This window comes from Anoxybacillus sp. FSL W8-0104 (genome assembly GCF_038004465.1).
Taxonomy (GTDB): domain Bacteria; phylum Bacillota; class Bacilli; order Bacillales; family Anoxybacillaceae; genus Anoxybacillus; species Anoxybacillus flavithermus_G.
The window spans coordinates 1,575,518-1,632,910 of record NZ_JBBOQU010000001.1 but is presented as its reverse complement, the minus strand read 5'-3'; the positions used below and the strand labels follow the sequence as shown (position 1 = coordinate 1,632,910).

The window sequence follows — 57,393 nt, the reverse complement described above, 5'->3', positions numbered from 1 at the left end:
TTGCTTAGCGGAACGCCACCGTAATGAGTAAATGTATTTCCTTTTCGCAAATTGTTATGAACAAATGATTTGTAATATTTTGAAGCTCGCACTAATTTTTTCTTTGTCGTTTCTCCGGCTAAACCATCTACGGGCAATTTAAATTTGTATTGAAAGTTTCGTAACGCCCAATACGTTCGCCAACTAAACACTCCATCAATTTTCCCTCGATAAAAGCCGAGATATTGCAATCTTGCTTGTAGTTCGATGACATCGTCACCGACAGCTCCGCGCTGGATAACTTGTTTAGAAAACGCGTGCACTTGCGATGTATAACTGAACGAAAAGATTAAAAACAAACAAATGAACCATTTGCGCATTGTGACTCCTCCCTTGTGTAAACAATACCTTTTGACGATATTTTTTGTCACAATGACGTTTTTATACATAACAAAACATAATAAAAAGCCAAGCGTTACGCCTGGCTTGATGATTGAGGGATCTCTATCGACATTCCTCTTGCAAGTTTTACTTTTCGTAAAGCGAGCCACCATAAAAAAATCATAAATGGAAGCATGTAATAAATCCAGCGTTCTTGTGTCAATAAAATGTAGTCGTATATGCCGTGAAATAAAAATGGGAGAAGGAAAGACAACCATATATAATTTTTTTCTTTCTTCGGCAAACTAAATTTTGCTCTTCCTAAATAAAAACCCATAATGACGCCGAATAGCGCATGGCTCGATACAGGTAAAAGCGCGCGGGTTACTGCAAATTCAACGCCGTTGGCAAATAAATATAAAATGTTTTCAAGCGTAGCAAACCCGAGCGATACACTTACTCCATACACAATGCCATCATACGGTTCATTAAATTCCCGATGATCATAAATGGCATAGTAAAACACAAACCATTTAAAAAATTCTTCCAATAAACCCGTTGATAAAAACGCTTCAACAAAACGGTTGGGCAACATATGCTCAACTTTTAAAACGTGTTGAATAAACATAAGTGGAAAAACTAAAAATGCACCGTATAAAAACATGCGTAAAACAAGTGATAACGGTTCGGTTTCGTATTCGTCCTTCAAATAAAAATAACTGAGCAACGCTAATCCGGGGGCAATCCCCGCAGAAATAATAGCCCACATAATTTCTTCCTCGTTCCCAATTCTTTTCTTTTCATTTTGATGGTATCATGTTATTGTCAAATTGAAAATGCTATGAGGTGTATTTTTCGTATAACGGAAATGTTTTAGTGAGGGGGATTTACACATTGGTTAAAATTGGGGTGCCGTTAACGCTTGAACTAAAATATAGCGAACATATGGAAAAATATAAGTGTAAAGTGGCTGAAATAGAAGACGGGAAAATTTACATTGATTATCCAATTGATATGAGCACAAACCGTACAGCATTTTTGTTAGACGGAACGCAGCTAAAGGTCAGTTTTGTCGGAGAAGATGAAGCAGTGTATGCGTTTGAAGCGGAAGTGCTAGGTCGCACAAAACGAAACATTCCGTTGCTCATTTTATCATATCCTGGAGACAATCAACTTCTTCGTATTCAACGTCGTCAGTTCGTGCGTGTCGATGCGATTGTTGATGTAGCGATTCATCCGTTACAAAATGAGTTTGTCCCATTTACGACCGTCACAAGCGACATAAGTGCAGGTGGGGCAGCAATTGTATTACCTCATCACGAAACAGGGATAAAACACGGGATGACCATTGAAATTTGGCTTGTGCTACATATGCGTTCAGGAGATTATCATTATTTACATTTTCCTGCCCGTGTTGTACGTATATTTGAGGAAAACGTCGTAAAAGCATCCTTGGAGTTTTTGGAAGTGAACGATGTTGATCGTCTCACATTAATTCGTTACAGTTTTGAAAAACAACTTGAACTAAGAAAAAAGGAGCAACTTGACGCATAAACGTGCACTCCTTCTCCCATAATAAGAATAAAATGGTGCGGAGGGAAAGAAGTGAAGAACGTTGAACGTATGTTATGGAAATTAGCAATCATTCAGTTTATTTTTTTACTCCTTGCTCAATTTATTGTTTCTCATTCATCGTTGGCTCCTTATATTGTAAAAGTCGTTCATTACGAAGGTGTCATGAAAAATTCCGAAACAAAAACGATTGAAACATTCGACCAACGATAAGCGGTATGGTACAATATAAGAAGCAGGAGCATTCCTGCTTTTTTGTTGAAAACAAAATGATTTACGGGAGGCATTATGGAAAAGAAAATTTCGATCGCGATTGACGGACCGGCAGCTGCTGGAAAAAGCACGGTCGCGAAACGATTAGCAGAAGCTTTATCTTATGTCTATATTGATACAGGGGCGATGTATCGCGCCTTAACATATTGCGCGCTTCAGCGCGGTGTAGACGTTCATAACGAAAAACAATTAATGAATGTACTTCATGATACATATATTGAATTAAAGCCGTCGCCGAGTGGACAACTTGTATTTGCAAATGGTGAGAATGTTACCGAAGCTATTCGAACAAATGATGTTACAAACAACGTATCGTATGTAGCAAAACATCCAGCTGTGCGCGAAGAAATGGTAAAACGCCAGCGGGAGCTAGGGCAGCATGGCGGTGTCGTCATGGACGGCCGCGATATCGGTACGCACGTGTTGCCACATGCTGAAGTGAAAATTTTTTTACTTGCCTCTGTTGAAGAACGCGCGAAACGTCGTCATGAAGAAAACGTTTTAAGAGGCATTCCATCTGACTTCGAGCAGCTAAAAGAAGAAATTGCTCGGCGTGATCAAATCGATTCTGAGCGCGCAGTTGCTCCCTTAAGAAAAGCAGAAGACGCGATTGAAATCGATACAACATCGTTATCGATCGATGAAGTGGTCGATCGCATTATGTGCATCGTTCAAGAAAGGGTGGAGGGGTAGTGAGTTTTTACACGTTTGCCCGCACAGTTGTAAAACAAGTGCTGACTCCGCTTTACCGAATTGAAGTAAGCGGAGTGGAACATATTCCAAAAGAAGGTGCTGTCATTATTTGCGCCAACCACATTAGCAACCTAGATCCACCGATCGTTGGTATCACATGTCCGCGCCCTGTTCATTTTATGGCAAAAGAAGAACTGTTTCGCACACCGGTTGTAAAACAACTCGTTTCACGCTTACATGCGTTTCCTGTTCGTCGTGGAATGGGGGATCGTGAAGCACTAAGAACGGGTTTAGCTTTACTGAAAGAGGGAAAAGTACTTGGATTATTTCCTGAAGGAACGCGAAGTAAAGATGGAAAATTAAAAAAAGGATTGGCAGGGGCAGGTTTTTTTGCGTTGCGTAGCGAAGCGGTTGTTGTACCGTGTGCCATTATCGGTCCTTATCGTATTGGAAAAAAGTTGAAAGTCATATACGGTGCGCCCGTTGATTTCACGCCGTGGCGGGAAAGAAGAGCGAGCGCCGATGAAGTAACGGCAGTTATTATGGAACATATTCAACAACTTTTAAACGAACATCAATAGTTATGACTTGACAAAATGAGCGTTTTAATACAGATTAGTGAAAAAGGAATTTTTTTCTTTGTGTCGAATGGACGAACACATTGGTGTTCGCCCATTGAACATATATTTCTGTCGTTGAGCAGGTGTGGAGTGTAAGGAGGTATTCACTATGGAAGAGATGAATCAAGTCGATGTGCGTGTCTACGAAGTAGGCGACACAGTAAAAGGACAAGTGACGAAAGTAGAAGACAAGCAAGTGCTTGTCGATGTCGAAGGAAGCAAGCTTGTCGGCATTATCCCGATTAGTGAGCTATCAAGCCTTCATATCGAGAAAGCAAGCGATGTCCTATCCGTCGGAGATGCGGTTATCGCAAAAGTGAAAAAAGTAGAAGACGAAGCGCTTATTTTATCGAAAAAAGCTGCAGATGCCGAAAAAGCATGGGAAGAGTTAGAGAGAAAACTCGCAAATGGCGACACGTTTAACGTAGTGGTGAAAGATATTGTAAAAGGTGGACTCGTTGCGGATGTTGGTGTCCGTGCATTTATTCCAGCTTCGCTTGTTGAAAAAGATTTTGTTGAAGACTTCACAGACTACAAAGGACGTACATTGGCTGTAAAAGTCATTGAGCTTGATCGTGAAAAAAATCGCGTCGTTTTATCACATCGAGCTGTTATTGAAGAAGAAGAGTCATCGAAAAAGAAAGCCGCATTACAGTCGCTTCAAGTTGGTCAAGTGCTTGAAGGAACGGTTGCGCGTATCACAAACTTTGGCGTATTCGTCAATATCGGTGATGTCGATGGTCTTGTACATATTTCTCAGCTTGCCCATACACGTGTAGATCATCCGTCAGATGTCGTAAAAGAAGGCGATGTCGTGAAAGTCAAAGTGCTTGCCATTGATGAGGAGAGCGGTCGCGTTTCTTTATCAATGAAAGCTGCACTTCCAGCTCCGTGGGATGACATTGAACAAAAAATAAAAGAAGGCGACGTGTTAGAAGGCACTGTGAAACGTTTGGCGCCATTTGGAGCATTTGTCGAAGTATTGCCAGGCGTAGAAGGGCTTGTTCATATTTCTCACATTGCAACGAAACATATTGGTGCGCCGCATGAAGTGTTAAAAGAAGGCGACGTCGTAAAAGTAAAAGTGCTTGCCGTAAACGAACAAGAAAAACGATTATCGTTAAGCATTCGTGAGTTGCTTGAAGATGACGTACAAGAAGACTATCGTGAATATACAACTTCAACAGAAACGACAGGATTCCAAATTGGTGAAGTCATTGGAGAGCAGTTAAAAAAATTAAAATAAATGGTGATTGCAGTGGAACGTGCAAAACGAAAACGACAACATATTGAATATGCGCTTGCAACAGGACAACGTCGCTTGCACGGATTTGAAGATGTGACATTTGTGCACAATAGCTTGCCGAATATATCCACTGCCCGTATCGATTTACAAACAAAAATCGGCGAACTTTCTTTACGTTCGCCGATTTTTATTAATGCGATGACGGGTGGTGGAGGTGCGGAGACGACAAAAATTAATGAACAGCTTGCTTACGTCGCAAATGAATATGGCTTAGCCATGGCCGTTGGTTCGCAGATGGTCGCTTTAAAAGATGAGAGAGAGCAACAGTCGTTTACCATTATTCGTCAAGTCAATAAGCATGGTATTGTATTCGCCAATTTAGGTAGCGAGGCAACGGTTGACGAGGCGAAACGTGCAATCGATATGATCGAGGCGAATGCGCTTCAAATTCATTTAAATGTCGTTCAAGAGTTAGTGATGCCTGAAGGAGATCGCAATTTTTGCGGGGCGCTTTCACGCATTGAACAAATTGTCTCTGCTGTTGATGTGCCTGTGATCGTAAAAGAAGTCGGATTTGGAATGAGCAAAGAAACAGCACGAAAGTTAGAAGATATTGGTGTGTGTGCCGTTGATGTCGGTGGATTTGGGGGGACAAATTTTGCGCAAATTGAAAATAAGCGGCGTGAAAACCAACTTGATTACTTTAACGAATGGGGAATAACAACGACAGCATCGATTGCGGAAGTGGCGTCCGAAGTCCAGCGTATAAGCATTATCGGAAGCGGAGGAGTACAACATGCACTCGATGTGGCCAAATGTATTGCTCTTGGTGCTTCTGCGGTAGGCATGGCGGGCTATATGTTGCGTCTCTTGATTGAAAAAGGAGTGGACGCACTTATGGCAGACATCAATCAGTTGCACGAAGATTTAACGGTCATCATGACCGCACTAGGTACTCGAACGATTTTTGACTTACAAAAAGCTCCCCTCGTCATTACCGGAAAAACGCATCATTGGTTGCGCGAGCGAGGTATTGAAACAACGCGTTATAGCCAACGATAACGAAAAAGGTGTCCCAAAAAATGGGGCACCTTTTTGATGTTTGTAGAAGCTTATTTTTCTGTTTTTGTGCTTCCTTTAAAATTTTTCGCAGGATCGCGATCAGACTCCACGCGTCGCGATTGCTTTAACTTTCTCTCTTGGCGATCTTTCCCCATCTTTATCCCTCCTTAGTTTTTATTTTGCCCATTCTCTTTTTTCACATGTGAAGATTAAATTTTTTAAAAAAAGACATACTGGAAAGTGGAGGTGTTATGGTGGAAGGAAGTTATTTTTATTGGCTTTCTTGGTTTTTATGGATTGTTTACACGTTTTTTGCTCCGAAAAACCGCATTCGTCTATTGATCTGTCTATATGTTTTATTGTTAATTACGCTATCTATTCATGAGATAACGGTGTATTCATTCTCTGTTTCACTTGCTTACATTCTCATGCTCATCGTTAGTTATTTTTTTGTAATGAGGCAAAGGGGAAAAGCGTTCGTTTATTTTGCGTTTGCTAGTGCCAGTTTGACTATGTTGTATGCCGCATTTCATTTTTTATTGTTATTTGATCCGGTTTGGGTGTTTGCTGAAGCGACATGGTTGCTTGCGCTCGTCCTTTTGTTTACATCGTTTGTACTATATCGCTCATTTTATGATCGTTTACTTGTGTTAACGGTCGGTTGTTGTCAAGGTGATTTCTTATACGCATTTGTGTTAAAGCAATTTTCCTTTCCCCATTTGATCGGTTCTCTTTCTTTTTTGGATGGATGGGTGTTAGCGAGCGCCTGTTTATTTGGATGGCAATGGCTTGAACAGTTACCGATGTACATCGATACACGATTTCAAAAACGAGCAAGGGAGGTTAAGACGTGAACGAATATACGTACCCGATTTTATTTGGCGTAACGGTCGGTGTGTTAACGCGTCTATATTTATTAAAGACGGACTACCGTCAATATCCAACGTATTTGCATGGGAAAATTATTCATATTGCACTTGGTTTTATTGCAGCTGGACTTGGAACGATTGCGGTGCCCGCCATTATGGAGAAAGAGTTTGCAGCTATCACATTTTTAGCATTAGCTGCTTCGCAGTTTCGTGACGTGCGCAACATGGAACGGAATACGTTAAATGAGCTTGACCAATACGAGCTTGTTCCGCGCGGCAAGACGTACATTGAAGGGATTGCGATTGTTTTTGAAGGGAGAAACTATTTGGTTATTTTTGCGTCATTTTTAAGCACGTTTGCTTATTTAGTTTGGAATATATGGCTTGGAATTGTTGCGACTGCCATTTCGTTTATCCTTGCTCGCAAATTCATGTCCGGCAGTCGGCTTGGTGATATTGTCGAAGTGGAATATGTAAAACCACATTTTAAAGGGGCGGGGTTGTATGTTGATAATATTTACATCATGAATATCGGGTTAGAAGCACGTCGCGAAGAAATTTTACGGTATGGCATGGGCTTTATTTTAAAGCCGAAAAACTTTAACGCTCGCTCTACGATCGCAAATCTTGGTCAACGCCAAGCAATTTTACATGATATTTCAACAGCATTAGGCGTATATCGCGACTCGGGCACGCCAGCGCTTGTGCCGCTTGCGAAGCGTGATTTAGATGATGGTCGAGTTGGCATTTTTATTTTACCGCAAGAAAAAGATATCGAAAAAGCAAAAGCGATCATTCGTAATGTACCGACGTTAGAAAATGCAATTCGCATGCCGACGAAGTCTGAAACGAATCAAGCAGGGAAGGTGTTAAAATGACCGTAGAAAAAATGATTTTAGCTGTCATTACGACGTCACCACATAAAGTGGCGGGCGGGGTGACGTTCGTTTGTGAAACCGATGAAGAAATGCAGCGCATCGCAGCCAATTTAGAGGCGATTTTAGATGGCATTGCTCATGCATTAAGCGATGATTTGCTCATTATTGTGAAACATTGATTTTTTTGATAAAATGGGAAAGCTAGCCCCTTCAGTGGAAGGGCTTCTTTTTTGTTCGGGTTTCGAATTTTAGTGAAGGAGTGTGAGAATATGTCGAAACCGGTTGTAGCGATCGTTGGTCGCCCAAATGTCGGGAAGTCAACGATTTTTAATCGCATTGTCGGAGAACGTATTTCTATTGTAGAAGATGTACCAGGAGTAACGCGCGATCGAATTTATAGTAGTGCGGAGTGGTTAAATACAACATTTAACATTATTGATACAGGTGGGATTGATATTGGCGATGAGCCGTTATTAACACAAATTCGTCAACAGGCAGAAATTGCGATCGACGAAGCGGACGTCATCATTTTTATGACAAACGGTCGAGATGGCGTCACAGCAGCAGACGAAGAAGTAGCGAAAATTTTATATCGTTCTAACAAACCGGTCGTTCTAGCCGTAAACAAAATTGACAATCCAGACATGCGTGAAAACATTTATGACTTTTATACGCTCGGATTCGGAGAGCCGATTCCGATTTCTGGCACGCACGGACTAGGCATCGGAGATTTGCTCGATGCGGTCGTTGCTCATTTTCCTAAGCGTGAAACGAAAGAATACGATGCGGATGTTATAAAGTTTTGTTTAATTGGTCGTCCGAACGTTGGAAAATCATCACTTGTTAACGCTATTTTAGGGGAAGAACGGGTCATTGTGAGCGATATCGCAGGAACGACGCGCGATGCGATCGATACAACGTTCAAGAGAGATGGACAAGAATATGTCATTATTGATACAGCAGGGATGCGCAAAAGAGGAAAAGTGTATGAAAGCACCGAAAAATATAGTGTATTGCGAGCGCTAAAAGCGATCGAGCGCTCCGATGTGGTGCTTGTCGTCATTAACGCTGAAGAAGGGATTATTGAGCAAGATAAAAAAATTGCTGGGTATGCGCATGAAGCGGGTCGAGGTGTCGTCATCGTTGTAAACAAATGGGATGCAATTGAAAAAGATGAGAAGACGATGAACGAGTTCGAGAAAAAAATTCGCGATCACTTTCAATTTCTCGACTATGCACCGATCGTATTCGTATCCGCAAAAACGAAACAACGGTTGCATAAGTTGCTTCCTGTTATTCAAATGGTAAGCGAAAATCATGCGATGCGTGTCCAAACAAATGTATTGAATGAAGTGCTTATGGATGCGATTGCGATGAATCCGACACCGACACATAATGGCCAACGATTAAAAATTTACTATATGACGCAAGTTGCAGTGAAACCACCGACGTTCGTTGTGTTTGTCAACGATCCTGAACTCATGCATTTTTCGTATGAACGCTTTTTAGAAAACCGTATTCGCGATACGTTCGGATTTGAAGGAACACCGATTAAAATCATTGCACGTCCGCGAAATTAAAGGGGTGATCAGATGGTTGCAGTATTAGGTGCTGGTAGTTGGGGCACAGCTTTGGCGATCGTCCTTGCAGATAATGGACATGACGTTCGTCTTTGGGGACAGCGTCAAGAACAAATCGATGAAATTAATGAAAAACATATGAATGAAAAATATTTGCCGAATATTCATCTTCCTGAAGCGATTGTTGGCTATGTAGATCTTGCCAAAGCGCTTGAAGGGGTTGAAACGGTCGTATTAGCTGTTCCAACGAAAGCGATTCGCGATGTATTACAGCGCGTTCGCACATGCGTGAAACAGCCGATTACGATCGTTTCGGTTAGCAAAGGAATCGAACCGGATACACATAAACGTATTTCAGAAATTATTGAAGAAGAAATGCCAGCCCATTTGTTACAAGACGTCGTCGTTTTATCAGGACCGAGCCATGCGGAAGAAGTGAGCTTACGCCATCCGACAACGGTAACAGTATCATCGAAAAATATGGAAGCAGCCGAGCGCATTCAAGATTTATTTATGAATCATCAATATTTTCGCGTATATACAAACCCAGATTTAATCGGAGTGGAAATTGGTGGGGCGTTAAAAAACATTATTGCGCTAGCTGCTGGCATTACGGATGGGCTTGGTTATGGGGATAATGCCAAAGCGGCGCTTATGACGCGAGGGCTTGCGGAAATGGCTCGTCTTGGTAGCCGTCTCGGTGCCAATCCGCTAACATTTGCAGGATTGACAGGGATCGGTGATTTAATTGTGACGTGTACAAGCGTTCATTCGCGCAACTGGCGTGCGGGCAATTTGCTTGGCAAAGGATATGCGCTTGATGACGTGCTAGCAAATATGGGAATGGTTGTCGAAGGTGTGCGAACGACTAAAGCTGCCTATCAGTTAGCGAAAAAAATGAACGTCGATATGCCAATTACAAATGCGCTTTACGATGTGTTGTTTAACGGAAAAGATGTAAAAAGTGCAGTAGATTCGTTGATGGCGCGTGGAAAAACATCGGAACTTGAAGATTTGGCAAACATTTCGCTATAATTTTCTTTGAAATAGGCATGTGAAGAGCGCTTTGTTATAGATATTGCATACAATGCTATAAAAACATTCTCAGACTCGAATGGATGGTGCATGTTTAGTCATCGTCTGAAGTAAAGACGCCCCGCTTTACTTCAGCTTTTTTATGTGACGACGGGATAAAAGAAAGCGAGGGAGAGCGATGTCACCAGGTCTTTTAAAAATGTGGATTTCATTAACAGGAATCGGTTTAATGTTTGTTGCCGTATTTTCGATTTATTTTAGTCGATATAAGGTAAAAAACAAGATTATCAAAATCATTTTAGCGACGATTGCATACATAAGTATGATCATCGCTGGCCTCATTATCGTATTTGTCGTATTTAGCGGGCCGGTTCAAGAATAAAAGGATGGATGAAAGATGAAAAAGTGGCTATATTCTATAATGATTGCTATTTTATCAGTCTTATTATCTGGATGTTTATATCCGCAAGAGCGATTAGCACAAAACAAAATTCCGTATAAAGAACAAGTCGATCGTGTGCAACAAGCTGTAAATGAGTATCGACAAGCGACAGGTGGGTTACTACCAATTAAAACACGTGATATGTCTACACCAATTTATCAAAAATATCCGATTGATTTCAATTTGCTTGTGCCGCGATATATGGCTGAGCCGCCAGGAAACGCATTTGAAAGCGGTGGGGTGTATCAATATGTTCTCGTTGATGTAGAAACAAATCCGACAGTGAAATTGCTAGATTTGCGAGCGGCAGAAGCGATTCGCGATTTAAAATTGCGCATTCGTATGTATCAAGATGCGCATGGTTACCCGCCATTTAAAGAAATGTTGGCGAAAGGGGTATTTACGCTCGATTATAAGAAACTTCGTTTAGACGCACCTCCTCATGTTGTCAGCCCATATTCAGGCAAAAATCTTCCGCTCATTATTGACGGCAAAGGAGAAATTTATATCGACTATCGCATGGATTTGTACGAAAAACTGCAAACAGAGCCTCATAACTATCGATACGGGGACGATATTCGCGATCTGCTTGTCAAACATTCGCTTTTCGTACCTGCATATTCCCTTCCTTATACGATTGATGAAAAGAAAAAAGAGCCAATTTTTCTTGTGAAATAAGTCATGATCCCTTCCCTAAATAAATACATTTTAGAGAAGGGATTTTTTAGTCATAAACAAATAGGACAACAACATATGCATATAATGTCCTCATATGTTTTAAATATAAGGGAGGGAAGGCAGTTGGAAAAGGTCGATCTTTTTAAAGATATTGCTGAACGAACAGGCGGAGATATTTATTTAGGAGTGGTCGGAGCCGTTCGAACGGGCAAATCGACATTTATTAAAAAGTTTATGGAACTTGTTGTAATTCCGAATATTCAAAACGAAGCAGATAAAGCTCGTGCGCAAGACGAACTGCCACAAAGTGCAGCAGGAAAAACGATTATGACGACAGAACCGAAATTTGTCCCAAACCAAGCGGTAAAAGTAAAAGTAGACGATGGACTTGAAGTGAACATTCGTCTTGTCGATTGTGTCGGTTATACTGTACAAGGTGCAAAAGGGTTTGAAGATGAAAACGGGCCGCGCATGATTCATACACCATGGTATGAAGAACCAATTCCGTTTCAAGAAGCGGCAGAAATCGGTACACGAAAAGTTATTCAAGAACATTCGACGATTGGTGTCGTCATTACAACCGATGGCTCAATTGGAGAAATTCCGCGCGAAAATTATGTCGAAGCGGAAGAACGTGTCGTCAACGAATTAAAAGAAGTTGGCAAGCCGTTTATTATGATTATTAATACAGTACGTCCACAACATCCAGAAACAGAAACGTTGAAGCGGCAATTAAGCGAAAAATACGACATCCCGGTGCTAGCCTTGAGTGTGGAAGGGATGCGGGAAGCCGATGTGTATCAAGTGCTTCGTGAAGCATTATATGAATTTCCAGTATTAGAGGTGAACGTCAATTTACCGAACTGGGTTATGGTATTGCGCGAAAACCATTGGTTGCGCGAGAGCTATCAAGATGCGGTGCGTGATACTGTGAAAGATATTAAGCGATTGCGCGATGTCGACCGCGTTGTGCAGCAATTTAGCGAATATGACTTCATTGACGAAGCACGTTTAGCTGGCATTGAAATGGGGCAAGGTATTGCAGAAATTGATTTATATGCTCCAGATGAGTTGTACGATCAAATTTTAAAAGAAGTTGTCGGCGTTGAAATTCGTGGGAAAGATCATTTGTTGCAATTAATGCAAGATTTTGCTTATGCGAAAGCGGAATACGATCAAATTGCCGATGCGCTTCGCATGGTGAAACAAACAGGTTATGGCATTGCTGCTCCGTCGCTTTCTGATATGAGCTTAGATGAACCGGAAATTATTCGTCAAGGATCTCGCTTTGGCGTGCGACTAAAAGCTGTGGCACCGTCCATTCATATGATTAAAGTGGATGTGGAATCGGAATTTGCACCGATTATCGGAACAGAAAAACAAAGCGAAGAGCTCGTCCGTTACTTAATGCAAGATTTTGAGGACGATCCGCTTTCCATTTGGAACTCTGATATTTTTGGTCGTTCGCTCAGCTCCATTGTTCGCGAGGGCATTCAAGCGAAACTAGCACTTATGCCTGAAAATGCCCGCTATAAATTAAAAGAAACGTTAGAGCGCATCATTAACGAAGGCTCCGGTGGACTAATCGCGATCATTTTATAAAAAGACTCCGTTTGGGGTCTTTTTTGCTTTGAAACAAAAATTTTCTCTTGCAGTAAAAAAGCGCGATATGATAATCTTTATTCAGAAAATGTTAGGTTCGTTGGAGAATAGTAGGCAAATTGCATGATTTTACTCGAAAAATGTTGAATTATGAGCAAGAATCAGTTAATATAAGGCATGTTAATGTATAGAAACAATAGAAAGTGTAAACAACTGAAAGTAATGTATGATACATATGCTTTGGGAGGAGGTGAGTGGCATGAACAAAACGGAATTAATCAACGCGGTAGCTGAAGCAAGCGGCCTTTCTAAAAAAGATGCATCTAAAGCGGTTGATGCTGTTTTTGACGCAATTACAGAAGCGCTTAAAAACGGTGATAAAGTGCAATTAATCGGTTTTGGTAACTTCGAAGTACGTGAGCGTGCGGCGCGCAAAGGACGCAACCCGCAAACAGGAGAAGAAATCGAGATTGCTGCAAGCAAAGTTCCTGCTTTCAAACCTGGGAAAGCGTTAAAAGATGCTGTAAAGTAAGAAATTACATACAGCCAAAAGAGGTAGCCGGTTGCGAGCTGCCTCTTCTTTTTTGCCTTTTTTCATCTTTATGTGCTAGAATCGGATTACGTGAAGTTGAATGGTAGGAGGATGCAACAAATGAATGTACAACAAATTGAACAAGCGGTTCGCTTAATTTTAGAAGCGATTGGCGAAGATCCAAATCGTGAAGGGTTGCTCGATACACCGAAGCGGGTAGCAAAAATGTATGCGGAAGTGTTTTCTGGTTTAACCGAAGATCCGAAAGTGCACTTGCAAACGGTATTTAGTGAAGACCATGAAGAACTTGTCCTCGTCAAAGACATTCCGTTTTATTCAATGTGTGAACATCATCTTGTTCCGTTTTTTGGTGTGGCCCACGTCGCATACATTCCACGTGGCGGAAAAGTGACGGGATTGAGCAAACTAGCACGAACGGTCGAAACTGTTGCGCGACGACCGCAATTACAAGAACGAATTACAGCAACGGTAGCCGATGCCATTATGGAGACGCTCGAACCGCATGGGGTGATGGTTGTTGTGGAGGCTGAACATATGTGTATGACGATGCGTGGTGTGAAAAAGCCAGGAGCGAAAACAGTTACAACTGCGGTACGTGGAACGTTTGCAACAGATGACAAAGCTCGTTCCGAAATATTAGCGCTGATTAAATAGGAGGGATTGTATGATGCAAGGTGATTATGTGGTGATTAAAGCGTTAGAAGACGGAGTGAATGTCATCGGGCTAACGCGTGGCTCAGATACGCGCTTTCATCATTCTGAAAAGCTTGATCAAGGGGAAGTGCTTATTGCTCAATTTACAGAGCATACATCAGCGATTAAAGTGCGCGGAAAAGCACTTATTCAAACGCAACATGGCGAAATCCAATCTGATGCGAAAAATCATCGTTAACGTGAAGAAGGTTTATGATATAATAAAGTTTGAGTTTTTGGGAAGCAAGGGTGATGAGTCATGGATATGCAACAGCAAATCGAACAAGTACGAACGCGCATTCAACGGGCAATCGCCCATTCGTATGTAGATCGCTATATACAACCACGCATGATCGATGAGGATCGCATATCGTTTGCTCTTTCTATGTTACGTTCGGCTCGAGTGGAAGAAAACATCGCACTCGATTATGTGTTTGCTATGATGTTAATTCAACTCGCCCTTGACACCCATGATGAAGTAGATGAGCAACAAATTTCACAACAAAAGCAGTTGACTGTACTTGCGGGAGATTTATATAGCGGATTGTACTACGACTTTTTAGCGCGACGACATGACATTTCACTCATTCGTCGTTTTGCCGAAGCGATTAAAGAGATCAATATAAAAAAAATTCACTTGCAGCAATTGTCGTCAAATGATCTTGAGCGTTTTCATTGCATCGCTGTCATTGAATCTGCATTGCTTCGGCAGCTTGCAGAACACGTGCATGCCCATGAGTGGGGGGAAGTAGCGTATTACTTATTTGCGCTAAAACGTGTTTATCGCGAGAAAACGGAGTCAGAAACCTCGATCAATTACATCGATCACTGCAAGCGAAAATTACAAGATCTTCTCCCGTTTCATGTACATGAAGAAATAAAAGAGCAATTCTCTCATCTCCTCGTTTGATTTCAGTTGAAAGAAGGGGATTTTATGCAACAATCGAAGGAAGAACGTGTGCATCGCGTGTTCGAAAAAATTTCTGATCATTACGATCGGATGAATTCTGTTATTAGCTTTAAACGTCATGTCGCATGGCGGAAAGATACGATGAAACGAATGAACGTACAAAAAGGAACGAAAGCGCTCGATGTATGTTGTGGAACGGCAGATTGGACGATCGCGTTAGCCGAAGCCGTTGGACCTAACGGTGAAGTGTATGGACTCGATTTTAGTCGTAATATGCTAAAGGTTGGGGAGGAAAAAGTAAAAGAACGCGGTTTTCAGCACGTGACACTCGTACATGGCAATGCGATGAGCTTGCCGTTTCCTGATAACACGTTCGATTATGTCACAATCGGTTTCGGATTGCGAAACGTACCTGATTATATGACAGTATTAAAAGAAATGTATCGCGTCGCAAAACCAGGCGGAAAAGTTGTTTGTTTAGAAACATCACAACCGACGCTTATCGGTTTTCGACAGCTGTACTATGCGTATTTTCGTTATATCATGCCTTTTTTCGGGAAAATTTTTGCGAAAAGTTACGAAGAATACTCGTGGTTGCAAGAGTCAGCACGTGAATTTCCAGGAATGGACGAGCTAGCGGATATGTTTCGGCAGGCTGGTTTTGTAAACGTACAAGTGAAACCGTATACGTTTGGAGTGGCAGCGATGCATCTCGGACATAAACCTGATGGATGTTAAGGTGAATCATAATGAAACTAAAAGCGATGTATTCGTTTTTGAACGGGGATTTAAACAAAATTGAAGAACAATTAAAACTGACCGTGCAAACGTCTGATCCGCTCGTTAATGAAGCATCGTTACATTTGCTTGAGGCGGGCGGAAAGCGCATTCGACCGGTGTTTGTTTTGCTCGGTGGACAATTTGGTACATATCATTTTGAGAAAATGAAGCGAGTGGCTGTCGCGCTCGAGCTTATTCATATGGCATCTCTTGTCCATGACGATGTGATTGACGGGGCGATGTTACGACGCGGAAAAGAGACGATTCAAGCGAAATGGGGCGATCGGTTCGCGATGTATGTTGGCGACTATTTGTTCGCTCGGGCGCTTGAGCAAATGTGCGAAATTGATGATCCAGTTGCCCACCGCATTTTAGCTAACACCATTGTGGAAGTATGTCGAGGGGAAATTGAGCAAATTAGTGATAAATATCGATTCGATCAAAATTTACGTCGCTATTTGCAACGAATTAAAAGAAAAACGGCGTTGCTCATTGCGGCAAGTTGCCAACTTGGCGCGGTCGTAGCAGGAGCGCCAGAAGCTGTGCATAAAACATTGTATTGGTTTGGTTATTACGTCGGTATGTCGTTTCAAATTACAGACGACATTCTTGATTTCATTGGAACGGAAAAACAACTCGGCAAACCGGCAGGAAGCGACTTATCACAAGGGCATGTGACGCTCCCTGTTTTATATGCAATGAAAGAGCGGACGGTAAAAGAACAAATTATGAAAGTAAACGAACATACGACAAATCGTGAAATGGCGGATGTCATTGATGGGATTAAGCGAACAAATGCGATTGAAAAATCGTATGAGCTTGGGGATCGCTATTTGCAAAAAGCACTCGATACGTTACAAAAACTGCCACGCAACCGTGCTTGGACCGCGCTTTATAACATTGCAAAGTATATTGGTAAGCGAAAATATTAAAAAATTAAATCGTTTTCATGGCGAATATTGCTAATTTGCGTACGAAATGATATAATTGCAAGGGAGTTTAGTTCCAATACATAACGTATCAGGGGTGGAGAATTCGTCATGGAAAGAACATTTCTAATGGTCAAACCAGATGGGGTACAACGCGGTGTTATCGGTGACATCGTTGCTCGTTTTGAGCGCAAAGGTTTTCAGCTTGTTGGTGCAAAGTTGATGCAAGTATCGCGTGAACTTGCTGAACAACATTATGCGGAGCATAAAGAGCGTCCGTTTTTCGGTGAGCTCGTTGAATTTATTACGTCCGGTCCAGTATTTGCGATGGTATGGGAAGGCGAAAATGTTATCGCAACAGCTCGTCAAATGATGGGGAAAACGAACCCGCAAGAAGCGTTGCCCGGCACAATTCGCGGTGATTTCGGCTTAACAGTCGGAAAAAATATTATTCACGGCTCTGACTCGAAAGAGAGCGCGGCGCGCGAAATTCAACTATTTTTCAAAGAGGAAGAACTCGTTTCCTACAGCAAGCTAATGAACGAGTGGGTATATTAAAAAAGGTAGGCACATGCCTATCTTTATTTTTTATTTCTGTTTTTTCACATTTTCGTTATACTGTATGTATGAAAGAAAAGGAAGAGGAGTTTTTTGTATGAGTGATTATCAACAATTTATTGCAAACGTGAAACGAAAGACAGGCATCGATTTAGCGCTATACAAAGAAGCGCAAATGAAACGGCGATTAACTTCTCTCTATGAAAAGAAAGGATTTAAAAATTTTGATGAATTTTTTCGGGCGATGAATCATGACCAAGCGTTGTATCATGAGTTTTTAGACCGCATGACGATTAACGTATCTGAATTTTTCCGCAATGCAAAACGATGGGAAGTGTTGGAGAAAAAAATTATTCCGAAACTTCTTGAAAAAAACAAACGGTTAAAAGTATGGAGCGCTGCTTGCTCAACTGGAGAAGAACCGTATACATTGGCCATCATTTTATCTAAGTTTATGCCATTATCGCAAGTATCTGTATTAGCTACTGACATTGATGATAACGCTATGGCTCGTGCGAAGCTTGGTATTTATATGGAGCGTTCCCTTCAAGAAGTGCCAGAGGACGTGAAGAAAAAATTTTTTGTCAAAGAAGGATCCCACTATAAAATTATCGATGACATTAAACGAACAGTAACGTTTAAAAAACATAATTTGCTTTCCGATCCATTCAATACGAATTTTGACTTAATCGTTTGCCGAAACGTACTTATTTACTTTACGGAAGAAGCAAAACATGAATTGTACTTAAAGTTTAATCGCGCTCTTCGCCCTGGAGGAATTTTTTTCGTCGGTAGCACGGAACAAATTTTTAATCCAACGGTATACGGTTTTGAAGTAGAAGATACGTTTTTTTATCGAAAAATGTAGTTGCGGCCGAATTCGGTCGTTTTCTGTGCAATTAAGGGGTTACGTCTGCGGGAAAAATGTGCTATATTCATACATAATCGCTTTAAAGAGATGAAGGGAGAGAGAGAATTGCGGTACTTAACAGCTGGTGAATCACATGGTCCACAATTAACAACCATTATTGAAGGCGTCCCTGCAGGATTGACGCTTTTAGCGGAGCATATTAACGAAGATTTGGCGCGCCGACAAAAAGGATATGGTCGCGGGCGACGCATGCAAATTGAAAAAGACGAAGTAAAAATTTTAAGCGGTGTCCGTCATGGAAAAACGCTCGGTTCTCCGATTACACTCGTTGTTGAAAATCGCGATTGGAAACATTGGACGAACATTATGGGTATCGAACCGCCTACTGATGATACAGAAGAAGTGAAACGAAAAGTAACACGTCCGCGTCCGGGACATGCGGACTTAAATGGAGCGATAAAGTATGGTCATCGTGATATGCGCAATGTGTTAGAGCGCTCTTCTGCACGTGAGACAACGGTGCGGGTGGCAGCAGGAGCGGTAGCGAAGCGCATTTTAGCAGAATTAGGTATTCGTATCGCCAGTCATGTCGTTGAAATTGGTGGGGTAAAGGCGGAACATACCGCATATACATCGCTTGAGGAATTACAACAAGTGACAGAACAATCTCCTGTTCGCTGTTTTGATGCAGAAGCGGAAAAAAAGATGATGGCGGCCATTGATGAAGCGAAAGAAAAAGGCGATTCGATTGGTGGAATTGTCGAAGTCATTGTTGAAGGTGTTCCAGTTGGTGTCGGGAGCTATGTGCATTATGATCGGAAGCTAGATGCAAAAATTGCTGCGGCGATCGTGAGCATTAACGCATTTAAAGGCGTTGAGTTCGGTATCGGATTTGAAGCGGCACGTCGCTTTGGAAGCGAAGTGCACGACGAAATTATATGGAGCGAAGAAACGGGATATACGCGCAAAACGAACCGACTTGGCGGATTTGAAGGCGGGATGACGACGGGTATGCCGATCGTTGTACGCGGAGTGATGAAGCCGATTCCAACGTTATATAAGCCGCTTATGAGTGTCGATATAGAAACAAAAGAACCGTTTGCGGCAAGCATCGAACGCTCTGATAGTTGCGCAGTTCCAGCAGCAAGCGTCGTGGCCGAAGCCGTTGTAGCATGGGAAATTGCGAATGCTATTGTCGAACAATTTGGACAAGATCGCATCGATTTGATCATCGAAAATGTCGAAGCGATGCGCCGGTACGCAAAGGAGTTTTAATGATGAAACGCATTCACATCGCTACGCCGTCGAAACGATATGAAGTCGTTATTGGAAATGAACTATTACCTATGCTTGATCGCATGATTGACCGCGTCTGTCCAAATGTGACAGCAGTACTCATTATTACAGATGAAACGGTTGCTTCGCTTTATTTAGCTGATGTGCAGCATGTTCTTCGTCAAACATATGACCGTGTATACACGCATATTATTCCGAGTGGAGAAGAAGCGAAGTCATTTGAACAATTTTATGCATGCCATACGGCAGCGTTAACAAATCATCTCGATCGTCATTCGTTAATTGTTGCGCTCGGGGGAGGGGTCGTCGGAGATTTAGCCGGTTTTGTTGCAGCGACATATATGCGCGGCATTCGTTTCATTCAAGTACCGACAACGCTACTTGCGCACGATAGTGCTGTTGGAGGAAAAACGGCTATCAATCATCCGCTTGGAAAAAATATGATCGGAGCTTTTTACCAGCCTGAACTCGTTTTTTACGATATTTCCTTACTTCATACGCTTCCTGAACGAGAAATGAGGTCAGGTTTCGCAGAAATTATGAAACACTCCTTAATTTATGATCGCGCTTTTTTCGGCTGGTTACAAGCGAACGTGCAACAGCTAGATGATTTACGTGGCGATCGTTTGCAATATGCGATTCAAAGAGGGATTGAAATTAAAGCAGCTATTGTCGCCAAAGATGAAAAAGAGCAAGGGGTTCGCGCTTATTTAAACTTTGGTCATACGCTCGGTCATGCTTTAGAAAGTGAACTCGGCTATGGGGTAATGACGCATGGAGATGCGGTTGCCCTCGGCATGTTATTTGCTATTTTTGTGAGCGAGCGTTTTTACAATCAACCGCTTTTTTATTCGTCATTTCGGACGTTATTCCATCGTTACGGTTTTCCGACATCCCTTCCGTCACACGTATCGCCTGAACGTTTGCTCGACAAAATGAAAAAAGATAAAAAAGCGAAAGATCAAACGGTGCGTATGGTGCTAATGAAAGAGATCGGAACCGTATGTGTTGAACAAATAAGCGATGAACAACTATTGCGATGGTTATACGCGTTTGCCGAAGAAGGGAGAGGAAAGTGTGATTCGAGCGATTCGCGGGGCAACGACGGTAAATGATAACGATGAACGAGAAATTATAGACGAGACGAAGCGATTGCTGACAGAAATGATTCGTCAAAACGATGTACATGCAGAAGATGTTGTATCCATTCTTATTTCGATGACAGATGATTTAAACGCCACGTTTCCAGCTAAGGCATTGCGTCATTTCGATGGTTGGACGTATGTTCCTGTTATGTGTATGCGAGAAATTAACGTTCCTCATGCATTGCCGAAATGTATTCGCGTCATGATGACTGTACATACGAAGCGCTCACAGCAAGATATTCACCACATATATTTACGTGATGCCGTCCAGCTTCGGCCAGATCTACAGTTGACAAAAAAGTCAGACATATAATATGATGATTTATAAGCTAGTTGAGTAGAGTAAGAGTTGAGTAGAGAATGAGTGAGAGCGGAGCAGAGGATCATTAGGATACGTACGCCTAAAGACTGCCCGTCTTTAGGCTTTTTGTTTCCCTCTTCGTTTCCCCTCATGTTCATTCTCCAAGAAAGGAGAACGATCATGGATATAGCTACATTTTTACAAACAGCTTCCCAGTTTCGAACGATTCCGATTGTACGCCGTTTTTTTGCAGATACGCTTCAACCGATTCAACTATTGATGGCGTTACGTGATGAGGCAGCGTTTTTGCTTGAAAGCAAAGACGATATGTCCCCTTGGTCGCGCTATTCATTCATCGGCATTCGCCCGTTTGTATCGATTGAAAGCGATGACGGCAAACAATTTTTTGTGAAAGAACATCAACAAGTGCTCGCGTGTACAGCAACAATACAAGAAGCATTTGCAATGATGCAACATCATTTAAACGTTCAACTGTTATCATTAGACGTCCCATTTCGTGGAGGAGCTGTCGGTTATATTAGCTACGATTTTATTTCTTCCATTGAGAAAGTCCCATATCATGCGTATAACGATTTGCAAATGAAAATGGTCCATTTTGTCGTTTGTGAATCACTTTTCGCCTTCGATCATGTAAAAAAAGAGCTATTACTCATTCATTACGTTCGTTTAACAGAAATGGATGATGAAGCAAAACAAGCCGAAAAATACGAGGCTGCTTGTCGAAAAATAGATGAGTTGGCACGCAAAATCGTTCACGGTTATGATGAGCAAGCGCACATGATGGTTGATCCGAATATACCGGTTTCGTTTGAGCGTGTGTATTCAAATATGGACAAACAAATGTTTTATAAAGCGGTTCAAAACATTCAAACGTACATTGCAAGTGGAGACATTTTTCAAGCCGTTTTGTCGCAACGATTTGCGATCGAAACGCCCATTGATGGAATCGAGCTATATCGCTTGTTGCGTCTATTAAATCCATCGCCATATTTATTTTATTTAAAACTTAGTGAAGAACTTATTGTTGGCAGTTCCCCAGAAAAACTGATCCAAGTACGAAACAGAGAGCTTGAAATTGATCCAATTGCAGGGACGCGGCGTCGCGGTAAAAATGAGCACGAAGATGCGGCGCTTATGAACGAGTTACTTCATGACCCAAAAGAGCGAGCGGAACATTACATGCTTGTCGACTTAGCTCGCAACGACATCGGTCGCGTTGCCAAATATGGAACGGTGCGCACCCCACAATTGATGCAAATCGGGAAGTTTTCGCACGTTATGCATTTAATTTCAAAAGTAACGGGAACGCTTCGCGATGACGTTCACCCGCTTGACGCGCTCCTTGCGGCTTTTCCTGCCGGGACGGTGAGCGGAGCACCAAAAATTCGGGCGATGCAAATTATTCAAGAGTTAGAGCCGACCGCCCGCAACGTATATGCGGGAACGATTGCATATATCGGCTTCGATGGCAACATTGATTCGTGCATAGCAATTCGCACAGCAGTATTAAAAAATAAAGTGGCATATGTGCAGGCTGGTGCTGGAGTTGTTGCCGATTCATCGCCTGCACTGGAGTGGAAAGAAACGAGAAATAAGGCGAGCGCCTTAATTCATGCCATTCAGCTTGCAGAACGCGTATTTAAAGGAGGGGAACAACATGTTTGAACGATTTTTGCATAAATGTGCCGCCCAACAAACGTTAACGGAACAAGAAGCGTATGAGGCGATGCATGCGATGATGAGCGGGGAAGTGGACGAAAAACAAGTAGCTGCTTTTTTAGTTTTGTTGCGTTTTCGCGGTGAAACGGTCGATGAGCTTGTTGGTTTTATTCGGGCGATGCGTGAACGAATGCGAACGGTTTCGTTCGACGAACCGGTCATTGATACGTGTGGAACAGGTGGAGACGGAAAAGGGACGTTCAATATTTCGACAGCGGTGGCCTTGCTTGTCGCATCGCTCGATATCCCTGTTGCGAAGCATGGCAATCGTGCCGTCTCATCGACAAGCGGAAGTGCCAATGTGATCGAGCATTTCCTTATTCCGATGCCAAAGACAGAAGAAGAAGCAAAGCAAGCATTGCGTACACATCGGCTCGTTTTTTTATTCGCTCCCTTTTATCACGAGGCGATGAAACATGTTGCACCTGTTCGCCAAAGCTTAAAAATGCGCACAGTATTTAATTTGCTCGGTCCGCTTGTCAACCCAGCTCTCCCAAAAAGGCAAATTATTGGCGTACCTAATGAAAAAGATGCACGAAACATGGCGGAAGCACTACAACAAATCGGAACAGAACATACGGTGTTTGTCACAAGCAGTGATGGGTTAGATGAATGTAGCATCGCCGCAGAAACGCAATTGATTGAACTAAAAGACGGTCATATGACTCAACACATCATCACACCAGAAGACGTAGGATTACCGCGCGGCTGTTTATCTGACATATGCGTTCGTAGCGTGAGCGAGAGCGCCAACCTTATTGAACGTGTATTTGCTCAACGTGCAAATGAAAGTGCGACAAATATCGTTTTACTAAATGCCGGCGTTGCTTTATACGTTGCTGGTGCGGCAACCGATATAATCGATGGAGTAAATATGGCGAAACAGGCGATTGAAACAGGGCGTGCATATGCGTATTTGCAACGATTGCGAGGTGTGATGTATGCTTGAGGCAATTTTGCAAACAAAGAGAGAAGAAGTGGCATCGTTACAATTGCCTGAAATGTACGAACAACTTCCACGCCGTTCGTTTTACGATGCTTTAGCAAAACCGCATCGTGTTTTAGGACTGATTGCAGAGGTGAAAAAAGCATCACCATCGAAAGGAATCATTCGACAACATGTGAATGTTGTTGATATTGCCCGCTCATACGAACAGGCAGGTGCGGATGCCGTATCTGTTTTAACAGATGAACGATATTTCGCTGGCCATCGTTCGTATGTGACGCAAGTGAAACGACACGTGCAAATCCCAATTTTACGTAAAGACTTTATTATTGATCGCAAACAACTTATCGAAAGTGTGCGTATTGGGGCAGATGCGATTTTACTCATTGGTGAAGCGCTTGATCCGAGTTTTTTGCATGAACTATATGAAGAAGCGCACGAAATGGGATTGCAATGTTTAGTAGAAGTGCACGCTCCAAAAACAGTTGAAGCGATTTTAAAACGTTTCACACCGAAAGTGATTGGTATTAACAATCGTGATTTAACGACGTTTCACACATCGCTTCATGTCACAAAACAAATTGTTCCGCTTTTGCCGAATTGCATCATTGTTAGCGAAAGTGGCATTCACACATATGATGACGTACAAACTGTTCGCCAAGCAGGTGCTCACGCGATGCTCGTCGGTGAAGCGCTTATGCGCAAACGAGATGTTGGTGTGGCCGTTTATGAATTATTTGGGGAGCGGTATGTATGACCGTTTTAAAATATTGCGGTAATCGCTCATTTCATGACGTACAGCTTGTTGCACACAGCAAGGCGGATTATATCGGGTTCGTTTTTGCTGAAAGTAAACGGAAGGTCGAACCGAAAGATGTGAAACAATGGTTATCTTTCGTTGAACTTGGTGCAAAACAAATCGTTGGCGTCTTTGTCCACCCAACGATTTGCTCTGTCGCTTCTGTTCTGGAACACGTTCCTTTATCGGTTATTCAATGTCACGGCATGGAGACGGTTCAGACGGTGAAACAATTAAAAGAATCGTTTCACATCCCCGTTTGGAAAGCGATTCATCATGCCCCAGAGGCGTGGACATATATGCGCGCTTGGAAAGGAATCGCGGACGGCTTTGTTATTGATAGCGGTCGGAAAGGAGCGTGGGGCGGAACAGGCATCTCGTTTGATTGGAGCGTTGTTCCGTATTACATGGAAGAAGCGACTCGCCAAGGTGTTCCATGCTTCATTGCTGGAGGCATTACGCCGAACAATGTTGAGCAATTGTTAGTCTATAAACCGTTTGGTATAGACATTAGTAGCGGAATTGAAGAAAACGAGCAAAAAAATGAACAAAAAATAAAACAAATTGAACAGAAGGTGAAAATATGTTGACATTGCCAAATGAACGTGGTCGCTTTGGCATGTTTGGTGGAAAGTTTGTTCCAGAAACATTAATGCGTCCGTTAGCTGATATAGAGCGCCAATTGCATGAAGCATTGACCGATCCTTCGTTCCATGCGGAATATATGCATCATTTGTATGAATATTCAGGTCGTCCGACCGCCTTAACATTTGCAAAAAACTTGACAGAACGATTAGGCGGGGCGAAAATGTACTTTAAACGTGAAGACTTAAACCATACAGGTGCCCATAAAATAAACAACGCGATCGGGCAAGCGTTGTTAGCAAAACGAATGGGAAAACGAAAAATTATCGCTGAAACAGGTGCAGGACAGCACGGCGTAGCCGCAGCGACCGTCGCCGCTCGTTTTGGGATGGAATGCAAAGTATTTATGGGCGAAGAAGATGTGAAACGGCAATCATTAAACGTATTTCGTATGAGACTGCTTGGTGCACAAGTCATTCCAGTAACAAGCGGCAATCGTACATTAAAAGATGCGACAAATGAAGCGATTCGTTATTGGGTCGAGCATTGTGACGATCATTTTTACATGATTGGTTCCGTCGTTGGCCCGCACCCATATCCAATGATGGTGCGTGAATTTCAACGTATTATCGGCGAAGAAGCGCGCGAACAAATGTTAAAAGCAGAAGGAAAACTGCCGAACACAATCATTGCTTGTGTTGGCGGTGGAAGTAATGCGATCGGAATGTTCCATCCATTTTTAGAGGATGATGTTGAATGTATTGGCGTTGAGGCAGCCGGAAAAGGTGTGCATACGACGGAGCATGCCGCAACGATAACAAAAGGAACAAAAGGTGTCATTCATGGTTCCCTCACATACGTATTGCAAGACGAACATGGGCAAATTACTGAACCGTATTCCATTTCAGCGGGATTGGATTATCCAGGCGTTGGACCAGAGCATGCATATTTGGCACAAATTGGTCGCGTTCGTTATGAAAGTGTAACGGACGAGGAAGCGATTGCAGCACTTCAAATGACTGCAGAAACAGAGGGAATCATTCCAGCAATCGAATCTGCGCATGCGCTCGCCAAAGCGTTTCAAATCGCCCCCCTTCGTTCAAAACATGAAACGATTCTCGTTTGTTTATCGGGAAGAGGCGATAAAGATGTACAAACGGTGATGAACTATTTGGAAGGGGATGAACGGAAATGAAACATTTTATTCCATTTATCGTGGCGGGCGATCCATCTGAAGACGTGACGATCGATTTAGCTATTGCTCTTGAACAGGCAGGTGCAACGATATTAGAACTCGGTGTACCGTACTCCGATCCGCTTGCAGATGGGCCGATTATTCAACGGGCAGCGAGTCGAGCTCTAAAAAATGGAATGACCTTAACAAGAGCGCTTGAACTCATCGGGCGAATGAGAAAAAAAGGTGTAAAAATTCCGATTATTGTCTTTACGTATTACAATCCTGTGTTACAATTAGGAGAAGAACGCTTTTTTGCTTTAGCGCAACAAAATGGTGCGAGCGGCGTGCTTATTCCAGATTTACCGTTTGAAGAAAGCGAGCATATGAGAACATTAGGCGACACATATGACATTCCTTATATTTCACTTGTCGCTCCAACGTCTCATGAGCGCATCGCGATGATTGCATCGCAAGCCCAATCGTTTTTATATTGCGTGTCATCGTTAGGTGTAACGGGCATTCGGGATTCATTGCCAGCGGAATTGCACGAATTTTTGCAACAAGTAAAATCATATAGCCGTGTTCCTATCGTCGTTGGATTTGGTATTTCTACGGCTGAACAAGTAGAGCGACTTCAACATATATGTGATGGTGTCGTTATCGGTAGCGCTATTGTGCAAAAAATTGAACAGCTTCAAGACGAATTAAACGACGTGCATGCACGCGAACATGCGCTCATCGCTTTTTCCCAATATGTCGCTTCGCTCATTGAACCATTGAGGTAGCGTCAAAAAATCTATGAAAAGTCATCATGGTCTACCTGTTGAAGGAAAATAAAGAGGATAGTGGAATTGGATTCGCCCTTGACCAACACTCGCCAAAGGAGAAAAACGGTCAGTAAGGGCAAGGGCAGAAAAGAAGGGCATAGGAAAGCAGCCCTTGCCCTATCCTGATTTTACCTTTGGCGAGGTTCGGATGGTCAAGGGTACGCTCCGCCGAATCCGTCCTTAGGATGCAGCTTGTTGGGTCAACATCTCTTGAGCCATGACAATGAGCCTTGCCCAACGTGCCGGCATATGCGGAAGGCTCTCTAATGCTGGGATGACGACCGGTACCCGTTTTTCTAACGCGCTATGCGGACGCAAGAAGTTGAAATACGCCACAAAGAGTGTGACAAAGGAAACCGAGCCTTCTTCTGCGCCAAACCCATGAGTCGGTCGGTAGTTGCCTTTAAACGTTCGGTTGAATCGTTCAATGATCTGTTTAAGTGGTCGATATTCCTCGGACACAGGATCCTCGTTTGTCAGCCCGATGACTTGACGGACATCGAAAGAAATCCCTTGTTGGGCGAAAAAGTGCTGCGCCAACAAGTAGATCGGGTTGCCATCGACGACAAAAGACAAATCTTCAGGAATGGACGGCAGTTTCTTGAGAACATCATCGATCGCACGGATGGCAGAGAGTGTATCCCGATGTGGAGAGACCCGGTAAGACAGCACGACCTTTTTCACGGCATCAAACATAAAAAACAAGTAATGCCAGCACCCTTTGACGCGGATATACGTCTCGTCGCCGCAAAAAGAACCAGACAGTTCGTAAGGAAAGTGATCGATGAAAGGTTTGACGATCAGCGCAACACTGTTGGCATAGTTGATGACGGTCTGATGAGAAATCGACAACCCATGAATGTCTTTCATGATCCTCGCTGTTTTCCGCGCGGAGAGCCCATAGTTGACGTGATACGTCAAGATGAGTCCGAGTGTATGCGAAGACACGGAAAGACGCGACAAATCCACCTTCGACTGTATCGGTGACGACGGTGCCAACGGCTGAAAATCAAAGAGAAACTCACGGAAAATGTATCGAACTTTAAAGGCATACGGCGCATGTTGAAACTGTTCTTTTTCCTGAGGTGTCATCTGTCGCAAGTTTGCTTGGTAAAACGAGCAATCATCATTCTTACATTTGTGGATGTAATAATCGTTGCGCTCTTTGATTTTCTCGAGTGCCTTTAAACAATGTGGGCACCGAAAAATCACTTGTTTGGCAAAACGGCTACGATGGTTGAAACGGCAACGACACACTTTGCATTGATACTGCCCTTTACCCCCGTTGTTGGCGTACACATAATTAGATGGCGCTTGGCACTGTGGACACGTCAATGCATCAGGCACCGTGGTTTTCGTGTTCGCGTGCCTCTTGATCGGCTTCAACGGTTTTCCGTGTTGTTGTTCGTATTCGACAAGAAGATGACGATAGTCTAAACGCGGAAGCGTTTCGATGACAGGCAGTTCATCGACTTGGAGTTTCTGATACGATTGATTCACCGGTTCTTCGTCATCCCAGTCTGTGAGGGACTTTCCAAAAAGTACACCTAGTAAATAAATAATGATTTGATATTGGGTCTTGATTATTTGAAGACATTTGATTAATAATTGAGGTAACAAGCTTGTCACTCCTTTGTTTGGATTGGGTGTGTGGTTACCTCAATCGTACCAAAAACAGCAGGGGTGGCAAGCTTTTTTTGTCGAAAACCGCATAAAATCAATAAAAACTTAGGGTATGTCTTTAAAACTTTTGACAATACCACCATTGAAAAGGGTGAGGAAAAATGAAAGTGAAACAACAACTGAAACAACTAAAACCGTATCAACCGGGCAAGCCGATTGAAGAAGTGAAACGTGAATACGGGTTAGAAACGGTCATTAAGCTAGCGTCAAATGAAAATCCGTACGGTTGTTCACCGCTTGTTCAACAAGCGATTATTGCTGAGCTTGACCATTTAGCGTTATATCCCGACGGATATAGCCGAACGTTGCGCGAGGCGCTCGCAGCGCACATTGGTATTAGTGAAAAACAACTTATTTTCGGAAATGGTTCCGATGAAGTCGTTCAAATCATTTGTCGGGCATTTTTACAAAAAGGAACGAACACGGTAATGGCTACGCCGACGTTTCCACAATATCGTCATAATGCAATCATCGAAGGGGCAGAAGTGAGAGAGGTTCCACTTCAAGATGGACATCATCATTTAGACGCAATGCTTGAAGCGATCGATGATAATACGCGCGTCGTTTGGATTTGCAGTCCAAACAACCCGACAGGGACGTATGTGAATGACGCATCTTTACGCGCTTTTTTAAACAAAGTGCCACAACATGTGCTCGTTGTTGTCGATGAGGCGTATTATGAGTACGTGCAAGCGGAAGATTATCCGAATACGGTTTCTTTGCTTCAACAATATGAAAATATGATGATTTTACGCACGTTTTCTAAAGCGTACGGGTTAGCCGCACTTCGTATCGGATATGGCATTGCACATGAACATCTTCTGCAAGCGATTGAACCAGCGCGTGAACCGTTCAATACGTCTCGTCTTGCTCAAGCCGCTGCGTTCGCTGCATTAAAAGACCAAACATTTATTCAACAATGTGCACAAAAAAATAAACAAGGTTTAGAGCAATTTTACTCATTTTGTGAGGAGCATAGTTTGCGCTATTACAAGTCGGAAGGGAATTTTATTTTAATTGATTTCGGCTTTAGTGGTGACGAAGTATTTACGTATTTGCTTCAGCGCGGGATCATCGTTCGTTCAGGATGCGCCCTCGGCTTTCCGACAGCTGTGCGCATTACAGTCGGATCGACGGAACAAAATGAAACGGTTATTCGTGCGTTAACAAACATGTTGAAAGAAAGAAGTGAGCATCTTTGCGAGGAAACATTTTAATTGCCGGTCTCGGCTTAATTGGTGGTTCGATTGCGCTTGCGATCAAGCGAGCGCATGAGGACGCGACAGTGATTGGATATGACGTATCGAACGAATCGCTACGTTTAGCTCGTTCGCTTGGCGTCATTGATGAAGCGGTCCCTTCGTTTGCTCACGCTGCGCGTGAAGCAGATGTCATCGTGCTTGCTGTACCTGTCGTTCAAACAGAGCAATTGCTTCGAGAATTAGCTCATCTTCCGTTACGATCGCACGTCATTATAACCGATGTTGGAAGTACAAAAGAACGCATTGTCGAGCAAGCGTTGCCGTTATTAGAAAAAGGAGTGGCGTTTATCGGCGGACATCCGATGGCTGGCTCGCATAAAAGCGGTGTGGCGGCTGCGCGTGCCCATTTATTTGAAAATGCTTTTTACATTTTAACACCAACAGAACATGTGAAAGAAGAAGATGTCATACGACTAAAACAATGGCTTAAAGGAACGAAAGCGCATTTTGTTACATTAACGCCGAGGGAGCACGACCGCATCGCCGGTGTTATTAGCCACTTTCCGCATATCATTGCTGCAAGCCTCGTTCATCAGGCACAACAATATGAGCGAGAAGATGAACTTGTAAGCCGATTAGCCGCGGGTGGCTTTCGTGATATTACGCGCATCGCTTCAAGCAATCCAGAAATGTGGCGCGATATTTTTATACATAATAAAGAGGAATTGTTGCAACTGTTTGATCGTTGGATCGAGGAAATGAAAAAAATTCGTACGTATGTTGCTGATGGGGATAGTGAGCGCATTTATCACTATTTTCATGAAGCAAAACAGTTTCGTGACGGGTTGCCTGTTCGAACGAAAGGAGCGATCCCTTCCTTTTACGATTTATACGTCGATGTGCCAGACTACCCGGGGGTTATTTCAGAAATTACAGGTTATTTAGCAAAAGAGCGCATTAGCATTACAAATATTCGCATTATCGAAACGCGTGAAGATATTTACGGTGTGCTTCGTTTAAGTTTTCAAACAGAAGATGACCGTCAACGAGCGAAACGTTGCATTGAAGCGAATACGAATTATGAAACGTACGTTGTGTAAAAGAGGGTGGAATAATGGAGTTAAAAACAAATATCCACGCATTACGAGGAGAAATTGCTGTTCCGGGAGATAAATCGATTTCTCATCGCGCAGTGATGTTTGGTGCATTAGCGAACGGAACGACGCGAATAACAAATTTTTTAACAGGTGAAGACTGTTTAAGTACAATTGATTGTTTTCGCAAAATGGGTGTGACTATTACGCAAAACGGCAATGAAGTGATTGTAGAAGGCAAAGGGATTGAAGGTTTAAAAGAACCGACACATATATTAAACGTCGGGAATTCGGGGACGACTACCCGTTTATTGTTAGGTATTTTAGCCGCTTGCCCGTTTCATGCTTGTTTAATCGGGGATGATTCGATCGCAAAACGGCCAATGGATCGCGTGACAAAACCGCTTAAACAAATGGGGGCGCACATTGACGGGAGAGAGGAAGGACGCTACACGCCGTTAGCGATTCGAGGCGGACAACTCCAGCCAATCACATATCATTCCCCTGTTGCAAGTGCGCAAGTCAAATCAGCCATTTTGCTTGCTGGTTTGCATGCGGAAGGGACAACAACGGTTATTGAACCACATCAATCGCGCGATCATACCGAGCGTATGTTGCGGGCATTCGGTGCAGACGTGCGCGTTGATGGATTAAGTGTTTCTGTTACAGGGAGACAAACGCTTCAGGCGATTGATATAGAAGTGCCGGGCGATATTTCTTCTGCTGCTTTCTTTTTAGTCGCTGGTGCGATCGTCCCGAACAGCGAAATTACGTTAAAACATGTCGGAATCAATCCGACGCGTACAGGTATTATTGATGTGTTGATTGAAATGGGGGCGGATATTTCTATCGAACATGTTCGCAACGAAGACAGCGAACCAGTAGCTGACATAACAGTGCGCACTTCGACGCTGAAAGCAACGCATATCGGTGGCGATATCATCCCACGATTAATTGATGAAATTCCGATTATTGCTCTTTTAGCGACGCAAGCCGAAGGGACAACAATCATTACAGACGCAAGCGAATTGAAAGTCAAAGAGACGGACCGCATCGCAACAGTTGTGTCCGAATTGCGGAAGCTTGGCGCCGATATCGAAGCGACAGAAGACGGAATGATTATTCATGGAAAAACACCGCTTTATGCAGAAAATACGGTTGTCGATAGCTACGGTGATCATCGCATCGGCATGATGTTAGCGATCGCAGCGTGCATCACAAAAGGAAGCGTCACCCTTCAGCATCCCGAAGCAATTGCAGTATCATATCCGACGTTTTTTGATCATCTTCGCATGTTACAAAGCTGATTCCATGACGGATCAGCTTCTTTTTTTGCATGCTTATTTGTTCGATGGTATGATAAAGCGTGACGATACGAATGATGAGGGTGAGATTGATGGGAAAATTAGATCAAATCGTGCAACTCGTTGAACAAGGAGATGTGGAGCGCGCATTAGCGCTTGCGGAACAAATAAAACAAAACGGAAGCGATGAAGAGCGATATACGTTAGCTGACCAACTATTTTCGTGGGGATTGTTAGAAGAAGCGGAATCGCTCATTCATATGTTGCTTACACGTTATCCAGACGAACGTGAACTACAACTCTTTTTAGCAGAAATATATACAGAGATGGATAAAGAAGAAGAAGCGCTTGAATTGTTGATGGATATAGAAGAAGATGACCCATATTATGTGCGCGCATGTTTGTTAATGGCCGACCTTTATCAAATGCAAGGATTAGAAGAAGTAAGTGAACAAAAACTATTAAAAGCGTATGAAAAAATGCCGAACGAACCGCTTGTTCAATTTGCGTTAGCGGAGTTATATTTTACGAACGGTCAATATGAAAAAAGTTTGCTATATTATGAACAAATCATCACGAAAACGAAAACGATTGCAGGTACTGTCATCGCCCAGCGCATAGCGGAAGCGTACAGCTTGCTTGGTGAATTTGAACAAGCGCTATCTTATTATGAACAAGCGCTAAGTGAACGCTTCGATGCCCATACGTTATTTCAATACGGATTTACTGCGTATCAAGCAGAAGCATATAAAACAGCTATTGCAAAATTAAGCGAGTTAAAGGCGCTCGATCGTGAGTATGTACCTCTTTATTTATTTTTAGCAAAATCGTATGAACAAGAAGGAGATATACAACAAAGTTACGAAATAGCAAAAGAAGGATTAACGATTGATGAATGGAATAAACAATTGCTCGTCTATGCAGGAAAGATTGCATTAAAGCTCGGAAAACGAGAGGAAGCGCTAACGTACATTGAAAAAGCACTTGACATTGATCCAGGTTATTTAGAAGCGTTGTTTATACAGACGAGTTTACTATTTCATGAGGAGCGGTACGAAGACGTTGTACATGTCATTCAACAAGCGATCGAACAAGGCGAATACGATCCACAATTTGAGTGGGAGCTTGCGAAGGCGAAGCAAAAGCTTGAAATGTATGATCAGGCATTAAATCATTATGAAGAGGCATATACTTTTTTTAAAGATGATCCAAACTTTTTATATGATTTTGGCTATTTTTTATTTGAGGAGGGAAGAAGAGAGAAAGCAAAAGATATATTTGAACAACTATTGCGTATCGATCCGACAAACGAAGAGGTTGCCCATATGATGTTGCAGTTTGAATGAAGCTGTCATTCGGATGCAAGGGGGGGAAGGGAATGGTTTCCGTTCGGGAGAAGAAAGAGTTTGTTCGTTGGTTTTTAAACAATTATCAATTAAAACGTCGTGAATGTGTGTGGATTTTAAACTACTTACTTAGTCATGATACGCTTATGGAAAAAGTGCACTTTGTTGAACATGCAGAATATTGTCCGCGCGGCATGATGATGTCAACACATTGTGTCGACGATGTGCCATTTCGATTTTATAAGCAAAACGTCGTTACGACAGATGCAGAAAAATCGTTTCACGACATTCGTTTAAATCGTGATGAAGATATTTACATTCAGCTGAATTTTCGCGGTGCTTTCCATTCGCCACAATATGTGGCGGTACTCGAAGAAAATCCATATATGCCAAAAAGAACGAACAAGCAAGATGAACAACTCGTTGAAACAATCGTTCATCAATCGATTCAACATTTTCAACGCCAAAAAATTATGCGGTTAATTGATGAGGCGCTAGATCAGCAAGATGAACAAAAATTTCGCGAGCTGACCGAACAATTAAAAGCGTTGCGTTAACCCCGTGGTTTCGCAACGCTTTTTACGATGTATATATTTGTCACAAAATGTTCAAAAAAATACATATAAGTTTCGTGTAAGATGGAAACATAAGGAGTGATTTGAATGAAATGGACAGCAAAAGATGTAGATATGTATGAACAAACAAAGGAGTACGTGGACACTGCACTTATTCCGTGCATACCGATAGGGAGCACAAATATGAAAGCGTTTGCTGAAATGAGCGAGCATGTATCGCTTATTGCAAATGAAGTGGAACGGCAATTTAAAGGGAGGGTGATGCTATTTCCGCCGTTAACATACTTCGTACAAGAGCAAATACAAGCGCGTGTGCAAGAATGGACAAACATGTTGAAACAAGCAGGATTTCAACACGTATGTTTCATCACTTCCCATGCGGATATCGCAGATGAAACGTTTGTTTATGTGCCAGCGCTTCCACTTGAACATGCAGATGACACATATAAGCAAAAAGTCGTGCGCCAACAAGTCGAGCAAGTGATGGATGCGTTAGTGGCAAAATGGACGTTAAAAAATTAGATAGCGTTTACACTATCATTATATTGACCTTGATGGAAACATGATATATCATTAGGTTGTCCTAGTTTTATATATGTGTTATAACAATTCGTCCGGATGGACTTAACTTCGTATAGAGGGGGGAAAACGATGAGCGAGAAAAAGCATCGCGTGTCAAGACGGCAATTTTTAAACTACACGTTAACAGGTGTAGGCGGATTTATGGCAGCGGGCATTTTATCACCGATGGTGCGCTTCGCCTTAGATCCGATTTTAAAAGAAGAAGCTGGGCAAGATATGGTTGCTGTAGCCCAAGTGAAGGACATTACGACAGAGCCACAGCGCTTTGACTTTAAAGTAAAAGTAAAAGATGCGTGGTACGAGTCGGAAGAGCCAAGATCAGCTTGGGTGTTTAAAGATGAAAATGGGGATATTGTTGCGCTATCACCAATCTGTAAACATCTTGGCTGTACGGTGAACTGGAACGGCGACAAAAACAATCCAAACCGTTTCTTCTGTCCTTGTCACTATGGGTTATACGAAAAGGACGGAACGAACGTACCAAATACGCCGCCACCGGCTCCATTAGACCGTTATGAGTATGAAGTAAAAGATGGCACGTTGTATTTAGGTAAAGCGAAACCACGAGGGGAGGCGTAATACATGCTTAACAAGATTTACGATTGGGTTGACGAGCGGCTAGATATTACGCCTTTGTGGCGCGATATCGCAGATCATGAAGTGCCTGAGCACGTAAACCCTGCGCATCACTTTTCAGCATTTGTTTACTGCTTTGGTGGATTGACGTTTTTCGTTACAGTCATCCAAATTTTATCTGGTATGTTTTTAACGATGTATTACGTACCGGATATTAAAAACGCTTGGGAGTCTGTTTATTACTTACAAAACGAAGTGGCATTTGGACAAATCGTGCGCGGCATGCATCACTGGGGGGCAAGCCTTGTTATTGTGATGATGTTTTTACATACGTTGCGCGTATTTTTCCAAGGCGCTTATAAAAAGCCACGTGAATTAAACTGGATCGTTGGTGTGCTTATTTTTATGGTAATGATGGGTCTTGGTTTTACAGGCTATTTATTGCCTTGGGATATGAAAGCGCTCTTTGCGACAAAAGTAGGATTGCAAATTGCTGAAGCGACGCCAGTCATCGGTCCGGCGATTAAAACGTTATTGGCAGGTCATCATGAAATCGTTGGTGCTCAAACGTTAACACGCTTCTTTGCTATTCACGTATTTTTCTTGCCAGCAGCATTATTGGGATTAATGGCTGCCCATTTCTTAATGATTCGAAAACAAGGTATTTCTGGTCCGCTGTAAAATTTAGTATAAGGGAGGGAATGCTATGCATCGCGGAAAAGGGATGAAATTTGTCGGCGACTCGCGCGTGCCTGCTACGCGCAAGCCGAACATTCCGAAAGACTATTCCGAATATCCGGGGAAAACAGAGGCGTTTTGGCCAAACTTCTTATTAAAAGAATGGATGGTCGGTGCTGTCTTTTTGATCGGTTTTTTATGTTTAACTGTTGCGCATCCGTCGCCGCTTGAGCGGATTGCGGATCCGACAGATACAAGCTATATTCCGCTTCCAGACTGGTACTTTTTATTCTTATACCAGCTATTGAAGTACTCATACGCATCTGGTCCGTATACGGTTGTTGGGGCAATTATTATTCCTGGACTTGCATTCGGAGCGTTATTGCTTGCACCGTTTTTAGATCGTGGTCCGGAGCGTCGCCCATCGAAGCGTCCGGTTGCTGTCGGTATGATGTTGCTTACGCTTGCTGCAATTATTTTCTTAACATGGGAATCTGTCGTCACGCACGACTGGGAAGCAGCGGCTGAGCAAGGAAAAATTCGCGCAGAAGTAGAGATCGACAAAAATGCAGAAGGATATAAAATTTTAGAAGCAAACACATGTTTAACATGTCACGGTGAAAACTTGCAAGGCGGTCCAGCTGCACCATCGCTTGTTGGTACAGGGTTATCTCCTGAAGAAATTGCCGACATTGCGAAAAATGGTAAAGGTGGCATGCCTGCTGGCATTTTTAAAGGAACAGATGAAGAGTTGAAAAAACTTGCAGAGTTCGTTGCAGGTTTAAAAGCAGAATAATTTGTAAAAGCTGACTGAACATCAGTCAGCTTTTTTGTACATATGGGAGGTCAATATATGTTACACATACGTGATTGGTTGATGCATCGCTCTTTTCTTATACTATTATTGATCGTCAATGTCATTGGGACAATTTATGGTTACATATGGTATGGACCGCAATTATCCGAAACGCCAACGATTTTTCTTCCGTTTGTGCCTGACAGCCCAACAGCGAGTTTGTTCTTTGTTTTTGTTTTAATTGCATGGCTTCGTCATACACATTGGCCGCTAATGGAAGCGTTGGCGGTTGTCACGCTTGTGAAATACGGCATTTGGGCTGTTGTCATGAACATGCTTGTATTTATTGTGACAGGAGAACTCGGTTGGGCGGGATGGATGCTCGTTGTATCGCACGGAGCGATGGCCGTGCAAGCGTTGTTGTATGCTTCTTATTATCGGATGTCCTTCATTCATGTTGTTGTGGCAGCCATTTGGACGCTACATAACGATGTTATTGATTATGTGTTTGGGATGATGCCACAATATCGAATGTTGGCGCAATATACGCCACAAATCGGCTATTTTACATTTTGGTTAAGCATTGCTTCGATTGCGGTGGCGTACATTTTTTCACGTCGGCGATAAATCGAGGTCTATGTCTCTTTTTGCGATCATATATTCAATAGTAAGATCGTAAGGAGGGACAAGGAGATGCGCATTCGACTCATCGCGATGTTTATCATGATTTGTTTATTTCCGTATACAGTATATGCAAACGGACTTGAGTGGGACAAACTCGATCAAATTTCTGACGAAGCGCTTCAGTTAACAAAAAATGATCGCTTGCAAGAAGCGAAACAGCTATTGGAATATTTCGAAAAACAATTCGCGTTATTTCGTGAAGATATTCATTCGATGGATGTCATATATGTATTAACGGCTACGCACGAAGAAGCATTGAGAGCGGTCACAGCATCGAGTGTGCCAACGGAACAACGAATTAACCAATTGACGCAATTTCGGCTCGCTGTTGATGCCGTTCATTCGAAACATCAGCCGCTCTGGAAAGAAATGAAATACGCTGTCATGTCTGCATTTGACAAGATGAAACAAGCGATGGAGCAAGAAGACGAACAATCGTTTCAACAGGCGTTTCATCAATTTTTACAACGGTATGAACTTATTGAACCGAGCGTAAAAATTAACGCTGATCGTGAACAAGTGCAACGTGTATCTGCCCATATTTCGCTTTTAGAAGCCCCTGCTTTTCGCCAATTGCATGCAACAGAGCGGATGAAAGAGTTGCGACAAATGGAAGAAGATTTACAAGTGTTGTTTGCTGACGGAAAAAAAGAGACGACGCTTCCGTCGCTATGGTGGGTTATGACGTCCATTGGTGGCATGATTATTATGACGTTAACGTACGTTGGATGGCGAAAATATCGTGGGGAAAAAGAGGGGAAAATGGTGAGGGATAAACAATAAAAGCGTCCATCGTCGGACGCTTTTACTCATGTAACGGTTGTTTATTTTCATCTAACGTAAATCCTTCTCCATGCACATCGTGTACATCGCTAATCGCAACAAACGCATGTGGATCAACAGACGTGATGATTGATTTTAAACGTGACAATTCGTTTTTGGCAACGACGCAATATAAAACATCTCGTTCGCGTTTCGTATATGACCCTATTCCTTTTAAAATCGTAACGCCACGTTCCATTTCCGTCATAATTTTCTCGGAAATTAAATCGCTTTTTTCAGAAATAATGGTTGCCCCTTTTGCTGCATATGCCCCTTCTTGTAAAAAGTCGATGACGCGTGCCCCGACGAATACGGCGACGAGTGTATACATCCCTTCACGGTACGGTAAATACGTCAACAACGAAAGAACAATAACGCATGAGTCAAAAAGAAACATCGTTTTTCCCATACTAATGCCTTTATATTTATAGACAAGCCGCGCAATAATATCGACACCGCCCGTCGTTCCGCCGTAACGGAAAATAATACCGAGGCCGACCCCGATGAAAACGCCGGCAAACAAAGCAGCTAACGTAAGATCGTTATTGAGCGGAATGTGAAACCCGTACCGTTGAAAAATCCAAAGAAATATAGATAAACTAACCGTTCCGACAATCGTATAAACAAACGTCGTCCGCCCGAGCAACTTCCAGCCGATAAAAAAGAGCGGAATGTTCAGTACTAAGTTTGAAATGGAAGGATCGATACCGAACAAAAAGTATAAAAGAAGTGTAATCCCTGTAAAGCCGCCTTCTGCGAGTTTATTTTCCATATTAAAATGGACAAGTCCAAACGCAAAAATTGCCGATCCTAGTAAAATAAATGCGACATTTTTAAGTTTCATCGTCTTCACCTCTTGAGTATGACTGCGTTTTTTATTATAGAGGAACGTCATCATACCCGTCAAAAACATTTGTCAAACGCCCCACTTTTAGCTAACATGAATGTAAGAGGTGAGAACAATGGAAAAAACGATGCGGCAACTGCAACAAGAAGTCGACGAATACATCGGGCAGTTTAAGGAAGGATATTTCAGTCCGCTTGCCATGCTGGCCCGTTTAACAGAAGAATTAGGTGAGCTTGCTCGTGAAGTAAATCATTATTATGGTGAAAAACCGAAAAAGAAAACGGAACAAGAAAAAACGATTCAAGAAGAATTAGGCGATTTATTATTTGTACTTATATGTATGGCGAATTCGTTACATATCGATTTACAAGAAGCGCATGATGCAGTCATGCATAAATTTCAAACACGAGATCGTGATCGTTGGACGAGAAAGGAAGAGGAACGATGATTCGAATTGTCATTGCAGGACCACGTGGGAGAATGGGACGAGAAGCTGTTTCTCTCGTTCATCAAACAAAACATTTTGAGCTTGTAGCGGTTGTAGACCGGATGAACGAAGGAAAAACGTTGGCGGAACTCGATGGTTTTCCAGCCATTGAAGCTCCAATTTTTACAGATTTGGAGCGTTGCTTGCAAACAGTCCAAGCGGACGTATTGATCGATTTAACAACGCCAGAAGTTGGAAAACATCATACAGAGATTGCGTTGCAATACGGTGTTCGACCGGTCGTTGGTACGACAGGATTTACAGAAGACGATTTGGCGCGTTTAACACAAATAGCGGAAGAGAGAAAAATTGGTGCGATTATTGCACCGAACTTTGCGATTGGTGCCATTTTAATGATGAAATTTGCGCAAATGGCGGCTAAATATTTTCCGCATGTAGAAATCATTGAGCTTCATCACGATCAAAAGCTTGATGCGCCGTCTGGTACAGCGTTAAAAACAGCTCAGCTCATTCAACAAGTGCGCCCTTCTTTTACCCAAGGGCATGAAGCTGAAAAAGAAACGATGGAAGGGGCACGTGGAGCATTATATGACGGCATGCGCATTCATAGCGTTCGACTGCCGGGGCTTGTCGCGCATCAAGAAGTCATTTTTGGTGGCGATGGGCAAACATTGACGATTCGGCACGATTCGTTTAACCGTGCATCATTTATGTCCGGTGTTCGCTTTTCTGTTGAAACGGTGATGAAGTTAGAAACGCTCGTATACGGATTAGAACATTTAATTGAATAAGGGGGCGATAAACTTGAAAATTGCATTAATTGCACACGATAAAAAGAAGGAAGATATGGTTCACTTTGTTACAGCTTATCAACATATTTTAGCTGAACACGAATTATATGCAACAGGGACGACAGGGTTGCGCATTCAAGAGGCGACCGGTCTTTCTGTGCACCGTTTTCAATCTGGACCACTTGGAGGCGATCAACAAATTGGTGCGATGATTGCAAATAACGATATGGATATGGTCATTTTTTTCCGCGATCCATTAACCGCTCAACCACACGAGCCAGATGTTAGTGCCCTTATTCGTCTTTGTGACGTATATGCCATTCCATTGGCAACAAACATGGGAACAGCAGAAGTGCTTATACACGGTTTAGAACGTGGCGATTTTGCATGGCGAAATATTGTGAAGCGAGGAAAAGAATGATGCATATATTAGCATTTGGGGCTCATCCAGATGATGTCGAAATTGGCATGGGCGGAACGATTGCGAAATACGCGCAACAAGGGTATGACATCGGCATATGCGATTTGACGTTAGCAGAATTATCATCAAACGGAACGGTACATACTCGACAACAAGAAGCGAAGCGGGCAGCTGACATTCTCGGTGTTCGCACACGCATACAGCTCAAACTTCCTGATCGTGGACTTATCGTACAAAAAGAGCATATTGATCCGATCGTGACAGTCATTCGGACATATCGACCGAAAATTGTATTTGCACCGTACTGGGAAGATCGCCATCCGGATCATGGGCAATGCGCGAGATTGGTGGAAGAAGCGGTATTTTCAGCCGCCATTCGCCGTTATGGAGAACTCCCTCCTCATCGCGTACATGCCGTTTATTTTTATATGATCAACGGTTTTCATCGCCCTCATTTTGTCGTCGATATTAGTGATACAATCGACAAAAAGTTGGCGAGTTTACGCGCGTATGAAAGCCAGTTTGAACGAACGAGCGACTCAGTTGACACACCGTTAACGAACGGATATATTGAAACCGTTGAAAGCCGCGAGCGATTGTTCGGAAAAGAAGTTGGTGTTTCGTTCGCAGAAGGATTTATATCAAAAAAACCAGTGATACTTGCACATGATTTGTTAGGGGAAGAAAGATGAAACTAAAAATAGGAATCGTTTGCTATCCGTCAGTTGGCGGATCTGGAGTGGTTGCGACAGAATTAGGAAAAATGCTTGCTGAACGCGGGCATGACATTCATTTTATTTCGTCAAGCATTCCATTTCGACTAAACAAAATATATCCAAATATTTACTATCATGAGGTAACGGTCAACCCGTATTCTGTATTTCAATATCCCCCATACGACTTAGCGTTGGCGAGTAAAATTGCAGAAGTTGCGAAGCGAGAAGAGCTCGACATCATTCATGCCCACTATGCTGTTCCGCACGCTCTTTGCGCCTTTTTAGCGAAACAAATGGTTGGTGACCATTTGAAAATTGTGACGACGTTGCATGGTACAGACATTACCGTCCTCGGATACGACCCGTCATTAAGCGATTTAATTAAATTTGGCATCGAGCAATCCGATGTCGTCACAGCAGTATCGAATGCGTTAGCGGTTCAAACATATGAATTGCTTGACGTGCAAAAGCCGATTCAAACGGTATACAACTTTGTTGATGAACGTGTATACAGCAGACGACGAAACGATGAACTCCGTCGTCAATACGGTATCGCACCGCACGAAAAAGTAGTTATTCACGTGTCGAACTTTCGGAAAGTGAAGCGGGTATGCGATGTCGTTCGTACGTTTGCGCTCGTCGTCAAACAAGTACCTGCAAAATTGCTTCTTGTCGGTGATGGGCCAGAAATGACGGTCGTTTGTCGCCTTGTAAAAGAATTAAATTTATGCGATCACGTTCGTTTTCTAGGAAAGCAAGAAAATTTAGCGGAATTGTATTCCATTAGTGACGTGAAATTATTATTATCAGAAAAAGAAAGTTTCGGTCTCGTTTTACTGGAAGCGATGGCGTGTCGAGTTCCATGCGTCGGAACAGCGATCGGTGGCATTCCTGAAGTAATTGAAGATGGCAAAAACGGCTTTTTATGTGCGCTCGGTGATATAAACGATGCGACGCGTCAAACGCTTCGTTTACTGACGGATGAAACACTTCGCGAGACAATGGGGAAAAACGCATATGAAACGGTATACGAAAAATTTTATTCTGAGCGAATTGTGGCACAATATGAACATATTTATTTTCAACTTAAAGGGGAAGAACGATGAACGAACAGTTTCGGCAGGCGCTCTCTGTCATTAAAACGTTAAAACGCCATGGACATGAAGCGTATTTTGTCGGTGGTGCGGTGCGCGACTATTTATTACAAAGACCGATTGGAGACATTGATATTGCGACATCGGCCCACCCGCAAGAAGTGATGGCCATTTTTCCTAGAACGGTTCCTGTTGGTATTGCGCATGGCACAGTAATGGTCATTGAACGTGGCGTTTCATATGAAGTGACGACATTTCGAAAGGAAGGGCGGTATGAAGATTACCGAAGACCGAAAGATGTCACGTTCGTTCGTTCTCTTAACGAAGATTTGCAACGGCGCGATTTTACGATGAATGCGATCGCGATGAATGAGTACGGTGAGATCATCGATCCGTTTGGAGGAGTGGAAGCATTAAAGCAGCGCATCATTGAAACAGTTGGAGATGCTGCTGAACGCTTTAACGAGGATGCGTTGCGGATGATGCGAGCGCTTCGATTTGTCAGTCAACTCGGTTTTTCTTTATCACTGAAGACGAAACAAGCGATCATACAATACGGCCATTTATTACAACATATCGCCGTTGAGCGCATTGCTGTTGAATTTGAGAAATTGTTGCTCGGTCCATTTGTATCGAAAGCGATCGCACTTTTAGTGGAGACGAATTTATTTGCTTACTTGCCTGAGCTTGCAACAAAAAAAGAGGAGCTGATCAAGCTAAGTAGTTATTCTTTAGTACCAGTCGATCGCATTGAAGCATGGGCACGATTTGCATTTGTCGTTCACTTTCATCGTGAACAATTAAAAAATTGGAAATTGTCGAATCATCTCATTCGTGACATTTTGATTTGTTTAAAGGCGCTTGAACATATTCGCTCACTTACGGACTGGACAATCGATGCATTATACGAGTATGGACCGTACATTCCGCACATTGAACGTATACGTGCAGCTGTTTATGACGACAAACCGTCTGTTCACTCGTTATTGAAACAATGGGAAATGCTGCCGATTCGCAATCGAAAAGAGTTGGCGATCAACGGTCATGATTTGCTCGTTTTATTTAAGAAAAAAGGCGGTCCTTGGTTATCGGAAATGATTGAAAACATCGAGCGTGCCGTATTGCATCGTCAAGTAGAAAATGAGAAAGAGAAGCTAAAGGAGTGGGCGATGTGCAATCAGAAACGAGAAAACAATTGTTAAAACTATTTACAGAAGCAGGCGAAACATTTTTGTCCGGGCAAAAAATTAGCGAGCAGCTCGGTTGCTCACGAACAGCTATTTGGAAACATATCGAAGACTTAAGAAAAGAAGGATTTGAAGTTGAAGCGGTTCGCAAGCTCGGCTATCGCTTAAAAAAAATGCCAGATAAACTAAACGCTAATGAACTACAACTCGGATTAAAAACGAAACGTTTTGGCTGGAGTGTATACGATCAAGAAAGCGTGCCGTCAACACAACAATTGGCTCATCAACTTGCCCATGAAGGCGCCGAAGAAGGGACGGTTGTCATTGCGGAAGAACAAACGGCAGGAAGAGGCCGTTTAAATCGGTCATGGCATTCACCGAAAGGAACAGGAATTTGGATGAGCATCATTTTACGTCCGTCCATTCCGCTACAGCAAGCTCCTCAATTAACTCTTTTAGTGGCTGTTGCGGTCGCTCAAACGATCCAAGAGATAACAAATATCGTACCGGACATTAAATGGCCAAACGATATATTAATCAATGGTAAAAAAGTCGCTGGCATTTTAACGGAATTACAAGCCGATCCCGATCAAGTGCGAGCAGTCATCGTCGGCATCGGCATGAACGTCAATCAAAAACAGTTTCCAAACGATATTGCTCCAATTGCGACATCACTCGCGATTGAAACGGGACGAACGTTCCATCGGCCGAAAATTGTTCAAACGTTATTGCAAAAATTAGAACAGTTATACGAACAATATTTACAACATGGTTTTTTACCGATTAAACTGTTGTGGGAAGGCTATTCGGTAACGATCGGTCAACAAATTGTAGCGCGTACATTAAATGGAGCCATTCGTGGTGTAGCACTTGGCATTACAGATTCGGGCACGTTAAAAGTGCAAACAGAAGACGGAGCCGTTCATTACATTTATTCTGCAGATATTGAAATAAAAAAACAGTAGGAAAATTCCGAAATATTTGTTAAAATGAAAGCGGTTGATATTGGGCAGTATCTTTGTAAGAACTGCACCACGCGCGCATGCATACGACGTATTTATGATCATTTCTGCCTTGATCCGATGAAACGGACGGGGACAGAGGGATGGAGTAGAACAAAAGTCCTTCTTTCTCATTTTGGCAGAAAGAAGGCTTTTTTTATCCATTTCCTCTGCATATGAGAGGAGGATATTAATGAAAACAAAATTAGATTTTCTCAACATGAAAAAAAATCATGAGCCAATCGTTATGCTGACAGCTTACGATTACCCGTCAGCAAAACTAGCTGAGGCGGCCGGTGTTGACATGATTTTAGTTGGCGATTCACTCGGCATGGTCGTATTAGGATACGACTCAACGATTCCTGTGACGGTTGCAGATATGATTCATCATACGAAAGCCGTTCGCCGTGGCGCGCCACATACGTTTATCGTGACAGATATGCCTTTTATGTCTTACAGTACGGTGAACGATGCGTTACAACATGCAAAAGCGATCATGCAACAATCAGGGGCTAATGCTGTCAAAGTGGAAGGAGCAGGTCCTGTATTGCAAGTCATTTCTTCTTTAACACAATCAGGTGTACCTGTTGTTGCTCACCTCGGCTTAACGCCACAATCGGTCGGGGTGTTAGGTGGATATAAAGTACAAGGAAAAGATGCTGAAAGTGCTCGACGTCTTCTAGAGGAAGCAAAAGCGTGCGAGCAAGCGGGGGCGATCGCGCTCGTTTTAGAATGTGTGCCGAAGCAACTTGGCGAAGCGATTACGAAACAACTAGCCATCCCGACAATTGGTATTGGAGCGGGAGTTGGTACGGATGGACAAGTGCTTGTTTATCACGATGTACTCGGATATGGTGTAGAACGTGTACCGAAATTTGTTAAACAATATGCGAACGTTCAGCAAACGATGCAGCAAGCGCTAGCCGAGTATGTGGCTGACGTCAAAACACGTCAATTCCCGAGCGATGGGCAATCATTTATGATGAACGAACAACAATGGCTAGCGTTATACGGAGGGAAGTAATTGTGATTACAATCGAAAAAATCGAACAGATGCAAGACTGTATAATGGCTGAGCGTCAAAAAGGAAAAACGATCGGTTTTGTGCCAACGATGGGATACTTGCATGAAGGTCATGTGGCGTTGTTGGAACGGGCACGCAAGGAAAATGACATCGTCGTTTTAAGCATTTTTGTTAACCCACTTCAATTTGGACCAAACGAAGATTTCGACCGTTATCCACGTGATTTTGAGCGCGATTATAAAATGGCTGAACGAGCAGGTGTGGACATTATATTTTATCCTTCTGTGCCAGAAATGTATCCGCATGAACCGTCGGTCACAGTGAAAGTGCATGAACGAGTGGATGTGCTTTGTGGAAAGTCTCGCCCTGGTCATTTTGACGGTGTCGCAACGGTGGTGACGAAGCTGTTTCATATCGTCATGCCACATCGCGCATATTTCGGGCTGAAAGATGCGCAACAAGTGGCGGTCATCGACGGACTTATCCGCGATTTCCATTTTCCGATCGAACTCGTTGCTGTTCCGACAGTACGTGAAGACGATGGCCTTGCAAAAAGCTCACGCAACGTGTATTTAAGCGAGCAAGAACGGCAAGAAGCTCCGGCGTTATATGCTGCTTTACAAAAAGGAAAAACGCTCATTGAAGCAGGAGAACGTGACGTGGAGACCGTACGAAAAGCGATTGTGCACCATATTGAGCAACATACAACCGGTGTCATCGATTACGTTGAAGTTTATTCGTATCCAGAGTTAAAGCCACTCGAGACGTTACAAGGAAAGATCATCCTTGCGCTCGCTGTGCGGTTTACAAATGCGCGTTTGATTGATAATATCGTTATGAACGTACAATAAGGGGGAAACACCATGTTTCGCACATTAATGAACGCTAAAATTCATCGTGCTCGCGTGACGGAAGCCAATTTAAACTATGTCGGTAGCATTACAATTGATGAAGATATTTTAGATGCTGTTGGCATGGTGCCAAATGAAAAGGTGCAAATTGTAAATAATAACAACGGAGCACGATTTGAAACGTATATTATTCCTGGTGAAAGAGGAAGCGGTGTGTTTTGTTTAAACGGAGCAGCAGCCCGTCTCGTGCAAAAAGATGATATTATCATCGTCATTTCATATGTACTCGTACCAGAAGAAAAATTAGCATCACACCGTCCGAAAATTGCGATTATGGACGAGCATAACCGCATTAAAGAACTCATTGTCCAAGAGCCGGCGGCGACCGTTTTATAACGGGCGCCATGCCGCCTCTTTTTATTTGTCACATACATGCGAGGTGGAAAATAGATGAATGATCGCTTTGTCGTCGTCGATATTGAAACGACAGGAAATGCCCCGAAAAAAGAAGATCGCATCATCCAAATCGGTTTTGTCGTCATCGAGGGCGGCAAAGTTAGTGAACGTTTTTCAACATTTGTTCAGCCAGAGCGGGATATCCCGCTGTTTATTCAACAACTAACAGGTATTGATCATGCGATGGTGCATGATGCTCCGCCGTTCCAACATATCGCTGCGATGCTTGTTGAACAATGGGAAGGAGCTTATTTTGTCGCGCATAACGTTCAGTTCGACTGGGCATTTTTACAAGAGGAATTTATTCGTAGCGGAATACAACCACCGACATGTCGGCTTTTAGATACGGTAGAACTCGCTCGTTTTCTTATGCCAACACAATCAAGCTATAAACTGAATCACTTAGCCGAAGCGTTGTCGCTTGCGCATGATCGCCCGCACCAAGCAGATTACGACGCAGAAGCAACGGCGCAACTGCTTCTTTTTTTACTGCACAAGCTATCCCGTTTACCGCTTGTGACATTAAAACAATTACGCCGCCATAGTCAACCGTTAAAAAGCGATTTGACCGCTCTGTTAGATAAATTCATTTCCAAAAAAGAACGCTCGCTTCAAACGAATGAATCCATCGTTGAATATGAAGGCGTTGCTTTAAAGGCGTGGAATTCGCCAAAACGAGTTGATCGTCCTGAACATCTTCCATCTTTTTCACAATGGTTTGCGACAAATCCATTTGTGGCGCCGTTTGAATATCGAGAAGGACAAAAACAAATGATGGACGACGTTAACTATGCGCTACAAACGTGCCAACATGCGTTAATTGAAGCGGGAACGGGCGTCGGAAAGACGATGGCGTACTTGCTCCCGGCCGTCTTTTATGCGGTGAAGCAACAGCAACCAATCGTCGTTAGCACCTATACGCTCCAGCTACAAAAACAAATGATTGAAAAAGAGTTGCCGCGAGTTGCACAGCTCGCCCCTTTCCCATTTACGACCGCTGTTTTAAAAGGAAAGCGAAACTATATGAGCGTGCGAAAATTTGCTCGCACGTTAAAACGTATCGATACAAATTACGATATTGCGTTAACGAAATGTCAATTGCTTGTTTGGTTAACAGAAACTGAGACAGGGGATGTTGATGAACTAAACTTAACGGCAGGTGGCGCGCTATTTTGGGAAGATGTACATAGCGATGATACGAATGAAGAATACGATTTTTTCGTTCGCGCGAAAGAAAAAGCGAAACATGCACATGTTATTATTACAAACCATTCATTTGTTATGCACGATTTAACAGCGGATGAAAAATTTTTGCCACCGTATGAACAACTCATTATTGATGAAGCGCATCATTTAGAAGATGTAGCTGCTCACTTTTTCGGAAGGCACGTTTCATACGAATACATTCGTTTATTGTGGACACGAATGAACGACATCGCTATGATACACAAAATGGGGGCGCTTCGCTCGCTTTTAGGGGATCTTGAATACGAACTCAATCAACTATTTCAATCTCTGCGTCATTATGTGTTGCGTCGTCAAAAAGGAGATGGACGTATGCGTTACCGTTTCGTCCCGTGGAAAGAATACGGAAAAGAGTGGAGCGGAACGATCGAGTTGCTTATGCGCATAATGAATGACGTGCAACAGTTATCACAAATGATAAACGATATTCCAAAAGAAGATGTGAAGCCTTTTACGACGTTTATTGATACTTTATGTACGTTGCAACATTTGTTAACGAGCGATGATGATGATATTGTTCGTTGGCTCGAAGTAGATGCAAAAGCTGCAGTGAATGCAGTCACAGTTATTTCACAACCGCTCGATTTAGCTCATTTTTTTGCTGATCAATTATTTTCACGGAAGCGGAGCGTCATTTTAACTTCGGCTACGTTAACGACAAATGCTCGTTTTTCATTTATCATTTCGCGTCTTGGTCTTGACGATTTTTATCCATTCACACGCATCATTCCGTCTCCGTTTTCGTATGAAAAACAAGCTGCCCTTATGGTGCCAACAGACTTACCGACGTTTCCTTCGGTTACAGTTGAGCAATATGCGGAGCATGCAGCCCAACAAGTGATACGCATCGCCCGACATACAAGGGGACGAATGCTCGTATTATTCACATCGTATGAATTGTTAAAACAAACGTATGTGTATGCGAAACAATTTAACGATGATCAGTTTGTATTGCTTGCTCAAGGAGTGAGCGGAGGCAACGCAGCGAAATTAACACGCCATTTTCAACAGTTTGAGCAAGCGATTTTATTTGGCACAAGTAGTTTTTGGGAAGGAATCGACCTTCCAGGAAGCGAAGTGACATGCGTTGTCATTGTTCGATTGCCGTTTGCGCCGCCAGATGATCCGGTCATGGAAGCGAAAAGCGATTATATTCGCGCAAAAGGAGGCAATCCATTTTACGATTTATCGTTGCCGCAAGCAATTTTACGCTTTAAGCAAGGATTTGGACGATTAATTCGGACAAAAGAAGATCGTGGAATCATTTTCGTCCTCGACCAACGATTGTTAACAGCATCATATAGCAAATATTTTTTACAGTCGTTGCCACCTATTCGGGTATATCATGCGCCGCTTTTGGAGCTTTTACAACATGTAAACGAATGGCTATAAAATTCCCTTCATCGGTAAAAGATAAAAGATGTAGATGAAGGGAGTGGACGTTTTGCAATGGGTGTTATTATTTTTGATATGCAATAGTTTAATGCATCCTTCAACATCAGCGGGGCATATTCAAAAAATTGATATGATGCTCGAAGAAGAAGAAATGGCGATTATTTTTTTGCCGCTTAGTGATGGGGAAGCGACGTTATTCAAACACGCAAGCGGAAAAACGGTATTGTTAAATACAGGGGCTCCGCATACAGAACGCGAACTAAAAAGATGGTTTGAACATTTCCATATTACCGAAATCGACGAACTTTTGTTAACGAGCGATGATCGGGAATATATCGGCAATGTGAAATGGATTGAACAAACGTACGGTCCGAAAGTGGTGAGCGAATGGAAAGAACAAAAGGTGTATGAACCGTTTCCCCATTTTCGGATGCAGCCGCTCTATATTGACAATGGAGATGTAACAATGTCGATTCAGTACGGGCGTCTTCGCCTTTTATATATGGCGCATGCGAGCGACGATGTGGAACAAAAGTTGATGACGATGTCGCTTAGTGATGTAAACATATTAAAAATTGCTCATTTCGGCGTCAATGATTACCCGCGTACATCGTTTTTAAAACATGTCGATCCACAAGTAGCAATCATTTTTAAGAAACATGGCAGCTGGACGAATGAACGGTTGCTTGAGCGGCTGTACGCTGCCTGGATTGATTGTTATGAGACAAATCGTTTTGGCGTCATTGTAGTGAAATGCAACTTAGAGGAATACGACGTCATGACATTTTAAAAAAGGGCCAGCGTTCGGCCCGCGGTGTGTACGATAGGATTTTTTTTAATTCAAATTGACTAATGTAGGAAATTGTTGCTACAATGAAGATGTTTATACACCGAAATTGGTGTGTAATTGTATTGTTTCCGTTCGCAATAAACGATATAAGTAACAAAATTTGTGCACATGGAGGATCGGGTCGTGGAAAGTAAAATCGAAGTATTAGCAACTGTAAAAGTTGAATACTCATCAGACTTATATAAAATTGTTGATTGTTTAAACCGGACGTTAAAAGAAAAAGACTTAATGTTTGGACTAGCGCTTGATGAAGAAAATAAAGAAAAGGCTGTATTTACGATTTATCGAACGTAAGAAGGGATGAAAATGAAGAAGGTTTTGATTGCCTTCGTATGCTTGTTGTTTACGGCGTTATTTCTATATATCGACGCATATAGTGATGCGGTATCATCTAAAAACGAAAGTGAACAACGTGCGATGAAACAGGCAGAGAAAAAAGGGATCATCCATATCGATGACGTATATACGTACCGAGGTAGTGAGGTATACGTGATCGTCATAGGAAAAAATGATGAAGGTGAACAAATGATTGCGTGGGTGACAGAAAAAGGGGAAATTATCGATGTTCGAAAGGCTTCGGAAGGTATTACGAAACAACAAGCGCAATCGTCCATTAAAACGTATCATCCGAAAGAAGTCGTATCAGTAAAATTAGGAATGGAAAAAGGGATCCCGCTATGGGAAATTACATATATTGACGAACGAGACCGTTATTCGTTTTATTACGTTCGTTTTGAAGACGGGGCCTTTTTGAAAAGATATCATTTTGCGAGGGGGAAGGATTCATGAAGTTAGCGAAGCGCGTCGCATCATTAACGCCATCATCAACGCTTGCTATTACAGCGAAAGCGAAAGAATTAAAAGCAGCAGGGCATGATGTCATCGGACTTGGTGCAGGTGAACCGGATTTTAATACACCTCAACATATTATGGAAGCAGCTGTAAAAGCGATGTACGATGGACATACAAAATACACGCCATCTGACGGATTGGCGACATTAAAACAAGAGATTATAAAAAAATTTCAACGTGATCAACAACTTGACTATAAACCGTCAGAAATTATTGTATGTGTTGGAGCGAAACATGCGCTTTATACGCTATTTCAAGTCATTTTAGACGAAGGTGATGAAGTCATTATTCCAACGCCATATTGGGTGAGTTATCCTGAACAAGTGAAACTAGCGGGCGGAGTGCCTGTTTATGTCGAAGGGCTTGAAGAAAATGAGTTTAAAATTACACCGCAACAATTAGAACAGGCGATGACAGATCGCACAAAAGCGGTCATTATTAACTCACCAAGCAACCCAACAGGCGTCATTTATACGAAAGAAGAGATACAAGCGCTCGGTGAAGTATGCTTAGCTCACGATGTGCTTATTGTGTCGGATGAAATTTATGAAAAACTAATATACGGTGGACATGAACACATTTCGATTGCCCAGCTTTCACCTGATCTAAAAAAACAAACGATCATTATTAACGGGGTATCTAAATCGCATTCGATGACGGGATGGCGCATTGGTTACGCAGCAGGAGATGCCGAGATTATCGGCGCTATGACCGATTTGGCAAGCCATAGCACATCGAATCCAACATCGATTGCTCAATACGCTGCAATTGCTGCATATAGCGGGCCACAAGAGCCAGTTGAACAAATGCGTCAAGCGTTTGAACAACGTTTAAATATTATTTACGAGCGTTTAATTCAAATTCCAGGGTTTTCATGCGTGAAACCACAAGGTGCATTTTATTTGTTCCCAAACGCAAAAGAAGCGGCAACAATGACTGGATACGAACATGTCGATGCGTTTGTCGAAGCGTTGCTTGAAGAAGCGAAAGTCGCACTCGTTCCAGGTTCAGGATTTGGTGCGCCAAACAATGTGCGTTTATCCTATGCAACATCGCTTGATTCACTTCATGAGGCTCTCAATCGTATCGAAACATTTATAAATGAAAAAACGCGTGGCTAGTCGATATGGCTAGCCTTTTCTTTCATGGGTGAAAACGATCATCTTGCGTTTTTTTGTCGAAATGTATTAATATTGATGATGTACATAATAGTTGAACGTCTTTGGAGGGACTTTTTGTGAAAACGACAATTGCAGAAGTACATAAATATGTAGGACAAGAATTAACAATTGGTGCTTGGCTTGCGAACAAACGGTCGAGCGGAAAAATCGCTTTTTTACAATTGCGTGATGGCACAGGCTTTATTCAAGGAGTCGTGGAAAAAGCGCAAGTGAGCGAAGGTGTATTTCAGGCGGCAAAAAGCATCACGCAAGAAAGTTCACTCTATGTCACAGGTGTAGTGCGTGAAGATGCACGTTCTCCATTTGGATACGAGCTTTCCGTCACAAATATTGAACTTATTCATATGGCTGTTGATTATCCAATTACACCAAAAGAGCATGGGATCGAATTTCTAATGGACCATCGCCATTTATGGCTTCGCTCGAAACGTCAACATGCCATTATGAAAATTCGTAACGAAGTCATTCGTGCGACGTATGAATTTTTTAATGAAAATGGCTTCGTGAAAGTTGATCCGCCGATTTTAACGGGAAGTGCACCGGAAGGAACGACGGAATTGTTCCGCACGAAATATTTTGATGAAGATGCATACCTTTCTCAAAGCGGACAGCTATATATGGAAGCAGCAGCGATGGCGCTTGGCAAAGTATTTTCATTCGGTCCAACGTTTCGTGCTGAAAAATCAAAAACGCGCCGCCATTTAATTGAGTTTTGGATGATTGAGCCGGAAATGGCGTTTTATCAATTTGAAGATAACTTACAAGTACAAGAACAATACGTATCCCATATTGTGCAATCGGTATTAAAAAATTGTCAGCTCGAGCTGAAAACGCTTGGTCGTGATACGTCTAAGCTAGAAAATGTCAAGCCGCCATTTGCGCGCATTACGTATGATGAAGCGATTCAGCTTCTTCATGAGAAAGGATTTGACGACATTCAATGGGGCGATGATTTTGGCGCTCCGCATGAAACTGCCATTGCGGAAAGCTTCGATAAGCCAGTATTTATTACGCATTATCCAACGACATTAAAGCCGTTTTATATGCAGCCAGATCCAAATCGCCCAGAAGTTGTTCTTTGTGCGGATTTAATCGCTCCAGAAGGATATGGTGAAATTATTGGCGGTTCAGAGCGTATTCACGACTATGATTTATTAAAACAACGGTTAGAAGAACATCAGTTATCGCTCGATGCGTATAAATGGTATTTAGAACTTCGTCAATACGGCTCTGTGCCACATTCGGGTTTCGGACTAGGACTTGAACGAACAATTGCTTGGATTTGTGGCGTTGAACATGTTCGTGAAACGATTCCGTTTCCGCGTTTACTCAATCGTTTATACCCATAATGATGAAATCCCCCGTGCTCACATGGGGGATTTGTTTTATGATATAATAGGGCGTGAGGTGTTTGACATGGATAATGAAATGATTCGTTTTTTTCGTGAAGGAAGTGTGGCAATTCCAAGGTTATTGTTAACGAGCTATAAAACGCTTGGGTTAAATGAAACAGAGTTTATGTTACTGTTACACATTCATTCGTTTCTTGAACAAGGCATTTCATTTCCAACCCCAGATGAAATCGCTGCACGCATGACCATTTCATCTGAAATGTGCATGCAACAATTGCGAAAGCTTGTGCAAAAAGGATTTTTAGCTATTGAAGAACGAATGGATGATAACATTCGTAGTGAATGCTATTCACTCGATCCGCTTTGGGAAAAACTTATTCGTGCTGTTTTTCAAGAACAAAAACAAGAAGAAGAGCAAGAAGAACAATTGTATACCGTTTTTGAACATGAATTTGGCCGTCCGCTTTCCCCGATGGAATGCGAGACGTTAGCGATGTGGATGGATCAAGATGAACACGATCCGATCATCATTAAAGCGGCGTTACGTGAAGCTGTACTATCAGGAAAACTAAATTTCCGTTACATTGATCGCATTTTATTCGAATGGAAAAAGAACGGAATTAAAACGATCGAACAAGCGCAACAACATGCGAAAAAGTTTCGAAAAAACCAGTTGAAACAAGATCAACCGTATAAACCAACCGTTCCGATTTATAATTGGCTTGAACAGTCGTAGAAAGGATGGTTACATGTTAACGAAGCAGCAAATTCGCTACTGTTTAGATGAAATTGCAAACATGTTCCCAAACGCGCATTGTGAGCTCGTTCACCGCAATCCGTTTGAACTATTAATTGCTGTTGTATTATCGGCGCAATGTACTGATGCGCTCGTTAATAAGGTGACGAAGCAACTATTTGAAAAATATAAAACACCAGAAGATTACGTCTCTGTTCCGCTAGAAGAGCTTCAACAAGATATACGTTCGATCGGACTATATCGGAATAAAGCGAAAAATATTCAACAACTATGTCGTATATTAATTGAACAATATAACGGAGAAGTGCCAAAAAATCGTGATGAATTAATGAAGCTTCCAGGCGTCGGACGGAAAACAGCGAACGTCGTCGTATCGGTTGCATTCGGTGTTCCCGCGATTGCTGTTGATACGCATGTCGAACGTGTCAGCAAACGACTTGGCATTTGTCGTTGGAAGGATTCTGTGCTAGAAGTAGAAGAAACGCTAATGAAAAAAATTCCGAAAGAAGAATGGTCGGTGACCCATCATCGCCTTATTTTTTTTGGGCGCTATCATTGTAAAGCGCAATCACCAAAATGTGACGTTTGTCCATTACTTCATCTTTGTCGTGAAGGAAAAAAACGGATGAAAGGAAAGATGTAAATGATCGTTCCAAAAACGTTTCAACATCCGCTCTTTTTTTCGGCCGATTTCATTGATACCCATACGTTTCAACCGTTCCCGATGATGATGAAGCATGTGCCATTTTATTACGATATAACGCAAAAAGAAGAGCCTTGGCAACAAAAAGAATGCGCGCTTCCTGCCATATTTCAACTTTGGGAAGAAGAAAAGCGTGAACTCGCCCCGTTATTTGCAGCGCGTCAAGCGAACAAAGCAAAAGAGGGGATCGTTCGGGGAATAAGCTACTTTTTATGTGCGTTACATTGGCTTAATGAACGAGCAGTGAGCAACGTATACGAATGGGAAAAGGAAGTTCAGTCGCTCCCGCTTCGTCCGTTAAATGTTGTGGATCGACTTTCGTTTATTTTCGTCCGTCCTACTCTTCACCATTCTTTTGTGCAATTAGATGAACTATTTACCGAACTCATGAAGCTATTTTATAAACAAATGGCTCAACAAAAAAGAGACTGAGGATGCACTCAGTCTCTTTTCTTACTTATTGATTATTCGTTGTTCCACCGCTATTTCCATTTCGTTGTTGATTGTTCGTTCCCGACGAATTTGTTGATGAATTGTTATTCGGATTTGTTGGATTTGTCGGGTTTGTTGGATTTGTCGGGTTTGTTGGTGTTCCCGGATCGCTCGGATTTGTTGGCGTCTCTGGATTGCTTGGGTTTGGCTCGCTCGGGTTTGTTGGCGTCTCTGGATTGCTTGGGTTTGGCTCGCTCGGGTTTGTTGGCGTCTCCGGACTTTCTCCGTTTCCCGGTTGTTCCGGTGATTCATTTTCACTCGGTTGTTCCGGTGATTCATTTTCACTCGGTTGTTCCGGTTCTTCTTTCGGAATTTGCACAAGTGCTGTAGCAGGTGCGCTTTGTGTGCCATCTGCTGTGACAACGTATACTTCAAATAAGTACACCGAACCTTCTTTTGCCTCAACGGTTAGTTGTGAGTCTTTTGTTGTTGCAATAACGGTCGGTTTACGGCCATCTACTGTCTGCCTTACTTCAAACGACACATCTTTTTCAGGATCGATCGTGTATGACCACGATAATGAAATCATTTGTGTCGCTGGATCGTATTGTGCGCGCAAGTCTTTTACTGGTTCGACGACTTCTGGCTTATCTTCAGCTACTTCTGTCGGTTCTTCATAACCGCGCACGAAATATTCATACGTAATTTCATTTTCTGGCGTATATTCATTTGCTAGTTTCGGAGGATTCGTTCCCTTTTTCACCGCCAGTTTCACGACGCTTTTCGGTTGTTTAAAATCACCGCCACTGCCGTCGTCAATATGGGAAATGACGCGTTTAAACAACTGTTTCGCATATTGTTGTTCAGGCTTCGATAAATACGCTTCGCTACTTTTTTTACTAAAACCGGTCCAAATGGCAGCCGTATAGTTTGGCGTATAGCCAACAAACCAGCTGTCAGGAACTGAACCTCTCTCAAGCCCGTATTTCCGACGATCTTTTTCATCATAGTTTGTCGTTCCTGTTTTTCCAGCGACATGAAGACCTGGTACGTTTGCTGCTCTCCCTGATCCAGATTGCACGGCCGTTTTTAACATGTCAGTAATCATAAACGCCGTATAGTCTTTCATCGCCACCTTTGGTTCTGGACGAAGGTCCATTTCTGTTCCATCTGGAAACACAACTTTTTTTACGGCATGTGGTTCAATGTAAGTGCCTCCGTTTCCGAATGCGCTATATGCACCGGCCATTTGGAGTGGAGAGACGCCTTTGCCGACGCCACCAACCGCATATGCTTCATGCATTTCTTCAAAGCCCATGCCAAGTTTATTTGCAAATTGTTTTGCCCGCTCTAAGCCGACTTCTTGGAGCGCTTTTAATGCCGGGATGTTACGTGAACGAGCGAGGGCAGTACGCATCGACATTTGAC

At 42.6% G+C, this 57,393-nt stretch carries 67 protein-coding genes (2 of these 67 only partly in view); 61 read left to right on the top strand and 6 right to left on the bottom strand.

The features are described from left to right. Positions 1-359, bottom strand: partial view of a spore cortex-lytic enzyme gene (gene sleB / locus NST18_RS08615; RefSeq protein WP_035018577.1) — the 5' end (the start) only. 487 nt of this gene lie to the left of the window's left edge; 359 of the gene's 846 nt are visible here — the first part of the coding sequence; its start codon is at positions 357-359; its stop codon lies off the left edge, out of view. A gap of 95 nt (positions 360-454) precedes the next feature. Then, the gene (gene prsW, locus NST18_RS08610) at positions 455-1,129 is read right to left on the bottom strand and encodes a glutamic-type intramembrane protease PrsW (protein WP_340721359.1); all 675 of its coding nucleotides are present in this window, start codon (positions 1,127-1,129) and stop codon (positions 455-457) included. Between the two features lie 125 nt (positions 1,130-1,254). Here prsW and NST18_RS08605 point away from each other — a divergent pair, with 125 nt between their 5' ends. The 6 genes from NST18_RS08605 to fni all read left to right on the top strand — a co-directional run bounded on the left by NST18_RS08605 (position 1,255) and on the right by fni (position 5,826). Further along, the gene (locus tag NST18_RS08605; protein WP_004889809.1) at positions 1,255-1,914 is read left to right on the top strand and encodes a flagellar brake protein; all 660 of its coding nucleotides are present in this window, start codon (positions 1,255-1,257) and stop codon (positions 1,912-1,914) included. Between the two features lie 51 nt (positions 1,915-1,965). Next, a complete protein-coding gene (locus tag NST18_RS08600; protein WP_035018578.1) occupies positions 1,966-2,145 on the top strand; it encodes a YpfB family protein in 180 nt (59 codons plus the stop codon). A gap of 75 nt (positions 2,146-2,220) precedes the next feature. Beyond that, the gene (cmk, locus tag NST18_RS08595) at positions 2,221-2,898 is read left to right on the top strand and encodes a (d)CMP kinase (RefSeq protein ID WP_064214469.1); all 678 of its coding nucleotides are present in this window, start codon (positions 2,221-2,223) and stop codon (positions 2,896-2,898) included. Continuing rightward, positions 2,898-3,479, top strand: coding sequence for a lysophospholipid acyltransferase family protein (locus NST18_RS08590; RefSeq protein ID WP_004889813.1), 582 nt, complete (start codon positions 2,898-2,900; stop codon positions 3,477-3,479). The genes cmk and NST18_RS08590 overlap by 1 nt, the downstream gene beginning before the upstream one ends. Positions 3,480-3,627: 148 nt before the next feature. Further along, positions 3,628-4,764, top strand: a complete 1,137-nt coding sequence (rpsA, locus tag NST18_RS08585; RefSeq protein WP_340721358.1) for a 30S ribosomal protein S1 — start codon at positions 3,628-3,630, stop codon at positions 4,762-4,764. Positions 4,765-4,776: 12 nt separating this feature from the next. Continuing rightward, complete coding sequence (gene fni / locus NST18_RS08580; RefSeq protein ID WP_004889816.1) at positions 4,777-5,826, top strand: type 2 isopentenyl-diphosphate Delta-isomerase; 1,050 nt, start codon at positions 4,777-4,779, stop codon at positions 5,824-5,826. A 50-nt stretch (positions 5,827-5,876) separates the two neighbouring features. Here the strand turns inward: fni and NST18_RS08575 are convergent, their stop codons facing one another. Then, a complete protein-coding gene (locus NST18_RS08575) occupies positions 5,877-5,981 on the bottom strand; it encodes a YpzI family protein (protein WP_088223253.1) in 105 nt (34 codons plus the stop codon). Positions 5,982-6,080: 99 nt separating this feature from the next. On the opposite strand from NST18_RS08575, the gene NST18_RS08570 reads away from it, so the two are divergent. The 25 genes from NST18_RS08570 to trpA all read left to right on the top strand — a co-directional run bounded on the left by NST18_RS08570 (position 6,081) and on the right by trpA (position 26,978). Next, positions 6,081-6,680 (top strand): YphA family membrane protein, encoded by a 600-nt coding sequence (locus tag NST18_RS08570; protein ID WP_035018579.1) that lies wholly within the window; start codon positions 6,081-6,083, stop codon positions 6,678-6,680. Then, positions 6,677-7,573, top strand: a complete 897-nt coding sequence (locus NST18_RS08565; protein ID WP_064214419.1) for a YIEGIA family protein — start codon at positions 6,677-6,679, stop codon at positions 7,571-7,573. The genes NST18_RS08570 and NST18_RS08565 overlap by 4 nt, the downstream gene beginning before the upstream one ends. Beyond that, complete coding sequence (locus tag NST18_RS08560) at positions 7,570-7,752, top strand: capping complex subunit for YIEGIA (RefSeq protein ID WP_004889819.1); 183 nt, start codon at positions 7,570-7,572, stop codon at positions 7,750-7,752. Before NST18_RS08565 ends, NST18_RS08560 begins: the two co-directional genes overlap by 4 nt. A gap of 90 nt (positions 7,753-7,842) precedes the next feature. Then, entirely contained in the window at positions 7,843-9,153 is a 1,311-nt protein-coding gene (gene der, locus NST18_RS08555; protein ID WP_004889820.1) for a ribosome biogenesis GTPase Der, read from the top strand. Positions 9,154-9,165: 12 nt separating this feature from the next. Further along, positions 9,166-10,188, top strand: a complete 1,023-nt coding sequence (locus tag NST18_RS08550; RefSeq protein ID WP_004889821.1) for an NAD(P)H-dependent glycerol-3-phosphate dehydrogenase — start codon at positions 9,166-9,168, stop codon at positions 10,186-10,188. A 178-nt stretch (positions 10,189-10,366) separates the two neighbouring features. Then, positions 10,367-10,570 carry a DUF2768 domain-containing protein gene (locus NST18_RS08545; protein WP_004889822.1) on the top strand — a complete coding sequence of 68 codons (204 nt, stop codon included), beginning with the start codon at positions 10,367-10,369 and terminating at the stop codon, positions 10,568-10,570. 15 nt (positions 10,571-10,585) lie between these two features. After that, positions 10,586-11,308 carry a hypothetical protein gene (locus NST18_RS08540; RefSeq protein WP_004889823.1) on the top strand — a complete coding sequence of 241 codons (723 nt, stop codon included), beginning with the start codon at positions 10,586-10,588 and terminating at the stop codon, positions 11,306-11,308. A 123-nt stretch (positions 11,309-11,431) separates the two neighbouring features. Next, on the top strand, positions 11,432-12,910 hold the full coding sequence (gene spoIVA / locus NST18_RS08535) for a stage IV sporulation protein A (RefSeq protein ID WP_004889832.1): 1,479 nt from the start codon (positions 11,432-11,434) through the stop codon (positions 12,908-12,910). A 259-nt stretch (positions 12,911-13,169) separates the two neighbouring features. Next, a complete protein-coding gene (locus tag NST18_RS08530) occupies positions 13,170-13,442 on the top strand; it encodes an HU family DNA-binding protein (protein ID WP_003394524.1) in 273 nt (90 codons plus the stop codon). 111 nt (positions 13,443-13,553) lie between these two features. Next, positions 13,554-14,117, top strand: coding sequence for a GTP cyclohydrolase I FolE (gene folE / locus NST18_RS08525; protein WP_077428617.1), 564 nt, complete (start codon positions 13,554-13,556; stop codon positions 14,115-14,117). Between the two features lie 10 nt (positions 14,118-14,127). Beyond that, positions 14,128-14,355 carry a trp RNA-binding attenuation protein MtrB gene (gene mtrB, locus NST18_RS08520; protein ID WP_004889838.1) on the top strand — a complete coding sequence of 76 codons (228 nt, stop codon included), beginning with the start codon at positions 14,128-14,130 and terminating at the stop codon, positions 14,353-14,355. 60 nt (positions 14,356-14,415) lie between these two features. Beyond that, entirely contained in the window at positions 14,416-15,066 is a 651-nt protein-coding gene (locus NST18_RS08515; protein WP_004889840.1) for a heptaprenyl diphosphate synthase component 1, read from the top strand. Between the two features lie 24 nt (positions 15,067-15,090). Then, entirely contained in the window at positions 15,091-15,804 is a 714-nt protein-coding gene (locus NST18_RS08510; RefSeq protein ID WP_004889842.1) for a demethylmenaquinone methyltransferase, read from the top strand. A gap of 11 nt (positions 15,805-15,815) precedes the next feature. Next, positions 15,816-16,778: a heptaprenyl diphosphate synthase component II gene (gene hepT / locus NST18_RS08505; RefSeq protein WP_004889843.1), complete on the top strand. Its 963-nt coding sequence runs from the start codon at positions 15,816-15,818 to the stop codon at positions 16,776-16,778. A 108-nt stretch (positions 16,779-16,886) separates the two neighbouring features. Beyond that, positions 16,887-17,333 (top strand): nucleoside-diphosphate kinase, encoded by a 447-nt coding sequence (ndk, locus tag NST18_RS08500; protein ID WP_004889845.1) that lies wholly within the window; start codon positions 16,887-16,889, stop codon positions 17,331-17,333. Positions 17,334-17,430: 97 nt separating this feature from the next. Beyond that, the gene (locus NST18_RS08495) at positions 17,431-18,201 is read left to right on the top strand and encodes a CheR family methyltransferase (RefSeq protein WP_340721357.1); all 771 of its coding nucleotides are present in this window, start codon (positions 17,431-17,433) and stop codon (positions 18,199-18,201) included. A gap of 108 nt (positions 18,202-18,309) precedes the next feature. Then, positions 18,310-19,479, top strand: a complete 1,170-nt coding sequence (gene aroC, locus NST18_RS08490; protein ID WP_340721356.1) for a chorismate synthase — start codon at positions 18,310-18,312, stop codon at positions 19,477-19,479. After that, on the top strand, positions 19,479-20,615 hold the full coding sequence (gene aroB, locus NST18_RS08485) for a 3-dehydroquinate synthase (protein ID WP_004889853.1): 1,137 nt from the start codon (positions 19,479-19,481) through the stop codon (positions 20,613-20,615). The genes aroC and aroB overlap by 1 nt, the downstream gene beginning before the upstream one ends. Next, entirely contained in the window at positions 20,578-20,958 is a 381-nt protein-coding gene (aroH, locus tag NST18_RS08480) for a chorismate mutase (RefSeq protein ID WP_004889854.1), read from the top strand. Before aroB ends, aroH begins: the two co-directional genes overlap by 38 nt. Positions 20,959-21,126: 168 nt before the next feature. Further along, on the top strand, positions 21,127-22,632 hold the full coding sequence (gene trpE / locus NST18_RS08475; protein ID WP_004889855.1) for an anthranilate synthase component I: 1,506 nt from the start codon (positions 21,127-21,129) through the stop codon (positions 22,630-22,632). Continuing rightward, positions 22,625-23,635, top strand: coding sequence for an anthranilate phosphoribosyltransferase (gene trpD / locus NST18_RS08470; RefSeq protein WP_004889858.1), 1,011 nt, complete (start codon positions 22,625-22,627; stop codon positions 23,633-23,635). Before trpE ends, trpD begins: the two co-directional genes overlap by 8 nt. Then, on the top strand, positions 23,628-24,389 hold the full coding sequence (trpC, locus tag NST18_RS08465; protein WP_004889861.1) for an indole-3-glycerol phosphate synthase TrpC: 762 nt from the start codon (positions 23,628-23,630) through the stop codon (positions 24,387-24,389). Before trpD ends, trpC begins: the two co-directional genes overlap by 8 nt. Beyond that, positions 24,386-25,021, top strand: coding sequence for a phosphoribosylanthranilate isomerase (locus NST18_RS08460; protein WP_004889863.1), 636 nt, complete (start codon positions 24,386-24,388; stop codon positions 25,019-25,021). The genes trpC and NST18_RS08460 overlap by 4 nt, the downstream gene beginning before the upstream one ends. Beyond that, positions 25,015-26,211 (top strand): tryptophan synthase subunit beta, encoded by a 1,197-nt coding sequence (trpB, locus tag NST18_RS08455; protein WP_004889865.1) that lies wholly within the window; start codon positions 25,015-25,017, stop codon positions 26,209-26,211. Before NST18_RS08460 ends, trpB begins: the two co-directional genes overlap by 7 nt. Then, positions 26,208-26,978, top strand: coding sequence for a tryptophan synthase subunit alpha (gene trpA, locus NST18_RS08450; protein WP_340721355.1), 771 nt, complete (start codon positions 26,208-26,210; stop codon positions 26,976-26,978). Before trpB ends, trpA begins: the two co-directional genes overlap by 4 nt. Positions 26,979-27,200: 222 nt before the next feature. On the opposite strand, the gene NST18_RS08445 is transcribed toward trpA, so the two are convergent. Beyond that, entirely contained in the window at positions 27,201-28,640 is a 1,440-nt protein-coding gene (locus NST18_RS08445; RefSeq protein ID WP_064214575.1) for a DDE-type integrase/transposase/recombinase, read from the bottom strand. Positions 28,641-28,804: 164 nt separating this feature from the next. Here NST18_RS08445 and hisC point away from each other — a divergent pair, with 164 nt between their 5' ends. The 11 genes from hisC to ypjB all read left to right on the top strand — a co-directional run bounded on the left by hisC (position 28,805) and on the right by ypjB (position 38,323). Beyond that, positions 28,805-29,920 (top strand): histidinol-phosphate transaminase, encoded by a 1,116-nt coding sequence (hisC, locus tag NST18_RS08440; RefSeq protein WP_004889873.1) that lies wholly within the window; start codon positions 28,805-28,807, stop codon positions 29,918-29,920. After that, positions 29,902-31,005, top strand: a complete 1,104-nt coding sequence (locus tag NST18_RS08435; protein ID WP_004889876.1) for a prephenate dehydrogenase — start codon at positions 29,902-29,904, stop codon at positions 31,003-31,005. The genes hisC and NST18_RS08435 overlap by 19 nt, the downstream gene beginning before the upstream one ends. Positions 31,006-31,019: 14 nt before the next feature. Then, on the top strand, positions 31,020-32,306 hold the full coding sequence (aroA, locus tag NST18_RS08430; RefSeq protein ID WP_004889877.1) for a 3-phosphoshikimate 1-carboxyvinyltransferase: 1,287 nt from the start codon (positions 31,020-31,022) through the stop codon (positions 32,304-32,306). An 89-nt stretch (positions 32,307-32,395) separates the two neighbouring features. Beyond that, positions 32,396-33,649, top strand: a complete 1,254-nt coding sequence (locus tag NST18_RS08425) for a tetratricopeptide repeat protein (RefSeq protein ID WP_004889881.1) — start codon at positions 32,396-32,398, stop codon at positions 33,647-33,649. Between the two features lie 32 nt (positions 33,650-33,681). Next, positions 33,682-34,206 carry a ReoY family proteolytic degradation factor gene (locus NST18_RS08420; RefSeq protein ID WP_004889884.1) on the top strand — a complete coding sequence of 175 codons (525 nt, stop codon included), beginning with the start codon at positions 33,682-33,684 and terminating at the stop codon, positions 34,204-34,206. Between the two features lie 105 nt (positions 34,207-34,311). Beyond that, complete coding sequence (locus NST18_RS08415; protein WP_004889887.1) at positions 34,312-34,746, top strand: YpiF family protein; 435 nt, start codon at positions 34,312-34,314, stop codon at positions 34,744-34,746. A 129-nt stretch (positions 34,747-34,875) separates the two neighbouring features. Further along, on the top strand, positions 34,876-35,385 hold the full coding sequence (locus NST18_RS08410) for a ubiquinol-cytochrome c reductase iron-sulfur subunit (RefSeq protein ID WP_004889888.1): 510 nt from the start codon (positions 34,876-34,878) through the stop codon (positions 35,383-35,385). 3 nt (positions 35,386-35,388) lie between these two features. After that, positions 35,389-36,063: a menaquinol-cytochrome c reductase cytochrome b subunit gene (qcrB, locus tag NST18_RS08405; RefSeq protein ID WP_003394570.1), complete on the top strand. Its 675-nt coding sequence runs from the start codon at positions 35,389-35,391 to the stop codon at positions 36,061-36,063. A gap of 25 nt (positions 36,064-36,088) precedes the next feature. Beyond that, on the top strand, positions 36,089-36,856 hold the full coding sequence (locus NST18_RS08400) for a menaquinol-cytochrome c reductase cytochrome b/c subunit (RefSeq protein WP_004889891.1): 768 nt from the start codon (positions 36,089-36,091) through the stop codon (positions 36,854-36,856). A 57-nt stretch (positions 36,857-36,913) separates the two neighbouring features. Beyond that, positions 36,914-37,483 (top strand): DUF1405 domain-containing protein, encoded by a 570-nt coding sequence (locus tag NST18_RS08395; RefSeq protein WP_004889892.1) that lies wholly within the window; start codon positions 36,914-36,916, stop codon positions 37,481-37,483. Between the two features lie 66 nt (positions 37,484-37,549). Further along, positions 37,550-38,323, top strand: coding sequence for a sporulation protein YpjB (gene ypjB, locus NST18_RS08390; RefSeq protein ID WP_004889894.1), 774 nt, complete (start codon positions 37,550-37,552; stop codon positions 38,321-38,323). Between the two features lie 22 nt (positions 38,324-38,345). On the opposite strand, the gene NST18_RS08385 is transcribed toward ypjB, so the two are convergent. Then, entirely contained in the window at positions 38,346-39,206 is an 861-nt protein-coding gene (locus NST18_RS08385; protein ID WP_035018584.1) for a YitT family protein, read from the bottom strand. Between the two features lie 118 nt (positions 39,207-39,324). Here NST18_RS08385 and NST18_RS08380 point away from each other — a divergent pair, with 118 nt between their 5' ends. From NST18_RS08380 to NST18_RS08290, 19 genes are all read left to right on the top strand, one after another. Next, positions 39,325-39,657: a nucleotide pyrophosphohydrolase gene (locus NST18_RS08380; RefSeq protein ID WP_026011653.1), complete on the top strand. Its 333-nt coding sequence runs from the start codon at positions 39,325-39,327 to the stop codon at positions 39,655-39,657. After that, on the top strand, positions 39,654-40,448 hold the full coding sequence (gene dapB, locus NST18_RS08375) for a 4-hydroxy-tetrahydrodipicolinate reductase (protein ID WP_004889901.1): 795 nt from the start codon (positions 39,654-39,656) through the stop codon (positions 40,446-40,448). The genes NST18_RS08380 and dapB overlap by 4 nt, the downstream gene beginning before the upstream one ends. A gap of 13 nt (positions 40,449-40,461) precedes the next feature. Then, positions 40,462-40,869, top strand: coding sequence for a methylglyoxal synthase (gene mgsA / locus NST18_RS08370; RefSeq protein ID WP_004889902.1), 408 nt, complete (start codon positions 40,462-40,464; stop codon positions 40,867-40,869). Further along, positions 40,869-41,561 carry a bacillithiol biosynthesis deacetylase BshB1 gene (gene bshB1 / locus NST18_RS08365; RefSeq protein ID WP_004889906.1) on the top strand — a complete coding sequence of 231 codons (693 nt, stop codon included), beginning with the start codon at positions 40,869-40,871 and terminating at the stop codon, positions 41,559-41,561. Before mgsA ends, bshB1 begins: the two co-directional genes overlap by 1 nt. Next, positions 41,558-42,691, top strand: a complete 1,134-nt coding sequence (gene bshA, locus NST18_RS08360; RefSeq protein WP_004889912.1) for an N-acetyl-alpha-D-glucosaminyl L-malate synthase BshA — start codon at positions 41,558-41,560, stop codon at positions 42,689-42,691. The genes bshB1 and bshA overlap by 4 nt, the downstream gene beginning before the upstream one ends. Continuing rightward, positions 42,688-43,881, top strand: a complete 1,194-nt coding sequence (locus NST18_RS08355) for a CCA tRNA nucleotidyltransferase (RefSeq protein ID WP_064214418.1) — start codon at positions 42,688-42,690, stop codon at positions 43,879-43,881. Before bshA ends, NST18_RS08355 begins: the two co-directional genes overlap by 4 nt. Further along, a complete protein-coding gene (locus NST18_RS08350) occupies positions 43,851-44,831 on the top strand; it encodes a bifunctional biotin--[acetyl-CoA-carboxylase] synthetase/biotin operon repressor (RefSeq protein WP_035018588.1) in 981 nt (326 codons plus the stop codon). Before NST18_RS08355 ends, NST18_RS08350 begins: the two co-directional genes overlap by 31 nt. 229 nt (positions 44,832-45,060) lie before the next feature. Continuing rightward, on the top strand, positions 45,061-45,891 hold the full coding sequence (panB, locus tag NST18_RS08345) for a 3-methyl-2-oxobutanoate hydroxymethyltransferase (RefSeq protein WP_004889915.1): 831 nt from the start codon (positions 45,061-45,063) through the stop codon (positions 45,889-45,891). A 29-nt stretch (positions 45,892-45,920) separates the two neighbouring features. Continuing rightward, positions 45,921-46,742: a pantoate--beta-alanine ligase gene (gene panC / locus NST18_RS08340; RefSeq protein ID WP_241735352.1), complete on the top strand. Its 822-nt coding sequence runs from the start codon at positions 45,921-45,923 to the stop codon at positions 46,740-46,742. A gap of 12 nt (positions 46,743-46,754) precedes the next feature. After that, positions 46,755-47,138 (top strand): aspartate 1-decarboxylase, encoded by a 384-nt coding sequence (gene panD / locus NST18_RS08335; protein ID WP_003394601.1) that lies wholly within the window; start codon positions 46,755-46,757, stop codon positions 47,136-47,138. Between the two features lie 54 nt (positions 47,139-47,192). Then, on the top strand, positions 47,193-49,835 hold the full coding sequence (gene dinG / locus NST18_RS08330) for an ATP-dependent DNA helicase DinG (protein ID WP_064214416.1): 2,643 nt from the start codon (positions 47,193-47,195) through the stop codon (positions 49,833-49,835). A 34-nt stretch (positions 49,836-49,869) separates the two neighbouring features. Then, a complete protein-coding gene (locus NST18_RS08325; RefSeq protein ID WP_340721353.1) occupies positions 49,870-50,628 on the top strand; it encodes a ComEC/Rec2 family competence protein in 759 nt (252 codons plus the stop codon). Between the two features lie 183 nt (positions 50,629-50,811). Further along, the gene (locus NST18_RS08320; protein WP_006319505.1) at positions 50,812-50,982 is read left to right on the top strand and encodes a YpmA family protein; all 171 of its coding nucleotides are present in this window, start codon (positions 50,812-50,814) and stop codon (positions 50,980-50,982) included. Between the two features lie 12 nt (positions 50,983-50,994). Further along, on the top strand, positions 50,995-51,477 hold the full coding sequence (locus tag NST18_RS08315; RefSeq protein WP_230456175.1) for a cell wall elongation regulator TseB-like domain-containing protein: 483 nt from the start codon (positions 50,995-50,997) through the stop codon (positions 51,475-51,477). Then, positions 51,474-52,661, top strand: a complete 1,188-nt coding sequence (locus NST18_RS08310; protein ID WP_004889932.1) for a pyridoxal phosphate-dependent aminotransferase — start codon at positions 51,474-51,476, stop codon at positions 52,659-52,661. The genes NST18_RS08315 and NST18_RS08310 overlap by 4 nt, the downstream gene beginning before the upstream one ends. A 116-nt stretch (positions 52,662-52,777) precedes the next feature. After that, positions 52,778-54,070 (top strand): asparagine--tRNA ligase, encoded by a 1,293-nt coding sequence (gene asnS, locus NST18_RS08305; RefSeq protein ID WP_004889935.1) that lies wholly within the window; start codon positions 52,778-52,780, stop codon positions 54,068-54,070. 67 nt (positions 54,071-54,137) lie between these two features. After that, a complete protein-coding gene (locus tag NST18_RS08300; RefSeq protein ID WP_004889937.1) occupies positions 54,138-54,809 on the top strand; it encodes a DnaD domain-containing protein in 672 nt (223 codons plus the stop codon). A gap of 13 nt (positions 54,810-54,822) precedes the next feature. Further along, positions 54,823-55,473 (top strand): endonuclease III, encoded by a 651-nt coding sequence (gene nth, locus NST18_RS08295; RefSeq protein WP_004889938.1) that lies wholly within the window; start codon positions 54,823-54,825, stop codon positions 55,471-55,473. After that, on the top strand, positions 55,474-55,965 hold the full coding sequence (locus NST18_RS08290; protein ID WP_064214413.1) for a YpoC family protein: 492 nt from the start codon (positions 55,474-55,476) through the stop codon (positions 55,963-55,965). 25 nt (positions 55,966-55,990) lie between these two features. On the opposite strand, the gene NST18_RS08285 is transcribed toward NST18_RS08290, so the two are convergent. Next, positions 55,991-57,393, bottom strand: the 3' portion of a protein-coding gene (locus NST18_RS08285; protein ID WP_340721352.1) for a PBP1A family penicillin-binding protein. The gene runs 1,288 nt beyond the window's last position; the window shows 1,403 of its 2,691 coding nt (coding positions 1,289-2,691); the start codon falls outside the window, past its right edge; it ends in the stop codon at positions 55,991-55,993.

What these genes read in the sequence shown, in the direction of transcription:
- prsW (WP_340721359.1), bottom strand. Translation starts at nt 1,129, where the DNA reads ATGTGGGCTATTATTTCTGCGGGGATTGCCCCCGGATTAGCGTTGCTC.
- cmk (WP_064214469.1), top strand. Translation starts at nt 2,221, where the DNA reads ATGGAAAAGAAAATTTCGATCGCGATTGACGGACCGGCAGCTGCTGGA.
- rpsA (WP_340721358.1), top strand. Translation starts at nt 3,628, where the DNA reads ATGGAAGAGATGAATCAAGTCGATGTGCGTGTCTACGAAGTAGGCGAC.
- NST18_RS08575 (WP_088223253.1), bottom strand. Translation starts at nt 5,981, where the DNA reads ATGGGGAAAGATCGCCAAGAGAGAAAGTTAAAGCAATCGCGACGCGTG.
- NST18_RS08560 (WP_004889819.1), top strand. Translation starts at nt 7,570, where the DNA reads ATGACCGTAGAAAAAATGATTTTAGCTGTCATTACGACGTCACCACAT.
- der (WP_004889820.1), top strand. Translation starts at nt 7,843, where the DNA reads ATGTCGAAACCGGTTGTAGCGATCGTTGGTCGCCCAAATGTCGGGAAG.
- NST18_RS08550 (WP_004889821.1), top strand. Translation starts at nt 9,166, where the DNA reads ATGGTTGCAGTATTAGGTGCTGGTAGTTGGGGCACAGCTTTGGCGATC.
- NST18_RS08545 (WP_004889822.1), top strand. Translation starts at nt 10,367, where the DNA reads ATGTCACCAGGTCTTTTAAAAATGTGGATTTCATTAACAGGAATCGGT.
- NST18_RS08540 (WP_004889823.1), top strand. Translation starts at nt 10,586, where the DNA reads ATGAAAAAGTGGCTATATTCTATAATGATTGCTATTTTATCAGTCTTA.
- NST18_RS08530 (WP_003394524.1), top strand. Translation starts at nt 13,170, where the DNA reads ATGAACAAAACGGAATTAATCAACGCGGTAGCTGAAGCAAGCGGCCTT.
- folE (WP_077428617.1), top strand. Translation starts at nt 13,554, where the DNA reads ATGCAACAAATGAATGTACAACAAATTGAACAAGCGGTTCGCTTAATT.
- mtrB (WP_004889838.1), top strand. Translation starts at nt 14,128, where the DNA reads ATGATGCAAGGTGATTATGTGGTGATTAAAGCGTTAGAAGACGGAGTG.
- NST18_RS08515 (WP_004889840.1), top strand. Translation starts at nt 14,416, where the DNA reads ATGGATATGCAACAGCAAATCGAACAAGTACGAACGCGCATTCAACGG.
- NST18_RS08510 (WP_004889842.1), top strand. Translation starts at nt 15,091, where the DNA reads ATGCAACAATCGAAGGAAGAACGTGTGCATCGCGTGTTCGAAAAAATT.
- hepT (WP_004889843.1), top strand. Translation starts at nt 15,816, where the DNA reads ATGAAACTAAAAGCGATGTATTCGTTTTTGAACGGGGATTTAAACAAA.
- ndk (WP_004889845.1), top strand. Translation starts at nt 16,887, where the DNA reads ATGGAAAGAACATTTCTAATGGTCAAACCAGATGGGGTACAACGCGGT.
- NST18_RS08495 (WP_340721357.1), top strand. Translation starts at nt 17,431, where the DNA reads ATGAGTGATTATCAACAATTTATTGCAAACGTGAAACGAAAGACAGGC.
- aroB (WP_004889853.1), top strand. Translation starts at nt 19,479, where the DNA reads ATGATGAAACGCATTCACATCGCTACGCCGTCGAAACGATATGAAGTC.
- trpE (WP_004889855.1), top strand. Translation starts at nt 21,127, where the DNA reads ATGGATATAGCTACATTTTTACAAACAGCTTCCCAGTTTCGAACGATT.
- trpD (WP_004889858.1), top strand. Translation starts at nt 22,625, where the DNA reads ATGTTTGAACGATTTTTGCATAAATGTGCCGCCCAACAAACGTTAACG.
- trpC (WP_004889861.1), top strand. Translation starts at nt 23,628, where the DNA reads ATGCTTGAGGCAATTTTGCAAACAAAGAGAGAAGAAGTGGCATCGTTA.
- NST18_RS08460 (WP_004889863.1), top strand. Translation starts at nt 24,386, where the DNA reads ATGACCGTTTTAAAATATTGCGGTAATCGCTCATTTCATGACGTACAG.
- trpB (WP_004889865.1), top strand. Translation starts at nt 25,015, where the DNA reads ATGTTGACATTGCCAAATGAACGTGGTCGCTTTGGCATGTTTGGTGGA.
- trpA (WP_340721355.1), top strand. Translation starts at nt 26,208, where the DNA reads ATGAAACATTTTATTCCATTTATCGTGGCGGGCGATCCATCTGAAGAC.
- hisC (WP_004889873.1), top strand. Translation starts at nt 28,805, where the DNA reads ATGAAAGTGAAACAACAACTGAAACAACTAAAACCGTATCAACCGGGC.
- aroA (WP_004889877.1), top strand. Translation starts at nt 31,020, where the DNA reads ATGGAGTTAAAAACAAATATCCACGCATTACGAGGAGAAATTGCTGTT.
- NST18_RS08425 (WP_004889881.1), top strand. Translation starts at nt 32,396, where the DNA reads ATGGGAAAATTAGATCAAATCGTGCAACTCGTTGAACAAGGAGATGTG.
- NST18_RS08420 (WP_004889884.1), top strand. Translation starts at nt 33,682, where the DNA reads ATGGTTTCCGTTCGGGAGAAGAAAGAGTTTGTTCGTTGGTTTTTAAAC.
- NST18_RS08415 (WP_004889887.1), top strand. Translation starts at nt 34,312, where the DNA reads ATGAAATGGACAGCAAAAGATGTAGATATGTATGAACAAACAAAGGAG.
- NST18_RS08410 (WP_004889888.1), top strand. Translation starts at nt 34,876, where the DNA reads ATGAGCGAGAAAAAGCATCGCGTGTCAAGACGGCAATTTTTAAACTAC.
- qcrB (WP_003394570.1), top strand. Translation starts at nt 35,389, where the DNA reads ATGCTTAACAAGATTTACGATTGGGTTGACGAGCGGCTAGATATTACG.
- NST18_RS08400 (WP_004889891.1), top strand. Translation starts at nt 36,089, where the DNA reads ATGCATCGCGGAAAAGGGATGAAATTTGTCGGCGACTCGCGCGTGCCT.
- NST18_RS08395 (WP_004889892.1), top strand. Translation starts at nt 36,914, where the DNA reads ATGTTACACATACGTGATTGGTTGATGCATCGCTCTTTTCTTATACTA.
- ypjB (WP_004889894.1), top strand. Translation starts at nt 37,550, where the DNA reads ATGCGCATTCGACTCATCGCGATGTTTATCATGATTTGTTTATTTCCG.
- NST18_RS08385 (WP_035018584.1), bottom strand. Translation starts at nt 39,206, where the DNA reads ATGAAACTTAAAAATGTCGCATTTATTTTACTAGGATCGGCAATTTTT.
- NST18_RS08380 (WP_026011653.1), top strand. Translation starts at nt 39,325, where the DNA reads ATGGAAAAAACGATGCGGCAACTGCAACAAGAAGTCGACGAATACATC.
- dapB (WP_004889901.1), top strand. Translation starts at nt 39,654, where the DNA reads ATGATTCGAATTGTCATTGCAGGACCACGTGGGAGAATGGGACGAGAA.
- bshB1 (WP_004889906.1), top strand. Translation starts at nt 40,869, where the DNA reads ATGCATATATTAGCATTTGGGGCTCATCCAGATGATGTCGAAATTGGC.
- bshA (WP_004889912.1), top strand. Translation starts at nt 41,558, where the DNA reads ATGAAACTAAAAATAGGAATCGTTTGCTATCCGTCAGTTGGCGGATCT.
- NST18_RS08355 (WP_064214418.1), top strand. Translation starts at nt 42,688, where the DNA reads ATGAACGAACAGTTTCGGCAGGCGCTCTCTGTCATTAAAACGTTAAAA.
- panB (WP_004889915.1), top strand. Translation starts at nt 45,061, where the DNA reads ATGAAAACAAAATTAGATTTTCTCAACATGAAAAAAAATCATGAGCCA.
- panC (WP_241735352.1), top strand. Translation starts at nt 45,921, where the DNA reads ATGCAAGACTGTATAATGGCTGAGCGTCAAAAAGGAAAAACGATCGGT.
- panD (WP_003394601.1), top strand. Translation starts at nt 46,755, where the DNA reads ATGTTTCGCACATTAATGAACGCTAAAATTCATCGTGCTCGCGTGACG.
- dinG (WP_064214416.1), top strand. Translation starts at nt 47,193, where the DNA reads ATGAATGATCGCTTTGTCGTCGTCGATATTGAAACGACAGGAAATGCC.
- NST18_RS08325 (WP_340721353.1), top strand. Translation starts at nt 49,870, where the DNA reads ATGAAGGGAGTGGACGTTTTGCAATGGGTGTTATTATTTTTGATATGC.
- NST18_RS08315 (WP_230456175.1), top strand. Translation starts at nt 50,995, where the DNA reads ATGAAGAAGGTTTTGATTGCCTTCGTATGCTTGTTGTTTACGGCGTTA.
- NST18_RS08310 (WP_004889932.1), top strand. Translation starts at nt 51,474, where the DNA reads ATGAAGTTAGCGAAGCGCGTCGCATCATTAACGCCATCATCAACGCTT.
- NST18_RS08300 (WP_004889937.1), top strand. Translation starts at nt 54,138, where the DNA reads ATGGATAATGAAATGATTCGTTTTTTTCGTGAAGGAAGTGTGGCAATT.
- nth (WP_004889938.1), top strand. Translation starts at nt 54,823, where the DNA reads ATGTTAACGAAGCAGCAAATTCGCTACTGTTTAGATGAAATTGCAAAC.
- NST18_RS08290 (WP_064214413.1), top strand. Translation starts at nt 55,474, where the DNA reads ATGATCGTTCCAAAAACGTTTCAACATCCGCTCTTTTTTTCGGCCGAT.